44 protein-coding genes and 1 pseudogene (2 of these 45 only partly in view) are annotated in these 57,671 nt (G+C 45.4%); 28 read left to right on the plus strand and 17 right to left on the minus strand.

What is annotated here, in order from left to right; all coding sequences use genetic code 11:
- Positions 1 to 512, minus strand: the 5' portion of a protein-coding gene (gene cmoA, locus L5L98_RS04380) for a carboxy-S-adenosyl-L-methionine synthase CmoA (RefSeq protein ID WP_263138821.1). The gene continues 220 nt to the left of window position 1, outside the view; the window shows 512 of its 732 coding nt (coding positions 1–512); the start codon lies at positions 510 to 512; its stop codon lies off the left edge, out of view.
- Between the two features lie 150 nt (positions 513 to 662).
- On the opposite strand from cmoA, the gene L5L98_RS04385 reads away from it, so the two are divergent.
- The 11 genes from L5L98_RS04385 (at position 663) to L5L98_RS04435 (ending at position 14,985) form a co-directional block, all read left to right on the plus strand.
- Positions 663 to 3,473: a transporter substrate-binding domain-containing protein gene (locus tag L5L98_RS04385; protein WP_263138824.1), complete on the plus strand. Its 2,811-nt coding sequence runs from the start codon at positions 663 to 665 to the stop codon at positions 3,471 to 3,473.
- A 184-nt stretch (positions 3,474 to 3,657) separates the two neighbouring features.
- Positions 3,658 to 5,436 carry an aspartate--tRNA ligase gene (aspS, locus tag L5L98_RS04390; protein WP_028759851.1) on the plus strand — a complete coding sequence of 593 codons (1,779 nt, stop codon included), beginning with the start codon at positions 3,658 to 3,660 and terminating at the stop codon, positions 5,434 to 5,436.
- 314 nt (positions 5,437 to 5,750) lie between these two features.
- Positions 5,751 to 6,497, plus strand: a complete 747-nt coding sequence (locus tag L5L98_RS04395; RefSeq protein ID WP_263138826.1) for a YebC/PmpR family DNA-binding transcriptional regulator — start codon at positions 5,751 to 5,753, stop codon at positions 6,495 to 6,497.
- A 112-nt stretch (positions 6,498 to 6,609) separates the two neighbouring features.
- Positions 6,610 to 7,131 (plus strand): crossover junction endodeoxyribonuclease RuvC, encoded by a 522-nt coding sequence (gene ruvC / locus L5L98_RS04400; protein ID WP_006081743.1) that lies wholly within the window; start codon positions 6,610 to 6,612, stop codon positions 7,129 to 7,131.
- Positions 7,128 to 7,745 (plus strand): Holliday junction branch migration protein RuvA, encoded by a 618-nt coding sequence (gene ruvA / locus L5L98_RS04405; RefSeq protein ID WP_006081742.1) that lies wholly within the window; start codon positions 7,128 to 7,130, stop codon positions 7,743 to 7,745. Before ruvC ends, ruvA begins: the two co-directional genes overlap by 4 nt.
- 47 nt (positions 7,746 to 7,792) lie before the next feature.
- A complete protein-coding gene (gene ruvB, locus L5L98_RS04410) occupies positions 7,793 to 8,797 on the plus strand; it encodes a Holliday junction branch migration DNA helicase RuvB (protein WP_028759854.1) in 1,005 nt (334 codons plus the stop codon).
- Between the two features lie 745 nt (positions 8,798 to 9,542).
- Positions 9,543 to 12,119, plus strand: a complete 2,577-nt coding sequence (locus L5L98_RS04415) for a TonB-dependent receptor plug domain-containing protein (RefSeq protein ID WP_263138831.1) — start codon at positions 9,543 to 9,545, stop codon at positions 12,117 to 12,119.
- A gap of 223 nt (positions 12,120 to 12,342) precedes the next feature.
- On the plus strand, positions 12,343 to 13,023 hold the full coding sequence (locus L5L98_RS04420) for a response regulator transcription factor (protein WP_028759856.1): 681 nt from the start codon (positions 12,343 to 12,345) through the stop codon (positions 13,021 to 13,023).
- 226 nt (positions 13,024 to 13,249) lie between these two features.
- On the plus strand, positions 13,250 to 14,377 hold the full coding sequence (locus L5L98_RS04425; protein WP_263138834.1) for a M14-type cytosolic carboxypeptidase: 1,128 nt from the start codon (positions 13,250 to 13,252) through the stop codon (positions 14,375 to 14,377).
- A gap of 12 nt (positions 14,378 to 14,389) precedes the next feature.
- Entirely contained in the window at positions 14,390 to 14,707 is a 318-nt protein-coding gene (locus tag L5L98_RS04430; protein ID WP_105252563.1) for a zinc ribbon domain-containing protein, read from the plus strand.
- Positions 14,704 to 14,985, plus strand: coding sequence for a YeaC family protein (locus tag L5L98_RS04435; protein WP_263138837.1), 282 nt, complete (start codon positions 14,704 to 14,706; stop codon positions 14,983 to 14,985). Before L5L98_RS04430 ends, L5L98_RS04435 begins: the two co-directional genes overlap by 4 nt.
- A gap of 303 nt (positions 14,986 to 15,288) precedes the next feature.
- Here the strand turns inward: L5L98_RS04435 and ansA are convergent, their stop codons facing one another.
- Positions 15,289 to 16,302 (minus strand): asparaginase, encoded by a 1,014-nt coding sequence (gene ansA, locus L5L98_RS04440; RefSeq protein WP_263138840.1) that lies wholly within the window; start codon positions 16,300 to 16,302, stop codon positions 15,289 to 15,291.
- A 138-nt stretch (positions 16,303 to 16,440) separates the two neighbouring features.
- A complete protein-coding gene (sppA, locus tag L5L98_RS04445; RefSeq protein WP_263138842.1) occupies positions 16,441 to 18,288 on the minus strand; it encodes a signal peptide peptidase SppA in 1,848 nt (615 codons plus the stop codon).
- A gap of 165 nt (positions 18,289 to 18,453) precedes the next feature.
- Here sppA and L5L98_RS04450 point away from each other — a divergent pair, with 165 nt between their 5' ends.
- Positions 18,454 to 20,472: an NADPH-dependent 2,4-dienoyl-CoA reductase gene (locus L5L98_RS04450; protein WP_263138843.1), complete on the plus strand. Its 2,019-nt coding sequence runs from the start codon at positions 18,454 to 18,456 to the stop codon at positions 20,470 to 20,472.
- Between the two features lie 305 nt (positions 20,473 to 20,777).
- Here the strand turns inward: L5L98_RS04450 and yfaE are convergent, their stop codons facing one another.
- The 5 genes from yfaE to ubiG form a co-directional block, all read right to left on the minus strand.
- Positions 20,778 to 21,203, minus strand: a complete 426-nt coding sequence (gene yfaE / locus L5L98_RS04455; RefSeq protein ID WP_028759862.1) for a class I ribonucleotide reductase maintenance protein YfaE — start codon at positions 21,201 to 21,203, stop codon at positions 20,778 to 20,780.
- A 38-nt stretch (positions 21,204 to 21,241) separates the two neighbouring features.
- Positions 21,242 to 22,372, minus strand: coding sequence for a class Ia ribonucleoside-diphosphate reductase subunit beta (gene nrdB / locus L5L98_RS04460; RefSeq protein ID WP_263138846.1), 1,131 nt, complete (start codon positions 22,370 to 22,372; stop codon positions 21,242 to 21,244).
- A gap of 74 nt (positions 22,373 to 22,446) precedes the next feature.
- Complete coding sequence (gene nrdA / locus L5L98_RS04465; RefSeq protein WP_105252559.1) at positions 22,447 to 24,735, minus strand: class 1a ribonucleoside-diphosphate reductase subunit alpha; 2,289 nt, start codon at positions 24,733 to 24,735, stop codon at positions 22,447 to 22,449.
- 503 nt (positions 24,736 to 25,238) lie between these two features.
- Positions 25,239 to 25,910: an HAD family hydrolase gene (locus L5L98_RS04470; RefSeq protein WP_263138850.1), complete on the minus strand. Its 672-nt coding sequence runs from the start codon at positions 25,908 to 25,910 to the stop codon at positions 25,239 to 25,241.
- A gap of 1 nt (position 25,911) precedes the next feature.
- Complete coding sequence (gene ubiG / locus L5L98_RS04475) at positions 25,912 to 26,622, minus strand: bifunctional 2-polyprenyl-6-hydroxyphenol methylase/3-demethylubiquinol 3-O-methyltransferase UbiG (protein WP_028759866.1); 711 nt, start codon at positions 26,620 to 26,622, stop codon at positions 25,912 to 25,914.
- Between the two features lie 385 nt (positions 26,623 to 27,007).
- On the opposite strand from ubiG, the gene gyrA reads away from it, so the two are divergent.
- From gyrA to L5L98_RS04490, 3 genes are all read left to right on the plus strand, one after another.
- A complete protein-coding gene (gyrA, locus tag L5L98_RS04480) occupies positions 27,008 to 29,758 on the plus strand; it encodes a DNA gyrase subunit A (protein WP_263138853.1) in 2,751 nt (916 codons plus the stop codon).
- Positions 29,759 to 29,893: 135 nt separating this feature from the next.
- Entirely contained in the window at positions 29,894 to 30,985 is a 1,092-nt protein-coding gene (gene serC, locus L5L98_RS04485) for a 3-phosphoserine/phosphohydroxythreonine transaminase (RefSeq protein WP_131524063.1), read from the plus strand.
- Positions 30,986 to 31,342: 357 nt separating this feature from the next.
- Positions 31,343 to 32,263 carry a LysR family transcriptional regulator gene (locus L5L98_RS04490; RefSeq protein ID WP_263138855.1) on the plus strand — a complete coding sequence of 307 codons (921 nt, stop codon included), beginning with the start codon at positions 31,343 to 31,345 and terminating at the stop codon, positions 32,261 to 32,263.
- Here L5L98_RS04490 and L5L98_RS04495 read toward each other — a convergent pair.
- The 3 genes from L5L98_RS04495 to L5L98_RS04505 form a co-directional block, all read right to left on the minus strand.
- A complete protein-coding gene (locus L5L98_RS04495; protein WP_263138856.1) occupies positions 32,260 to 33,156 on the minus strand; it encodes a YjjW family glycine radical enzyme activase in 897 nt (298 codons plus the stop codon). The genes L5L98_RS04490 and L5L98_RS04495 overlap by 4 nt on opposite strands.
- Positions 33,128 to 34,687: a YjjI family glycine radical enzyme gene (locus tag L5L98_RS04500; RefSeq protein ID WP_263138857.1), complete on the minus strand. Its 1,560-nt coding sequence runs from the start codon at positions 34,685 to 34,687 to the stop codon at positions 33,128 to 33,130. The genes L5L98_RS04495 and L5L98_RS04500 overlap by 29 nt, the downstream gene beginning before the upstream one ends.
- A gap of 376 nt (positions 34,688 to 35,063) precedes the next feature.
- Positions 35,064 to 36,254, minus strand: a complete 1,191-nt coding sequence (locus L5L98_RS04505; protein ID WP_198573177.1) for an amino acid aminotransferase — start codon at positions 36,252 to 36,254, stop codon at positions 35,064 to 35,066.
- Between the two features lie 435 nt (positions 36,255 to 36,689).
- Here L5L98_RS04505 and aroA point away from each other — a divergent pair, with 435 nt between their 5' ends.
- From aroA to L5L98_RS04555, 10 genes and pseudogenes are all read left to right on the plus strand, one after another.
- Entirely contained in the window at positions 36,690 to 37,970 is a 1,281-nt protein-coding gene (gene aroA / locus L5L98_RS04510) for a 3-phosphoshikimate 1-carboxyvinyltransferase (RefSeq protein WP_263138859.1), read from the plus strand.
- 186 nt (positions 37,971 to 38,156) lie between these two features.
- On the plus strand, positions 38,157 to 38,849 hold the full coding sequence (gene cmk / locus L5L98_RS04515) for a (d)CMP kinase (protein ID WP_028759874.1): 693 nt from the start codon (positions 38,157 to 38,159) through the stop codon (positions 38,847 to 38,849).
- Positions 38,850 to 38,948: 99 nt separating this feature from the next.
- Positions 38,949 to 40,619, plus strand: a pseudogene (gene rpsA, locus L5L98_RS04520) (30S ribosomal protein S1); the annotation flags it as partial.
- A gap of 73 nt (positions 40,620 to 40,692) precedes the next feature.
- Positions 40,693 to 40,980 (plus strand): integration host factor subunit beta, encoded by a 288-nt coding sequence (gene ihfB, locus L5L98_RS04525; RefSeq protein ID WP_006081718.1) that lies wholly within the window; start codon positions 40,693 to 40,695, stop codon positions 40,978 to 40,980.
- Positions 40,981 to 41,102: 122 nt separating this feature from the next.
- Complete coding sequence (locus L5L98_RS04530; RefSeq protein ID WP_028759876.1) at positions 41,103 to 41,378, plus strand: LapA family protein; 276 nt, start codon at positions 41,103 to 41,105, stop codon at positions 41,376 to 41,378.
- 1 nt (position 41,379) lies between these two features.
- On the plus strand, positions 41,380 to 42,540 hold the full coding sequence (lapB, locus tag L5L98_RS04535; RefSeq protein ID WP_113940394.1) for a lipopolysaccharide assembly protein LapB: 1,161 nt from the start codon (positions 41,380 to 41,382) through the stop codon (positions 42,538 to 42,540).
- A 45-nt stretch (positions 42,541 to 42,585) separates the two neighbouring features.
- Positions 42,586 to 43,281, plus strand: a complete 696-nt coding sequence (gene pyrF, locus L5L98_RS04540) for an orotidine-5'-phosphate decarboxylase (RefSeq protein ID WP_263138958.1) — start codon at positions 42,586 to 42,588, stop codon at positions 43,279 to 43,281.
- Positions 43,282 to 43,467: 186 nt separating this feature from the next.
- Positions 43,468 to 44,289 carry an SDR family oxidoreductase gene (locus L5L98_RS04545; RefSeq protein ID WP_263138864.1) on the plus strand — a complete coding sequence of 274 codons (822 nt, stop codon included), beginning with the start codon at positions 43,468 to 43,470 and terminating at the stop codon, positions 44,287 to 44,289.
- Between the two features lie 70 nt (positions 44,290 to 44,359).
- A complete protein-coding gene (locus L5L98_RS04550; RefSeq protein ID WP_028759879.1) occupies positions 44,360 to 44,902 on the plus strand; it encodes a DUF2058 domain-containing protein in 543 nt (180 codons plus the stop codon).
- Positions 44,903 to 45,131: 229 nt separating this feature from the next.
- Complete coding sequence (locus L5L98_RS04555; protein ID WP_212600993.1) at positions 45,132 to 46,889, plus strand: acyl-CoA dehydrogenase family protein; 1,758 nt, start codon at positions 45,132 to 45,134, stop codon at positions 46,887 to 46,889.
- Between the two features lie 101 nt (positions 46,890 to 46,990).
- Here L5L98_RS04555 and dacB read toward each other — a convergent pair whose 3' ends face one another.
- Positions 46,991 to 48,484, minus strand: coding sequence for a D-alanyl-D-alanine carboxypeptidase/D-alanyl-D-alanine-endopeptidase (gene dacB, locus L5L98_RS04560; RefSeq protein WP_219234132.1), 1,494 nt, complete (start codon positions 48,482 to 48,484; stop codon positions 46,991 to 46,993).
- Positions 48,485 to 48,543: 59 nt separating this feature from the next.
- A complete protein-coding gene (locus L5L98_RS04565; protein WP_006081710.1) occupies positions 48,544 to 48,720 on the minus strand; it encodes a hypothetical protein in 177 nt (58 codons plus the stop codon).
- Between the two features lie 429 nt (positions 48,721 to 49,149).
- On the opposite strand from L5L98_RS04565, the gene L5L98_RS04570 reads away from it, so the two are divergent.
- Positions 49,150 to 49,482, plus strand: coding sequence for a DUF1904 domain-containing protein (locus L5L98_RS04570; protein WP_028759882.1), 333 nt, complete (start codon positions 49,150 to 49,152; stop codon positions 49,480 to 49,482).
- An 11-nt stretch (positions 49,483 to 49,493) separates the two neighbouring features.
- Entirely contained in the window at positions 49,494 to 50,807 is a 1,314-nt protein-coding gene (gene pssA / locus L5L98_RS04575) for a CDP-diacylglycerol--serine O-phosphatidyltransferase (RefSeq protein ID WP_028759883.1), read from the plus strand.
- A gap of 153 nt (positions 50,808 to 50,960) precedes the next feature.
- Here pssA and emrD read toward each other — a convergent pair whose 3' ends face one another.
- Together emrD and ampC are read right to left on the minus strand one after the other, a co-directional pair.
- On the minus strand, positions 50,961 to 52,193 hold the full coding sequence (gene emrD, locus L5L98_RS04580; RefSeq protein WP_263138868.1) for a multidrug efflux MFS transporter EmrD: 1,233 nt from the start codon (positions 52,191 to 52,193) through the stop codon (positions 50,961 to 50,963).
- Between the two features lie 380 nt (positions 52,194 to 52,573).
- Positions 52,574 to 53,758, minus strand: a complete 1,185-nt coding sequence (gene ampC / locus L5L98_RS04585; RefSeq protein ID WP_263138870.1) for a class C beta-lactamase — start codon at positions 53,756 to 53,758, stop codon at positions 52,574 to 52,576.
- 397 nt (positions 53,759 to 54,155) lie between these two features.
- Between ampC and L5L98_RS04590 the strand changes: the two genes are divergently transcribed.
- Positions 54,156 to 54,920, plus strand: coding sequence for a tRNA-uridine aminocarboxypropyltransferase (locus L5L98_RS04590; RefSeq protein WP_263138873.1), 765 nt, complete (start codon positions 54,156 to 54,158; stop codon positions 54,918 to 54,920).
- A gap of 147 nt (positions 54,921 to 55,067) precedes the next feature.
- On the opposite strand, the gene L5L98_RS04595 is transcribed toward L5L98_RS04590, so the two are convergent.
- Together L5L98_RS04595 and L5L98_RS04600 are read right to left on the minus strand one after the other, a co-directional pair.
- On the minus strand, positions 55,068 to 57,125 hold the full coding sequence (locus tag L5L98_RS04595) for a PhoX family protein (protein ID WP_263138874.1): 2,058 nt from the start codon (positions 57,123 to 57,125) through the stop codon (positions 55,068 to 55,070).
- A 430-nt stretch (positions 57,126 to 57,555) separates the two neighbouring features.
- Positions 57,556 to 57,671, minus strand: the 3' end of a protein-coding gene (locus tag L5L98_RS04600; RefSeq protein ID WP_263138875.1) for a tyrosine-type recombinase/integrase. The gene runs 1,000 nt beyond the window's last position; only the last 116 of its 1,116 coding nucleotides appear in the window; the start codon falls outside the window, past its right edge — the gene reads right to left on this strand; its stop codon occupies positions 57,556 to 57,558.

Here is a 57,671-nt window from a genome sequence, read left to right on the forward strand (position 1 = left end):
TCTTCGAAGCGAATTTTTTCTGATAGTACTAACATCCCGCCGGGATTCAGACCTTGATAAATCTTTGCTATCAGGGTTTCTCTGTCTTCTGGCGGTAAAAACTGCAATGTAAAGTTGAGTACCACCAATGACGCATTTTGAATATCGATATCGCGAATATCACCGCAAACCAGATCGACATCCGTATCGCTGACATAGGCATTCAGGTTCTCTTGGCAGCGTGCGACCATAGATTCACTGTTATCTACAGCGATAATGCGGCATTGGCGGCCTTGGATTTGGCGGCGAATACTTAAGGTGGCGGCACCGAGTGAGCAACCCAAATCGTAAATTTGAGTATTTGGCATGACGAAACGATCTGCAAAATCGCCTATGGTATTGATAATTTGCGTATATCCAGGCACTGAGCGGCGGATCATGTCACTGAATACGCCTGCTACACGGTTATCAAACTGGAAATCGCTAATATGCTCGCTCGCTTGAGCGTAGATAGTGTCTTGAGAAACGTTCATCTGAGATTTTTCATGGGAATTCAACTGTGCATTTTAACGAATCAGAGCGATTAGCAGCAAGTCTCATGCTAGTAATTTGCGATAAATTTTTGTCTAATACTTAATAGATAACAAAATCGTTACATGTACATCAAGTACTAAGGGCTCAACTTGAAGTTTGTGATCCACTTAATTGTGATCTTGTGCAGCTGTTTTTTGAGCATAACGGGGCAGGCAAGTCCGTTGTCCTCTGAGCCATTAATCATCGTTATGGGTGAGGATAGCTTTCCCTATCAATATGTCGACAACGATGGCGAGCCGACTGGATTACTGGTTGATTTATGGAAAGAGTGGGCTAAACACAGCCATACCCAAGTGGTTTTTGTGGCGCGCCACTGGCACGAGTCCCTTGATCAACTGCGGCAAGGTAAGGCACAAGTGCATATCGGCATGGGGAAAACCCCAGAGCGAGAGCAAGAATTTGATTTTGCAGTGCCCATTGCGGATGTGGGTACTTTTTTGTATTTGCATAAATCCTTGCAGGGCAAAAAATCCATCAAAGAACTGATCCCCTTTCAAATTGGTGTGGTAGCGGCTTCTTCCCATGAAGCGGAATTACACCGTATCGAACCGCAGCTTGTGTTTAAACGCTACGAAAGTCGTGAGAAATTATTGGCAGGGGTCGCCGCGGGCGAGATCGTAGTCTTTGCGGGGTTAGAAGGCTATTTGAAAGATCCCGACTCATCCCAAGAGATTGCCGCAAACTTTCCCAATACTGCCCGCCTTCAAATTAAGGCGATGCAGTTTGTACCCGCAGTTCAAAAGGGCAATCTTGCATTAGTCGATAAAATCAATAAAGGTTTCACTGCGCTCGATGCGCACTTTATTCAGCAAACGGAGCGACGTTGGCTTGGCTATCAACGTCAACAAGCTGGACTCGTTATTTCGATGCAACTGGGCGTCGAGCCTTTTGTGGACTTAGGTGTCGATGGTTTACCCCATGGCTTGTATGTGGACATGTGGCAGCTTTGGTCTGAGAAAACGGGTATTGCCGTTGATTTTATTTCTGGTGATATGAACTCTAGCGTGGACGATGTTCGTCGTGGTCTCGCCGATGCCCATATAGGTTATCCTGAAAGTGATGATGTTAAAACGGGCCTTACTCAGGCTTGGCATTTATATACAGTGAAGAGTCGACTCTTTCTCTATCAGCAACAGTTAACCGATTTAGACAGCTTAAAAGGTAAACGTATTGGTGTGGTGCCGACAGCGCCTTATTTGGTGGATTTGCGTAAAGCATTACCCCAAGTGTCACTGCGTTATTACGACAGTATGGATGCCATGGTGGCGGGGGCGAGGTCTGGAGAAGTTGTCGGTTTTATCGCCGCGGGTGCATGGACATCCCATTATTTACTGCTCAATAAAGGCTGGTCTGACTTTAGCCAGTATCCTGATCTCGAATTTAGCACCAACATTTATGTGCTGACCCGTAGCGATGATGCTGGCCTTACACAGAGGATAGCCAATGGGTTTAACAGTATTAGCAATCAAGAATTTGCTGAGATTGAACATAAATGGATGCTCAATCCTAAAGATCATGTTTTTACCCAAGCTGAGCGCCATGTCAGCTTAAGCCCCGCTGAGCAGGCCTATGTGGAAAGCGTAGGCGAGCTCAAAGTCGGTTATCTAAAACAATGGCCACCGATGGAGTTTATGGATGAACAGGGTGAGTTTGCGGGGATCAATAGCGATATCGTCAAATTGCTCAAGGAACAACTCAAACTTAAGCTCACACCCGTTGCCTTTGATGATTGGCATTCGTTAATCGAGGCGTTGCAAAAGGGCGAGGTGAGTTTAGCCGGCAGTGTCGCGCAAACGGCGGAGCGCCAGCAGCGTTTAGCGTTTAGTGAAGCCTATTGGCCATCGCCGTGGGCCTTAGTATCGCAACTGGAACAAGTCTCGGTTTTTAATATTGCTCAGCTCGCAGGTCAAAGGGTGGCTGTGGTTGAGGGATATCATTTAGTGGCGCAATTGATGAGTCTGGAGCCTTCACTCAAGTTAGTCATAGTGCCAAATACGCAGGCCGGATTAGCGGCGGTGACGAATGGCAATGCGGATGTGTTTATCGATAAAGTGGTGACTTTAGCTTCTGAGCTTAAAACCAGCCACTATCCGACACTGAAAATGTCGCTGCTCAGTGATCTCGCCGATCAACACAGTCATATTGGTGTTTATCCTCAATTTGCGCCGCTGGTGCCGTTGATTAACAAAGCTTTGGCTTTGGTTGATGCTCAACATCAGCAAAAAATATATACGCGCTGGGTGTCATTTTCTGTGGCGACAGAGAGTGCTAAATATCTGCAATGGCTGCGTTATATCGTGTTTGGCGTGATAATCTTGTGCTTAGTGATGGTGGCGGTGTTATTAGTGAATCGTCGCTTAAATCGTGAGATCACCCAGCGATTGGTGGCTGAAAAACGTTTGCTGCATGTGGCTAATCATGATGCTTTAACTCAGTTGCCCAATCGTGCCTTACTTGATGACAGACTAACCCAAGCTTTGCTATCTCATCGCAGAGAACAGGCACATTTCGCTTTGTTATTCATCGATCTCGATGGTTTTAAACAAATCAATGACCAACACGGTCATCCCATTGGCGATGAATTACTGGTACTGGTCGCCCAAAAGTTAACCAAGGTTATCCGTGGTTCAGATACCGTTGCGCGATTTGGCGGCGATGAGTTTGTTATCCTGCTAAATCGTGTGCAAGATCTCGATGCTGCAACCCAAGTTGCTGATAATATTCTACAGGCACTGTCGAGCCCTTTGCTTATTCAAGGCGTCAGTGTCAGCATAGCGGTTAGTATTGGCGTGGTGATTTACCCCCGCGATGGTGACACCGCGATAGGTTTATTAAAAAAAGCCGATCAGCTGATGTACCAAGCAAAAAGTTGCGGCGGGCGTTGTTATCGCTCAGCTTGATGTTTTTTTGAACGCTCATGCTCAGATAGTGCGTTCGCCTCTAGTCAAGGGCGTAAAACTGTTTGATACTTCACCGTCTAAGTGTGAAGTACTTTGGTAATCGGCATTATTTTACTATAATGCCGCTTTTATCTCGTTTTGATTATTTCCAAAGCACCGGTTTCCGGATAAAGGATAGAGTTAGATGCGCAGTCATTATTGTGGAGACGTCAATAAGTCTCACGTTGGACAAGAAGTTACCTTGGTAGGTTGGGTTAATCGTAGCCGTGATTTGGGTGGCGTTGTCTTTTTAGATTTAAGAGACAGAGAAGGTCTGATCCAAGTGGTCTATGATCCAGACTTACCTGAGGTGTTCAATGTCGCCAGCACGCTGCGCGCCGAATTTTGCGTTCAGGTTAAAGGCCTAGTTCGCGCCCGTCCTGACAGCCAAGTCAATGGTCAAATGAAGACGGGTGAAATTGAAGTCTTAGGCCAAGCCTTGACGATTATCAACGCTGCTGATCCACTGCCATTGAGCATGGATAACTACCAGAACAACAGCGAAGAGCAACGTCTTAAGTATCGTTACTTAGATTTACGTCGCCCAGAAATGGCGCAGCGATTAATTTTCCGCGCTAAAGTGACCAGTTCTGTGCGTCGTTTCCTCGACTCAAACGGTTTCTTAGACATAGAAACACCGATCCTGACCAAAGCAACCCCAGAAGGTGCCCGCGATTATTTAGTACCAAGCCGGACTTATAAAGGTCAGTTCTTTGCCTTGCCACAATCACCGCAGCTGTTTAAACAGTTGTTGATGATGTCAGGCTTTGATCGTTACTATCAAATCGTAAAATGCTTCCGTGATGAAGATTTACGTGCCGACCGTCAGCCAGAATTCACCCAAATCGATATCGAAACGTCTTTCATGAGCTCTGAGCAAGTGATGGCGAAAACCGAAGAGATGATGCGCGGTCTGTTCCTTGAAATGCTGAATGTGGATCTCGGCGAATTCCCACGCATGACCTACAACGAAGCGATGCGTCGTTTCGGTTCAGATAAGCCTGATTTACGTAACCCATTAGAGCTGGTGGACATTGCCGATTTACTCAAAGAAGTCGAATTTGCGGTATTCTCAGGCCCTGCTAACGATGAAGAAGGCCGTGTTGCTGCACTGCGTATTCCAGGCGGCGCTGCACTGTCTCGTAAGCAAATCGATGATTATACTAAATTTGTTGGCATCTATGGCGCTAAAGGCTTAGCGTGGATGAAGATTAATGACCTAAGCCTTGGCTTAGAAGGCATTCAATCACCTGTGCTGAAATTCTTAAACGAAAGCATAGTCAATGAAATCGTGAGCCGCACAGGCGCGCAAACTGGCGACATTATCCTGTTTGGTGCAGATCAGGCGACTGTGGTTGCCGAATCTATGGGCGCACTGCGTCTTAAAGCGGGCGAAGATTTCAGCTTATTGCAAGGTGAATGGCGTCCACTGTGGGTGGTTGACTTCCCAATGTTTGAGAAAATCAACGGCAACTTCCACGCGGTTCACCATCCGTTCACCGCACCGCGCGGCGTAACGGCGGCAGAACTTGAAGCTAACCCAGCAAATCGCGTTTCTGATGCTTACGATATGGTATTAAACGGCTGCGAATTAGGCGGTGGTTCAGTGCGTATCCACAACCAAGAAATGCAGTCTGCGGTATTCCGTATACTCGGCATTACCGACGATGAAGCTAAAGAGAAGTTCGGCTTCCTGTTAGAAGCGTTGCGTTACGGCACACCGCCACATGCTGGTTTAGCGTTTGGTTTAGACCGCATCATCATGCTGATGACGGGCGCAAGCTCAATCCGCGATGTGATGGCGTTCCCGAAAACCACCACTGCAGCTTGTCCGCTGACTAACGCGCCTGGTTTTGCCAATCCGCAGCAATTAGCTGAACTTGGTATTGCCGTGGTTGAGAAAGCTGTTAAAGCGGAAGACTGATCTTTTTGTAAGAGGGCTTTGTAAGGCGACTTTTGTAAATCGACCTTATTCAAATCGACATTATGTAAATCGTTTTAGTGTAACTCGTTTTTGTGTAAGTCGATTTGGGTTAACCCTTGTCAGTTATTTTTTGTCGTACCGAAAACCGAGGCATGAGCCTCGGTTTGTTTTAGTGAACCGTCATTCCACCGCTTATCAATATCTGTTAGTTCAATCCTTTAAGTAAATAGCCGTTATTTAGTCTTATTCCACCTTCGGCTCTTGATAAGCTTTGCGATGGCACCTAGATGATACCTAAGTAGAGGAGACTTCCCATGGCAGGTCACAGTAAATGGGCCAACATTAAGCACCGTAAAGCGGCTCAAGATGCTAAACGCGGTAAACTCTTTACTAAATTCATTCGCGAGTTAACCGTTGCAGCCCGTGAAGGTGGCTCAGATCCCGACTCCAATCCACGATTACGTGTCGCCATCGATAAAGCCCTCGGTGGCAATATGACCCGAGACACGGTTGAGCGTGCGATTAAACGTGGCGCCGGTGAATTAGAAGGTCAGCAACTCGAAACCATTCTCTATGAAGGTTATGGCCCAGGCGGCACCGCTGTGATGGTTGAAACCATGACGGACAATCGTAATCGTACTGTGAGTGGTGTACGTAATGCGTTTAGTAAATCGGGCGGTAACTTAGGCACGGATGGGTCGGTTTCTTACCTGTTCACTAAGCGTGGAGTGTTATCCTATGCGCCGGGAACCGATGAAGATGCATTGATGGAAGCGGCGCTTGAAGCGGGCGCGGAAGATATCGTCAGCTATGATGATGGTGCTGTGGATGTGTTTACCGATCCCGTTGATTTCTATACGGTGAAAGAGCACCTCGATAAAGCCCATTTTGTGGCGGATAATGCCGAAATCGCGATGATAGCCTCGACGAAAGCTGAGCTTGATCTAGAAACCGCCGAAAAATTTATGCGCCTTATCGACACCCTTGAAGATCACGATGATGTGCAAGAGGTGTATCATAATGCGGAAATCTCCGATGATGTGATGGCAAGCCTAGGCTAGATTGACTGTGAGCTGAATTAGGGCGTCAATTGATGCCCATTTCAGCTCGCAAACGCTAACGTAGGAACAGGGACGCAAGGGACGCAAATGTAGATCCCATATAAGGTATTGAATGGCAATTATTTTAGGTGTTGACCCAGGTTCACGGATCACAGGCTACGGCGTGATCCAATGTCAGGGACGGCATCAGATTTACCTCGGCAGTGGTTGTATTCGCACTTCGTCTGAAGAACTGCCTGGCAGGCTCAAGCAAATATTTGATGGGATCACTGAGATTATTCGTCAGTATCAACCGGACGAATTTGCGATTGAGCGCGTATTTATGGCAAAAAATGCCGATTCTGCGCTCAAGTTAGGCCAAGCACGCGGCGCGGCCATTGTTGCTGCCACAGTCGCCAATTTACCTGTGGCCGAATACAGTGCGACTCAAATTAAGAGTGCCGTCGTGGGTACGGGGCGAGCGCAGAAAGCCCAAGTACAACACATGATCCAACAACTACTTAAATTACCCGCAGCCCCACAAGCTGACGCCGCAGATGCACTCGGTGTTGCTGTGTGTCATTATCACACCAGCCAGAGTTTAATTGCATTGAGTGGCCGGGCAACGGCAAGAACATACGGACGGTACAGATGATAGGTCGTTTACGGGGCGTGCTCGTTGAGAAACAAGCACCAGAAATTTTGATCGATGTTAACGGTGTGGGTTACGAGTTGCAGATGCCGCTTACTAGCTTTTATGAGCTGCCTGAAGTTAATCATGAAACTATGGTCTACACCCACTTTGTGGTGCGTGAAGATGCACAGCTACTCTATGGTTTTATCACTAAGCAGGAAAGGGCGTTATTTCGCTTACTGATCAAGACCAATGGTGTCGGTCCCAAGCTCGCACTGACCATTTTATCAGGCATGACAGCCGGAGAATTTGTGGGTTGCGTTGAGCGCGATGACATAGTGACCTTAGTGAAATTACCCGGTGTTGGTAAGAAGACAGCCGAGCGGTTACTGGTAGAAATGCGCGATAAGCTCAAGAGCTTGATGGAAGCCTCCGCAGGCTCAGAGCGTGAGTTCGTGCTGCAATCCAATTACTCACCCGCACCGACAGTCAATAGCGCCGAAGAAGATGCTATTTCAGCTTTAATTTCGCTGGGTTATAAACCACCGCAGGCCAGCAAATCGGTTTCTGCAGCCTACAAAGAGGGCATGGATTCAGAAACTCTGATCAAAGCCGCCCTTAAATCGATGCTTTAATTGAACAATGATGATAATTAAGATGAAAGCTGCGATAAGGAATAACAATGATTGAGGCAGACAGACTCATCCAGCCGCAGATCCAAGCTCAAGATGAATCCATCGACAGGGCGATGCGTCCTAAAATGCTCGATGAATACACGGGTCAAGATGACACTCGGGCACAGCTTAAGGTGTTTATTCAAGCGGCAAAGAATCGTAATGAAGCCTTAGATCATATGTTGATTTACGGTCCGCCGGGATTGGGTAAAACCACCTTAGCCATGATTGTTGCGAACGAGATGGGGGTGAACATTAAATCCACCTCTGGGCCTGTGCTGGAAAAAGCGGGAGATCTCGCCGCACTTTTGACCAATCTCGAATCCGGTGATGTGTTATTCATCGATGAAATCCACCGATTAAGTCCAGTGGTAGAAGAGATTTTGTATCCCGCGATGGAAGATTACCAGCTGGATATCATGATAGGTGAAGGGCCAGCGGCACGTTCTATCAAGCTTGATTTACCGCCGTTCACTCTAGTGGGCGCGACAACAAGGGCAGGGGCGTTAACCTCACCACTTCGGGCGCGTTTTGGGATACCGTTGCGGCTTGAGTTCTATAATATCAAAGATTTAAGCACCATAGTCACGCGTTCGGCGCAGGTGATGGAACTGGATATTGATGCTGAAGGAGCATTTGAAATCGCACGCCGTTCACGTGGTACACCGCGGATAGCTAACCGACTGCTTCGCCGCGTGCGGGATTACGCGCAGGTGAAGCATGATGGCGCTGTCACTAAGTTTGTTGCCGATCATGCACTAGACTTGCTGGATGTCGATAATGAAGGTTTCGATTACATGGACCGCAAGTTACTACTCGCCATTATCGATAAGTTTATGGGTGGCCCAGTTGGACTCGATAACTTAGCAGCAGCCATAGGTGAAGAACGCGAAACCATTGAAGATGTGCTAGAACCCTTTTTGATCCAGCAAGGCTTTATCCAACGCACGCCCCGCGGCCGTATTGCAACCGCACGGGCATATCAACATTTTGAGTTGATCAAACCCGAGTAAACATCAGTTTGATGATACAGACTATAAGAGGCGACCTAAGTGGTCGCTTTTTTTATAAAGAAAATTTGTCCTTGAATGTGGTCCGTATGAGATGTAAGTCATTTATTTAAGAATAAGAAATAGGGAGTGTTTAGAGGGATTGGAAGCTAATACTTATATTCAAAATTAATATGCAAGATCAGTAACAAATAGTCATTTCAAAGGCGTGCAGAATTATTTGTACCTTAATTGTTAAACCATAATTTTAGACGTTGTTAAAATGCATAATTAGCACAATTGATACATAGTGTATCTCTGTTTTAATGCAATTTATCTATGTTTATCGGTATTTTAGCGCTTTGGCTATCTGTGGATATTGCTAGATATGCAGATTTAACAATAGTTAATCAATACACTGTTCTTTTAGGTAGCTTTGATAAATGTTTAAAAGTGTGATCTTTGTCGCATTTTTCAATGTGCAAAATGTTGCCGATATATTTCTTGTTAACAGTGTTAAGATCTGCTTAATTCATGAGTTGTAGTAACTAACTCTGTTTTAATGTGTAAAATAAGGGTATTAAAAAATAAGTGTCAAATCTATTAACCAAATAAATTACAATAATTAACAATATGTTTTTGTTGGTTAAAATTTTGAGCATTGACGGAGTTAAAGTGAATCCTCAGTATCAGGTGCAACACTAGTACAGCAATAACTGTACAAGCTGTAAGCATAAAAATAATAGTAAGATCTAGGGAGCATTCATACATGATCAAAAGAACGAAAGTTGCGTCAGCTATTAACTTAGCTATCGTTGCATCTATCACTACAGGTGCATTTGTTACGTCAAGCGCATTTGCTGCTGAAGAAAAAGCAAAAGTTGAGCGTATTGAAGTGACGGGTTCACGCATTCAACGCCAAGATATGGAAACAGCATCTCCTGTGACCGTTATCGATGCTGCTGCGATTAAAGCGGAAGGTTTCACATCGGTTGACCAAATGTTGCAAGTACAGACTTCGATGGCGGGTGCGGCAGTGGGTTCAACCACAAACAACGGTGCTGACGGTGTTGCCCAAGTTGACTTACGTGGTATGGGTGCAGAGCGTACGCTTGTGCTACTGAACGGCCGCCGTATGGTGAACTCTGGTTCTGGTGCCAACAGCTCTGTGGATTTGAACTCAATCCCTGTTGCTATGATCGCTCGAGTCGAGATCCTGAAAGACGGCGCTTCTGCTGTTTATGGTTCAGATGCCATTGCAGGTGTTGTTAACATCATTACGAAGAAAGACTTTGAAGGTTTCCAATTAGACTTTAACGGTAGCAGTACAGACAAAGGCGATGGCGAAAATGGTGAGGTCAGTGCGCTATACGGTTTTAATACCGATGGAGGTAATTACACCTTCGGCGCTGCTTATTCAGACCGTCGTGGTGTGATCCAATCTGATCGTGATTGGACGAAACCAGGTTCTAGCTCTTTTGTCCCTAATGGCGCATTCCTAGGTAATGAACTAGATGAGAATGGTCAGCCAGTGCTTGACGAAAATGGTAAGAATGTACAGGAAATGAAAACTCTCCAAGGGCAAGAATGGGGAGCGATGCAAAATGGTTATGATTTTACTAAAGACAGTTGGTATCAAACGCCAAGCAAACGTTATAGCTTATTTGCAAATATGACCCAGGAACTGGGTAATGATCTGGTGTTATCAGGTGATATTTTATACACCAAGCGTAAGTCCGATCAGCAACTCGCCGCACAACCAGCAGATATCATGCTTAATGTATGTGATGCCGCAGGTGTGCCTGCTGGTGCACCTTGCATAACACTTGATAATGCTATGGTTGCAGGTGGTATTGAGGCCGATAAAACAGGTCGTGTTAACTATCGTCGTCGGACTAATGATGTTGGTGCTCGTGTATATGAGCAAGATACTGATACATATCGTATTTCAGGTGATTTGGCTGGTACACTAGATGTTCATACTGGTATGAACTGGGACGTGTCTTATACCTATGGCAAGAATAAGGCTTCAACCTCTGTCGCGAATTCGATTAATGCCACTAAAATGAAACAATCTGTTTATGCTAATCCAGATGCTTGGTTTAATGGTCAATCATTAACTCAAGATATTATTGATGATGTGGGTTATTTTGAACAAGCTAATGGCGGCAATGAGCAACACACTGTAGCAGGTGTATTGAGTGGTGAGCTGTTTGATGTAAGTGCTGGTGCAGTCGGTTTTGCTATCGGTACTGAGTATCGCCGCGAGAGTGGGTATTACAATCCTGATCCAGTAGTGATTGCAGGTGATAGCACCGCGGCACAACAGGATCCAACTGATGGTAGTTACGATGTCATTTCTGTCTATCAAGAAGTGAGTGTGCCCTTCACTGAAAAATTAACGGGTGAATTCGCATTACGTTTAGACGATTATTCAACCTTTGGTAAAGCAAGCACTTGGAAGATAGGTTTAACCTATGCTGCGACCGATGATTTGATGGTTCGAGGCGTGGCCGCAACGGGCTTCCGAGCTCCTAGTGTCAGTGAACTATACGGTGGTAACACTGGTTCATACGATTATTTAGATGATCCTTGGGGCAATGAGCAAGATCCACAAATTTTAGTGAATTACACGTCAGATCCTGATTTGAAACCAGAAGAATCTGAGTCTTACACTGCTGGTTTAGTATATTCACCTAGTTATGTTGAGGGAATGTCTGTCACATTAGATTATTGGCGTTTTAAAGTATCAGATGCGATTACTCGTTTAGATGCGCAAGCCGGTTTAAAAGATTGTCATGCTGGTGATGAAATTGCGTGTGAGACCTTTAAGATCACGCTTGATGGTAATTTGGATAACTTTACTAATCCATTAACTAACGTGGGTAGCCAAGATACTAGTGGTATCGATTTTAATTTAGCCTATAGTTTCGAAGGCTTAGGTTTAGATTGGAAAATTAACAACGATACGACTTATTTGATTAATTTTGAGCAAGAGAGCAAAACGTATACAGGTACTATAGACGGTAACTTCGGTGCTTATGCTCGGGTTCGAAATAATTTCAGTCTATCTGCGGGCCAAGGAGATTGGAGCCTAATGTACTTCAACCGTTATATTGGTGAGATGTCTGATCTTGCTAAAGGCTACGATGTTGATGCAGTGCTATACCATAATATTGCTGGTACTTATCATGTAAATGATATGACTACAGTTAGTTTAGGGGTTAAGAATTTCACAGATGAAGAACCTTCTCGTGTTTCTAACGGTAGCGATGGCGGCACAGTTCCACAAGTTTATGACACAATCGGCCGCGTGATTTACGGTGGTGTAACTGTTAAATTCTAAGCTAAGTTCAGACTCTTAGTTTCTAAAAAGCGCCTTAGGGCGCTTTTTTATTGGGAGTTTATGAGGTGATTTTAGAGTCGCTAATCATCAGTTGATTGGTTGTTAATATCGTATTTTGTTCACAGTTTTCAACATCACACTTCTTAACGAATGTAATAGCGCTAGAGTCGTCTCGATTCGCATGGTAATATAAATGATATAGATTCTCGTTTGGGCTTTAAGGATGAGTAAAATACTCTTGGTCGATGATGATCCATTGTTTAGCGTTTGGTTAGCTGATGCCTTATGTACGCAAGGGCATGAGGTTAAGTGTGCGGTTAATGGCATCGAGGGGCTGGCATGCATTGAAAGTTTTGCTCCAGACATCATAGTGCTTGATTTAGTGATGCCACAGATGAATGGATTTGAGTTGCTAAAAGCGCGTGAATGTTCAACGCCAGTATTGATGATTTCAGCACGTGACAATGAAGATGATCGCATCACTGGTTATGAATTGGGGGCAGATGATTTTCTGAGTAAGCCGTTTAGCATAAAAGAGATTTTTGTCCGCTTACGAGCCTTAGAGCGGCGTCTCTGTGCTGGTCACTCTCACTCGCCGCAAATGGCGACTGTGGCGGCTAAAGTGATTAACTTCGATGAAATGAGTTATAGGATCACTATTGGCACCCGCTATGTCGATTTGACCCAAACCGAGTTTAAATTATTTAAATATCTTTTTGAAAGAAAAGGCCAAGTCATCACTAAGCAAGAGTTGCAGCGCTCAGTGCTACAGAAAGATTTGGGCCGATTTGACCGCAATCTGGATATGCACATTAGTAACACTCGCCGCAAGTTAGCTAACATCAGCTTGCCGCGTAACTTGATTAATACAGTACGAGGCCAAGGTTATAGTTTTATGGTTTAATATCTTCATTAACTTATAGTGAAAGGCTCTTTTTTTTGTGGATTTTAGGCGTGTTAACTGGTCAATTAAAGGCCTATTGCAAGTGTCTTGACTGAATTTAATGGCTTTCGTTTTCCCCTTGGGATGTTTTGGTTTATTCTATCGGCCATGTAATAAAATGTGCCGTGTGCTATCTGTCGCACGCCATTAAATTGCCCTTAGTTTTAACAACCTATTAGGAATCATTATGCGGATCAGTGCCAACTTTGATGGCGGAAATATCCAAGTCGTCAATCTTGATAATAAAGACGATATTCAACTTGCTATCCGCCCTGATGCGGGTGGTGAGTTTTATCAATGGTTCAATTTTCGATTTGAAGGTGAGGTGGGTAACCATTACACCTTGAATATTATCAATGCGGGAACCGCTTCTTATACCAAGGGATGGGAAGATTATCAGGCGGTGGCCAGTCATGATCGCCAGCATTGGTTCCGTATTCCGACTCAATATCAAGACGGTAAACTGAGCATTAGCATAGAGTTAGATTGCGATGCCATTCAAATCGCTTACTTTGCACCCTACAGCTATGAGCGTCATTTAGATTTACTCAGCGGCGCCCAGTTACACCCAGATGTCAATTTAGAGCATTTAGGCCTGACCTTAGATGGCCGCGATATTACTCTGATGAAAGTAGGGAATGGCGATCCTTCTAAACGCAATATTTGGATCACCGCCAGACAACATCCGGGTGAAACGATGGCTGAATGGTTAGTTGAAGGCCTAGTGAATCGTTTACTCGATAATGACTGTCCCACGGCAAAGGCGCTGCTTGATAAGGCCAATTTCTATATAGTGCCCAACATGAATCCCGATGGCAGTGTCAGAGGTCATCTGCGCACTAACGCGATTGGGATTAATCTAAACCGCGAGTGGCAAACACCGAGTTTAGAAAAAAGCCCTGAGGTATATCACGTCGTCAACAAGATGCAGCAAACGGGTGTTGACCTGTTTTATGATGTGCATGGTGATGAAGGCTTACCTTATGTGTTTCTAGCGGGTTGTGAAGGCGTTCCCGCTTACAATGATAAACTCGCGCAGCTGCAAGCGGACTTTAGCCAAGCATTGACCTTAGCCAGTGCCGATTTTCAAACTCAGTTTGGCTATGATAAAGATGAGCCAGGCCAAGCGAATTTGACCGTAGCGTCTAATTGGGTTGCCCAGACCTTCAAGTGTTTATCAAATACCCTTGAGATGCCGTTTAAAGACAATAACAATCTGGCCGATCCTTTTGTGGGTTGGTCACCAGAACGCAGTATTTATTTAGGTGAAGCATCGCTAATTGCCATGCTCGCCGTTGTTGATAAGTTACGTTAGGGCGAGGCTGATATGGCATTAATTGAATGTCCGGTGTGTCGTAAACGTATGTCGAGCAAAGCGTCTTCATGCCCCCATTGCCAAGCAAAAACCGATGGCGACAATGAGTCCTTATCGCGCATTAGTCATATTCAAAAGTCCAGCAGCTTAATGAATCAGAGTTTCGTTGCTATGACCTTGTTTATTGCTGGTGTGGTGATTTGGTTTTGGGGTGGGGAACCCGCCGAAGGTATGCGAGCGAATATCGCCGGAATATGCTTTGTGTTTGGTTTTGTAGGTTATCTCATTACACGAGTCAGAATCGTGTTACATAAGCGGAAAAGTGTATGACGGATATCAATCAAGTGATCGATCAAATGACTATTGAAGTCTATGAAAGGCTTCGCAGTGCTGCTGAGCTGGGTAAGTGGGAGGATGGCACTGTGTTGAGTGAGACTCAGCGTGAATCGACTCTGCAGGTGGTGATGTTGTATCAAGCGCGTAAGCTTGAGCAAACAGAGCATTTCACTATTGCATCTGACGGAAAAATTAATGAGCTGTCTAAGGCCGAGCTGAAAAAGCAATTCCGCGGTGAGCCGATTGCTGGCTTTAAAGCGCAGGATTTATAATTTCTGACTGGCCGCGCAGATAGGCTTGCAAGGTGTGTTTTATTAGGAATTAGGCGTAAGTCTGAGGTTGGCAAGGGGATTGGCATTTTATCTTTTGTTAGTGATATCAAGACTAACATTGATTTGATATCAAATAACTTCAATGCAAATCTTGGTCCGCAAAAGTCTTAAAATAAACACTCATTTAGTGCTGTTAAGTCTGAGCTAAAATCTAGTCTGAGTTTAAATCAAAAAAGCCCATCAAATATGGGCTTTTTTGTTGCTAGCGTTTGAGGACAACAAACAGATTAGAAGACACTATCTTTAATCTATGCTCAATTCACCTACTAAGTTTTGCAACATGGCCGCTTTTATCTCAACTGGCTGCAAATTTTTAGATAGCAAATAATGCAGTTTTGCTAAGGCCGCTTCTATAGTCATATCGGCGCCACTGATCACGCCTGCTTTGGCTAATGCATTGCCTGTGGCATAGCCGCCCATATTCACCTTACCTTGGAAACATTGGGTTAGATTCACCAGCACTATGCCACGTTCATCTGCTTGCCTTAAGGTTTTGAGTAAGGCGGCATCCTGCGGCGCGTTACCCACACCAAATGTCAGTAGTATGAGGGCTTTAACTGGCTGCTGCAGAATGTTCTCAAAAATCTGTGTTGAGATCCCTGGATACAAGGTCACCACACCCACAGGCTGCGGACTGATATGCGCCACTTCCAATGGGGTATCGTTGGCGACGGTGATCTTGCCTGCGCGCAGATTGATTTTGATCCCAGCCTCAAGCAGTAGCGGGAAGTTGGGTGAGGCGAAAGCATCGAAGCCGTCGGCGTGGGCCTTAGTCGAGCGATTACCTCTAAAGAGTTTGTTATTGAAGAATAAACACACTTCAGCGACTGGATAATTCGCCGCAATATAGAGTGAGTTCAATAAATTAGTTTGGCCGTCTGAGCGCAACTGTGCGAGGGGAATTTGCGAGCCCGTCACTATCACAGGTTTTGATAAGCCTTGCAGCATAAACGACAGTGCCGAAGCCGTGTACGCCATGGTATCTGTGCCGTGAAGGATTACAAAGCCATCGTACTTATCGTAATTGGCTTGTATATCGTCGGCGATCATCTGCCAATCGGTTGGTGCCATATTGGAAGAGTCGATAAGCGGGCAGTATTCGTGGATCACAAATGTCGGCATTTCTTCATGGTAAAACTCAGGCATAGATTGCACGCACTGAGTCAGGAATCCCGCGACGGGGACAAAGCCGTTATCGGTCTTTTGCATACCGATGGTGCCGCCAGTATAGGCAACATAAATGGAGCGTTTAGTCATTCTTGTCGTTTTCTTTAGCTTCAAGTGGCCGAATTATACGATTTTACTGACATAAACCCAATAAAAAAGCCCGGAGATCCGGGCTTTGTCTTTGTCATCATCTTGACGTTGCGAGCAGCAACCTAGACGCTAGCAGATTTAGTTCATCATATTGCAACTATCACAGTAGATGTAGACGTTATTTGGATCATCAAAAGAGGTTAACGTTTTCAAACTGCTAGTCCACTGTTGTAGCATTTGCTCTAACATCGATGACTGACTTAGTGAGGCGGGCAGGTAACTCGATACTGAGGCAAACATCTGCTGCATGAATTTTTGTTCGGGTGTCAGCTCTTGTTCGATGACGCGGGTATCAAATAGCGTCATATCCGCGAGTTTAGCGGCTTTAGCTATGGCTTCATCTACATCACCCAGTTCATCGACTAAGCCAAGTTCAAGAGCCTTTTTACCGCTCCAAACGCGGCCTTGAGCAATCTTATCGACTTGTTCTATGGTCATCTTACGTTCTTTAGCGACCAGGGAGATAAAGTCCGAATAGCCGCGTTCAATATGACGTTGGATAATCGCTTCAATCTGGGGGGAAAGTGTGCGGGTAACTGATAATCCTGCCCATTCTGAGGTCGATACGCCATCGGTATGCACGCCTATACTGGCCAATGAATCTTCAAAGGTAGTAATCATACCAAAGATCCCAATCGAACCCGTGAGCGTCGTTGGCGTTGCGAAGATATAGTCGGCACTGGCTGAAATCCAGTAACCACCGGATGCGGCTAAACTGCCCATACTCACAACCACGGGTTTACCCGCTGCTTTAAGTGCCAGTAGTTCTTGACGAATTTGCTCAGAGGCAAAGGCGCTACCGCCAGGGCTATCAACGCGTAATACTAAGGCTTTAATGTGTTTATCAAAACGTGCCTTACGTAGCAGCTCGGCGGTGCTTTCACCGCCAATTTGGCCCGCAGGTTGAGTGCCGTTCAAAATTGTGCCACTTGCCACAATAATACCAACACTGTCTTGCTCTACAAAGCTGGGTAATGGCGTCACTAAGGTTAAGTAATCATAAAAACTGACTTGTTTGAAACTGTCACCACTGCTGGCTTTTCCTACGGTTTCTAGCATGGTTTTACGAAAATCTTCTGTGGTCGCTAGGTTATCAACCCATTTCATGTTGATTGCCATTGTGGCTGAATCGCCATTGGCTTTATCAAGCTCTGCCAAATAAGTGGTTGCGTCGGGCACCAGAGAATTCGGTTCGATATTGCGATTGCCTGCAACCGTTTGTGTGTAGCTTTGCCATACATCGGCTAACAGTGCACTACTGGCTTCCCGCGCAGCATCTGACATATTGTCACGTATGTAGGGTTCAACCGCAGATTTAAAGGTCCCCACGCGGAAAATATGCGCTTTGACTTTGAGTTTTTCTAAGGCCGATTTGAAATATTGGTTGTACATACTCAGGCCATCAAGCGAGACACCGCCTTGGGGATTGAGGTAAATGGTGTCGGCAAAACTGGCGAGGAAATATTGATTTTGCTCGTAGTAGTTGCCGATGGCGATGACTTTTTTACCGCTCTCTTTAAAGCGATTGAGTGCATTGCCGATAGATTGTAGTTTGCTGATCCCAGCACGTTTAAGATCGACCAGATCGAGCACTAGTACGCTAATACGTTGATCTTGTGCTGCATTGTCAATGACATAAAGCACATCGGCGAGTAGGATTTCACCATCGGCGTTGGCATTTTGGCCTTGTTTGAATGCGGCTTCTAAGGGATCGACTTGTTGTTTCTGATCGACAATCGAGCCTGCTAAATTAAGCACCAGTGCCGAATTATCTTCAACTTGGATATCTTCGCTACTGCCAATGGAGATAATGATCGCGGCTAAGAGTCCAAAAAAGATTAGATTGAGGATGAGTTTACGCGTCCCGTTCAGGGTGTGCCAAATAAACAAACATATTCTCTTGAAAAACGATGGGTTAGCGGACATCTGCCACTCCTTTATAAGTCCAATCTGCCAATGCTAACTGAAAATGGCGCTACAGGCTAAACACAATTGTAAAGGATTTTGACTGATGGCCTCGATCCAACGGTTGAGCTTAGATTTGACACAAGGTATGCTGATTTAAATCACTTGTTTTAAAAGGATGTTTGAATGTCGTTTCCCCATTTATTAGAACCCTTAGATCTGGGATTTACCCAGCTCAAAAACCGTGTGCTTATGGGCTCAATGCATACAGGTTTGGAAGAAGAAAAGGGCGGATTTGAGAAACTGGCAGCGTTTTATAAAGAACGCGCTCTGGGTGGTGTAGGTTTGATTGTGACGGGTGGTATTTCCCCCAATCTTCGTGGTCGCCTTACGCCCCATGCCTGTCAGCTGAGTTTTCCTTGGCAAGTGGGTAAGCATCGCGTGGTAACGCAGGCGGTGCATGAGGCTGGCGGTAAGATCTGTATGCAAATTTTGCATGCAGGACGTTATGGCTATCATCCTTTTTCCCAAGCACCAAGTAAGATTAAGTCACCCATTACACCCTTTACGCCGTCTGCTATGTCTAGTCGCCAAGTGCGCTCGACCATTAAGGATTACGCCAGTTCGGCCGCCCTTGCCAAGAAAGCGGGTTACGATGGTGTAGAGGTGATGGGCTCTGAAGGATATTTGATTAATCAGTTTGTCAGTGCGCGCACCAACACTCGCACCGATGAATGGGGCGGTGCGTTTGAAAAACGGGCGCAATTCCCGATTGAGATTGTTAACGCGATACGGGCAAAAGTCGGTAAAGATTTCATCATTATCTTCCGTTTATCTATGCTCGATCTGGTGGATAACGGTTCGACTTGGGATGAAGTGGTGCAACTGGCGCAGTGGTTAGAGCAAGCTGGCGTGTCCATTCTAAATACGGGCATTGGTTGGCATGAAGCGCGAGTACCGACCATTGCGACAAGCGTGCCCCGTGGCGCCTTTGCGTGGGTGACGGAAAAGCTCAAACAATCTGTTTCCGTTCCCTTAATTGCGACTAACCGCATTAACACCCCTGAGATTGGTGAGCAGATTATCGCCTCTGGTCAAGCTGACATGGTGTCGATGGCGCGGCCTTTCCTTGCTGATCCTGAGTTTGTGAATAAAGCTGCGGCGAACACGCCGGAGCTTATCAACACCTGCATTGGCTGTAACCAAGCTTGTCTTGATCATACTTTTTCCCTCAAGCGCGCAACTTGCTTAGTGAATCCTCGCGCCTGTTATGAGACTGAAATCAATTTCTTACCTACAGCCAATAAAAAGCGTATTGCGGTGATGGGTGCAGGTCCTGCGGGCATGGCGTTTTCTGTTTATGCCGCCATGCGTGGCCATGACGTTGTCTTGTTTGAAGCGAAATCTGAGGTGGGTGGTCAGTTTAATCTCGCCCGTAAAATCCCAGGGAAAGAAGAGTTTAACGAGACTATTCGTTATTTCATTAACCAAATTAAGCTGCATAAGGTGGAGCTGAGATTAAACACTCGCCTCGATGCCAGTGTGTTGGCGACGGAAAAGTTTGATGAAGTGGTAATTGCCTCAGGCGTTGTGCCGCGTGATTTAGTCTTACCCGGCTTTGATGACCCACGGGTGGTCGATTATCAAAAAGTGCTCTCGGGTGAAGTAACAGTCGGTAATACGGTGGCCTTGATTGGCGCCGGCGGTATAGGGTTCGATATGGCGCACTTTTTGTGTGAGCGCCAGTCGAGTACCTTGAATCCCGATAAATGGCTACAACAGTGGGGCATAGATAAAACTTACCAGCATGCGGGCGGCCTAACTGAACCTCATTCCGACACTACTGATCATCGTAAGGTGTTTTTACTGCAACGTAAAACGTCGAAGATGGGCAAGGGCTTAGGCAAAACCACCGGCTGGATCCACCGTCTTGTGCTTAAGCAACATGATGTGAAGATGAAAACGGGCGTGAGTTACGACAAGTTTGATGATGCAGGACTGCATATTCGCGTGGGTGAAACCGCTGAAGTGCTGGCCGTTGATAACGTCGTTTTGTGTGCTGGGCAAGAATCGAATCGCACGTTAGTGGATGAGATGAAAGCGACGGGCCTGCCTGTGCATCTGATTGGTGGCGTAGATGTCGCGGCAGAGCTTGATGCTAAGCGTGCAATCCGCCAAGGCGCTGAACTGGCAATGCGTTTATAGAAAGTCGATAAGCCTTACGTTTTAAGCGTTAAGTATTCAATGTTAGATCCTGAAAGCCTGAACTTGTGTTCAGGCTTTTTTGTTTTAGTTTGTTTGTGTGAATGCATTGAAAATAGAGAGAAGGGAAAATAGTGGGTTTTAAAACGTTTGGTATCTAATGGCGCGGATTGAATAAGGCTGTATTGAAAGGGGCTGTTTGTCTTAAAGCTACTCTTTGTTTAAAAGCTCATTTTTGTTTAAAGCGATTTTTGCTTTTAACGCTACATCTTGTTTAAAGCAGCTTATTGAACAATCGAGTCTTGCCGTTATGAGTCTTCAAACACTGCCTGTTTCTGCGTGCGTGTGTCACTTGCTACATTTTGTGTTTGCTTTGGCTTAGCCAAACTGGCTTTATTCTGATGAGATTGACACGCATAGGTGACCACAGCTGCACCTTCAGGTGACAAGTCCAGCTCTAAATCTTCGGTTGGCACACAGCAGCAGGGTAAACATTCATCATGTTTAAGTTCGGCTAAGGGTTCGTTTAAGTAGCTGACTTTTCCGCTGATGACCCGTGTTTTGCAGGCACCGCAGAAACCGTTGCGACATTCTGAGAAGATTTTGACTTTTTTGGCTTCGAGCGCTTGTAGCAAGGTGCCTTGTTGCTCGGTAAAGAGCAACACAGGTTGACCTTGAAGGCGCACGATTGGCGCCTTCGCAAACAGGTTTTGTGGCCGTTTTTTTGATGTCACTGTTTTAATGCCATTTTGTAACGTCACTTTTAAGTGTCTTATAGATCGAAGTCGAGGAACTCATCACCATCAACCGCGGAGTCGATTTGGCCGACAAGGTATGAAGAGACTTCAACTTCCTGTGGTGCAACTTGCACTGCATCGCTTTCTAACCAGTTTTTCATCCAAGGTAATGGATTGGTTATTTCTGGGTATGGTTGCGGTAGATTCACCGACTTCATGCGTTGATTAGTAATAAACTCAACATATTGGCACAGGATCTGTTCATTCAAACCTATCATAGAGCCGTCTTTGAATAGGTATTTTGCCCATTCTTTTTCTTGCTCTGCGGCTTTGAAGAATAAATCGAAAGCTTCCTGTTGGCATTCTGCAGCAATTTCACCCATTTCTGGATCGTCTTTACCGCCTTGCATGATGCTTAAAATATGCTGAGTGCTGTTTAAGTGTAAGGCTTCATCACGGGCAATAAGGCGAATGATTTTCGCGTTACCTTCCATCAGTTTACGTTCAGCAAAGGCAAATGAGCAGGCAAAGCTAACATAGAAACGAATAGCTTCTAGGGCGTTGACTGACATCATGCATAGGTACAAGGCTTTTTTCAGGGTGCGGGTGTTTACGATGACTTCTTTGCCATCGATGATATGGGTTCCAGCACCGAGTAAATGGAATATCTGAGTCAGTTGGATCAAGTGATCGTAATAAGCGGCGATATCGGTCGCACGGCTTAAGATTTCTTTGTTCACGACGATATCGTCGAAGATCACTGAAGGATCGTTAACGATATTGCGAATGATGTGGGTGTATGAGCGCGAGTGAATCGTCTCAGAGAAAGACCAAGTCTCAATCCAGGTTTCTAATTCAGGCAGTGACACCAGCGGCAAAAAGGCCACATTGGGCGAGCGGCCTTGAATCGAGTCGAGTAGGGTTTGGTATTTCAGGTTCGAAATAAAGATGTGTTTTTCATGATCAGGCAATGCACCGTAGTCAATCTTATCGCGACTGACGTCTACTTCTTCCGGGCGCCAAAAGAAAGATAACTGCTTTTCTATCAGTTTTTCGAACACTTCATATTTTTGTTGATCGTAACGAGCCACGTTGACCGATTGACCAAAAAACATAGGTTCACGGGTGGCATCGTTGGGTGTTTGACAGAAGGTAGAGTAGGCCATGGTGCTATTTTTCCAATGGATAGGGATCCACTAAATAGGGATCCCTATAAAACCGTTAACGTTAAAGTTAAAGACTAGATTTTACATGCGCCGCCGGCGCAACCGTCATCTTCTTTCTCTAAATTGGTGATGTCATCGTGTGAATCCGACGCACCATCGCGAGTGTTATGGTAGTAAAGCGTTTTAACACCTAACTTGTAAGCATTGAGTAAATCTTTCAGCAGGGTTTGCATGGGGACTTTACGGCCTTCAAAACGTGAAGGATCGTAGTTAGTGTTAGCTGAAATCGCTTGGTCAACGAATTTCTGCATAATACCCACTAGCTGTAAGTAACCGTCGTTGCTTGGCATTTTCCACAGCAATTCATAGCTATCTTTCAGTGTATCGAAATCTGGTACCACTTGTTTTAGCTGACCGTCTTTGCTCGATTTCACGCTGATAAGGCCACGTGGTGGCTCAATACCATTGGTCGCATTGGAGATTTGCGACGAGGTTTCTGATGGCATTAATGCCGACAGCGTTGAGTTACGCAGGCCATATTGCTTGATATCGCTACGCAGTGATTCCCAGTCTAAGTGCAATGGTTCGGCACAAATTTTATCCAAGTCACGTTTGTAGGTATCGATTGGCAAAATACCTTGAGAGTAAGTGGTCTCGTGGAATAACGGACACGCACCTTGCTCTTTGGCCAAGTTCATTGAGGCTTTCAGTAAATAGTACTGAATCGCTTCGAAGGTTCTGTGGGTTAAAGCGTTCGCGCTACCATCAGAATACTTCATGCCGTTTTTCGCTAGATAGTTAGCGAAGTTGATCACGCCTATGCCTAAGGTACGGCGATTCATCGAGGCGATTTGCGCGGCCTTGATAGGATAATCTTGATAATCCAATAGATTATCCAGTGCGCGTACGGCGAGGTCGGCTAATGGCTCAATATCTGATAACTCTTTGATAGAACCTAAGTTAAGTGCTGACAGTGTACAAAGCGCGATTTCACCTTCTGGATCATCGATGTTATTCAATGGTTTAGTCGGCAGGGCGATTTCAAGACACAGGTTAGACTGTCTGATCGGCGCGACTTTTGAATCGAATGGGCTGTGAGTGTTGCAGTGATCCACGTTCTGAATGTAGATACGGCCCGTTGAAGCGCGCTCTTGCATCATCAGTGAAAACAGCTCAACTGCTTTTATCGTTTTCTTACGAATGCTGCTGTCTTGCTCATATTGCAGATATAAACGCTCAAACTCGTTTTGATCTTCAAAGAAAGCATCGTACAAGCCAGGTACGTCAGATGGGCTAAATAAACTAATGTTTTCGCCTTTGATCAGACGTTGATACATGACTTTGTTCAGCTGCACACCGTAGTCTAGATGACGGATACGGTTGTCTTCGACGCCGCGGTTATTTTTCAATACCAGTAGAGATTCGACTTCTAAGTGCCAAATAGGGTAGAACAGGGTCGCAGCACCGCCACGCACGCCGCCTTGAGAACACGACTTCACTGCGGTTTGGAAATACTTATAGAAAGGTAAACAACCTGTGTGGAAGGCTTCACCACCACGGATTGGGCTCCCTAAGGCGCGAATACGACCGGCGTTAATACCGATACCCGCACGTTGGCTGACGTATTTCACGATAGACGAAGCGGTCGCGTTGATAGAATCTAAGCTGTCACCACATTCGATCAGTACGCAAGAGCTAAACTGACGCGTTGGGGTGCGCACACCGGCCATAATTGGCGTTGGCAGCGACAGTTTAAAAGTTGATACCGCGTCATAGAAATCTTTAACGTATTTCAGGCGCGTCTCTTTTGGATAACGGGCAAACAAGCAAGCCGCGACCAAAATGTAAAGGAACTGCGCGCTCTCATAGATTTCGTGGGTCACACGGTTTTGAACTAAATATTTGCCTTCAAGCTGTTTTACCGCAGCGTAGGAAAAATCCATATCGCGCCAATGGTCGATATAGGTATCCATCACATCCAGCTCTTCGCGGGTGTAATCTCTTAAAATGTGTTGATCGTATTTACCCAGCTCAACCAATTTAGTCACGTGAGCATACAATGCGGGCGGCTCGAACTGACCGAAGGCCTTCTTACGTAAATGAAACACCGCTAAACGGGCAGCAAGGAACTGATAGTCCGGTGATTCTGGAGAAATTAAATCCGCCGCAGCCTTGATAATGGTTTCATGGATAGCTTCGGTTGGGATGCCATCAAAAAACTGTAGGTGTGAGCGAAGTTCAACTTCCGAAACAGAAACGTTTTTTAATCCCTTGGCTGCCCAAGTAATTACGCGGTGTATTTTTTCGAGATCGATATTCTCACGATCGCCACAGCGTTTTGTGACTGTCATAGTGCTATTCATTTGGAGATAGGCCTTGGTTCTTATATGTATTTAGGTGAGCAAAATCACCGTACGTATCCTTGTAAAACAATCAATAATCGTCCCTTAAATACAGCTGACTGGTTAAAAACGAGTCAATTAAGCGGCGAGCTTCTAGTGTGTCTGATTGTTACCTATACACAAGATATGGTGTTTTAAATTATATGGGATACAAGATAGTGAGGTTTGCCCCTATTTGCAAGTCTGAATTCAGGGGACATCTTGTGGATAACGTGAGGATAAACTTTTGCGTTAGTAACGACTAACCTTGAAGCTCAATTTCAGGTTAGCGTGTCAGACTCATGGGGAATTTTTAGGCGATCTTTTTCTTTAGATCGCGATCGCTCACGAGTGCCGATCTTTTATGCGCCTGACTTTTTCCGTGGGTCATAAATAGTATGCTGACACACTGATGTCCGTCAGTGAAGTTACGTATTGGATGCCTTATTCGTGAGCATTGTAGGCGCTGTTTTTGGTTGATATTGTTAAGCCAATGCTTCGATTAGTGCTTGATGTAGCTCAGTTGGGTTCGCAAAATGCGCGTGCGCTGGCCATTGCAACGGCTTGTCGTTCACGCCCAGATAACCCCATAGGGCCACGCCGCCTAACATGCCAGCAGCCTTGGCCGCGAGCAAATCTCGCTCGGCATCTCCAAGATACAAAATCTGCTCTGGAGCACAGTTCAGTTGTTGTGCGCCTAACAGCATAGGTGCAGTGTGGGGTTTTGGGTGTTTTGTAGAATCGCCACTGATGATAACGGGCATACGCAAGTGTAAATTCAGTTTTCGCAATAAGGGACGGGTAAACCGGGCTGGCTTGTTGGTGATCACCCCAAACGGCAGCTGAGTTAACTCGAGCCAGTCGAGTAATGCCGCTATGCCTGTAAATAGCGCACAGTGATCGCCATTAATGCGCTGATAGTGGGCGAGCAGTCCTTGCTGTACTTGAGATCGAAGATCTTCTGCCGCATCAGGGATCGCGGCATCGACTAAGGCAAAACTGCCGTGGGATGCGGCGTAGCGCATGGCCGCTAACGGCTGCGCGGCGATGCCGACGTCTTGAAGACTTAAATTGAGGGCCTGCACCAGATCCGGCGCGGTATCGGCTAAGGTGCCGTCGAGATCGAACAGTACGCCTTTGATCTGTGCCAGACTCATATTAATCAACCTTACGCGTCGCAATCATGTAATTCACATCAACCTTAGGCGTGTACTTAAAAATGCCCGTCAATGGGTTGTAGCTTACCCCTAAGGCATCGGTACAGATAAGATCGGTATTATCTACTAGTTCAATCAGCTCTGAAGGCTTAATGAATTTTTTATGCTCGTGGGTGCCAACCGGCAGCATTTTTAGCAAATATTCCGCGCCTAAAATGGTGTGCACGTAGGATTTAATGTTGCGGTTGATGGTGGAGAAAAACACATGACCACCGGGTTTAACCATGTCACAGCAAGCCTTGATCACAGATTGTGGATCGGGTACATGTTCGAGCATTTCCATGCAGGTCACCACATCGTAATAGGCTTGATGATCTTGGCTGTGGGCCTCGGCGGTATTTTTTACATAATTAATGCTCACGCCCGTTTCGAGAGCATGTAGGCGGGCGACTTCTAAGGGCTCATCACCCATATCTAAGCCATCAACCTCGGCGCCGATGCGGGCCATGCTTTCAGACAATATGCCGCCACCACAGCCGACATCGAGCACTTTCTTGCCGAAAATACCGCCTGCGGTTTGATCGATATAGTTTAAGCGCAGCGGGTTTAATAGATGCAGCGGCTTAAATTCGCCGTTGAGATCCCACCAAGTTTCGGCCATACGTTCAAACTTTGCGATTTCCTGTGGGTCTACATTGGTATTCTGATGCATGCTATTACCTGAAGAAGCTGTATTGTGCGGCTATTATAACGACTATGTTTGATAAACAAAGTGCTCGACTGAGCTAAGCCCTTGTGGTTGAGTGAATTTTCAGCAGTTATCTGCTTTTATGTTAATTGTTGTGCTCCGTATCGACCTTTTACTTTATCCCTTTGGCGATTTTTCCTCATCGTAAGCCGTGAATTTCAACGCTTGTTTATCGCACAAACGACCAAATTGACAGTGTTTTCATCTATTAAGCCACCAGACTCTCAATTCGATAATGATAGGTCTGGCGACATTAAATAACTGTGTTAGAATGCCAAATCACGTTTTTGGGCTAGGCAATGATACGGATTATACGTTGTCGGCTATTTTTCAGGGGAACGAGCAGTTTATGACTGATCTGGCATCATCTATTTCGCCAATTAATATCGAAGACGAACTAAAGAATTCGTACCTTGATTACGCCATGAGCGTTATCGTGGGACGTGCATTACCAGACGTGCGCGACGGCTTAAAGCCGGTTCATCGCCGCGTTCTGTTTGCCATGAGTGAATTGAAGAACGATTGGAACAAGCCTTACAAAAAATCTGCCCGTGTGGTTGGTGACGTCATCGGTAAATATCACCCCCATGGTGATTCTGCTGTTTATGACACTATCGTCCGTATGGCCCAGCCATTTTCACTGCGTTACACCTTAGTAGACGGCCAAGGTAACTTCGGTTCGGTCGACGGTGACTCAGCGGCGGCAATGCGTTATACCGAAATCCGTATGGATAAGTTGGCGCACCAATTACTGGCCGATCTTGAAAAAGAGACAGTGGATTTCGTCCCTAACTACGACGGCACAGAACAGATCCCAGCTGTACTACCTACACGCGTACCTAACCTGTTAATTAACGGTTCATCGGGTATTGCCGTGGGTATGGCAACCAACATCCCACCACACAACCTAACGGAAGTAGTGAAGGGCTGTTTGGCATTGATTGAAGAACCCTCACTGTCGATTGAACAGTTGATGGAATACATTCCAGGTCCGGATTTCCCCACTGCAGCGATTATCAATGGCCGTAAAGGCATTATTGATGCTTATAAAACTGGCCGTGGCCGCGCGATCATGCGTGCTCTGGCAGATGTGGAAACCGAAGATAATGGCCGTGAGCGCATTATCGTCACTGAAATCCCGTATCAAGTGAACAAAGCCCGTTTAATCGAGAAGATTGCCGAGCTGGTTAAAGATAAAAAGCTTGAAGGGATCAGTGGTCTACGCGACGAGTCTGATAAAGACGGTATGCGTATCGTTATCGAAATTAAGCGCGGTGAAGTGGGCGAGGTTGTACTCAATAACCTTTATGCTCAAACGCAAATGCAGTGCTCTTTCGGGATTAACATGGTGGCCCTGACCAATGGTCAGCCTAAACTGTTTAACCTTAAAGAAATGCTCGAATGCTTTATTTTGCATCGCCGTGAAGTGGTGACGCGTCGTACCGTATTCGAACTGCGTAAAGCCCGTGAGCGTGCCCATATTTTGGAAGCACTGGCGGTTGCACTGGCTAACATTGACCCGATTATTGCACTGATCAAAGCCTCACCCACGCCTGCGGATGCCAAAGTGAAATTGGTTGAGCAAGGTTGGGAATTAGGCCACGTTCAAGGTATGTTGGAAAAAGCGGGCGATGACGCCGCGCGTCCAGAGTGGTTAGAGCCACAATACGGTATTCGTGACGGTCAATACTTCCTGACTGAGCAACAAGCTCAGGCCATTCTGGAACTGCGTTTGCACCGTTTAACCGGTCTTGAACACGATAAGATCATCGCCGAATACGAAGAATTACTCGAATTAATCGCGGGTTTGCTGTTTATTCTGCGCAGTCCTGAGCGTTTGATGGAAGTGATCAAGGAAGAATTAGTTCAAATCCTTGAAGAATATGGTGATGCGCGCCGTACAGTGATCAATGCCAACGAAGTCGATATGAGTCTTGAAGACTTGATCAACGAAGAAGACGTTGTGGTAACACTGTCGCACTTAGGTTATGCCAAGTATCAACCCTTGACCGATTACCAAGCCCAGCGCCGTGGTGGTAAAGGTAAAGCCGCGACGAAAGTGAAAGATGAAGATTTCGTTGAGAAGCTGTTAGTTGCCAATACCCATGACACCATTTTGTGCTTCTCTGACTTTGGTAAGATGTACTGGCTCAAAGTGTATCAATTGCCATTAGCGAGCCGTACGGCCCGTGGTCGTCCAATTGTTAACTTGCTGCCGTTATCCGATGGCGAGCGCATTACTGCGATTCTGCCAGTACGTGAATACGCGGCTGACAAGTACATCATCATGGCCACCTCACACGGTACTGTGAAGAAAACCGCACTAACTGCTTATAGCAACCCACGTGCAAACGGCATTATCGCCGTTAACCTCAAAGACGGTGACCAACTGATCGGTGTCGATATCACTAACGGTGATGACGAAATCATGTTGTTCTCGAACGAAGGGAAAGTGGTTCGCTTTGGTGAGAAAGTTCGTGATTCTGAAACTGGCGAAGTGAAAACCGATCCTGAAACCGGTGAAGAGGTCTTGTCCTTACGTCCTATGGGCCGTACTGCAACAGGCGTTCGTGGTATCCGTTTAGAAGAAGGTCAGAAAGTCGTGTCGCTTATTGTACCCAAAGGCGATGGCGCGATTCTGACTGTGACTGAAAACGGTTACGGTAAACGGACTCAACTGTCTGAATATCCTGCGAAGAGCCGTGCGACTAAAGGTGTGGTTTCAATCAAGGTGAGCGAACGTAATGGCGCTGTTGTTGGGGCTGTTCAAGTCGGTCTTAACGACGAACTTATGCTCATCAGTGATAAAGGTACCTTAGTGCGTACACCTGCGAGCGGCGTGTCTATCATTGGCCGTAACACTCAAGGTGTAACGATTATCCGTACTGCGGGCGACGAGAAAGTGGTCGGCCTACAACGTATCGACGAAATCCAAACTGAAGAAGATGAAGTCGAGCTGGATGAAAACGGTTTACCGATTGTTCCTGTCATTATCGAAGGCGAATTAGCCGACGAGGCGCTTGAAGAAGCGCTGGATGACGAAGAAGAGTTGGACGAAGATGAAGACGAACTTGCTGATGATGAGCAAGACGAAGAGTAATTAAGTGTCATATTAACGAGCGTCCAATTGGACGCTCGTTTTTTTAATGGCATTGATGTTGATAGCATTGTTCGTTTTAGAATGGTTTCGTATTTATCAATACATACATCATGGTTGGGATTAAGGAGAGTGTCAGTGAGCGCGATTTATAATTTCTGTGCTGGACCTGCAATGTTACCCGCAGCGGTAATGAAAAAAGCACAACAGGAATTACTTGATTGGAATGGCCAAGGCGTTTCCGTGATGGAAATCAGCCACCGAAGTAAAGAGTTCATCGCGCTTACACAACAAGCCGAGTCCGATTTACGTGAACTGATGCAGATCCCCACAAATTACCATGTGTTATTTATGCACGGCGGTGGTCGTGGACAGTTCTCCGCTGTTGTGAATAATTTTTTAGGTAATCATGGCCGAGCCCTGTATTTAGTCAGTGGTCAGTGGTCATCTGCCGCGTTAGCTGAAGCACAAAAGCTCGTGGGTGAAGCGCAGATTGATAGCTTGAATATTGTTGAAAAACACAATGGACTCAATGCGGTTGTCTTACCTGATTTACATAAAATCGATGCCGATTATCGCTATGTTCACTATTGCCCTAATGAGACAGTAGATGGTATCGAAATTTTTGATGAATTAGACTCACCTTGGCCAATTGTTGCCGATTTATCGTCAACCATTATGTCACGTGAAATCGACGTCAGCCGCTACGGTTTGATTTACGCTGGCGCACAAAAGAACATAGGTCCATCGGGTCTGTCGATAGTGATAGTGCGCGATGACATGTTAAAACTGCCGAGTTTACCGCAGTCGTCCATCATGGACTATCGTTTAGCCGTTGAGCATGACTCTATGTTCAACACACCGCCAACCTTTGCTTGGTATCTCGCCGCTGAAGTCTTTGCTTGGCTTAAGTCCATTGGCGGCATTGCGAGTATTGCAAAAATTAATCAACAAAAAGCGCAGATGTTATATCAATGCATTGATGGTAATGCTTTCTACCGTAATGGGGTTGTTGCAGCGAACCGCTCACAAATGAACGTGACTTTCCAATTAGTCAACGAAGCGCTCGATAGTGAGTTCCTAAAGCAAGCCCAAATAGCTGGACTCGTAGCCTTAAAGGGCCATCGTATCGTAGGTGGTATGCGTGCTAGCCTCTATAATGCAATGCCACTCGATGGCGTAGTTGCCTTGGTCAAGTTTATGAATGAGTTTGCAAATAAACATAGCTAGGCTTAGCAGTATTGAGTTGCTCATTAGCTTGCGACGCTTAGCGTCTAGAGTTTGCTGCCTGAATATCAACGTTATGCTTATTGAATGTTGATCATCAGTTAGCCATCCCAAGTTAGATATCCCAAAAGCGAATGCTCAAATGCATTCGCTTTTTTGTTAGCTTTAATTTATCGACAATGGCGTCAAGCAAGATGACGTTGAGACCAGAGGCCTTCAAGAACACTCGCTGTGAGAAAGCCTGTGAGCTGACGCGCATTACTGAGTAAGATGCTGGGTTAGTTATATGTTATTGTTTATCATAATTAAAAGAACGTATTTTTGGATGCGTATACACGATAAATCAATAGGATGTCACCGATGGATTTGGCCAAGCTTTCGCGGATTAGTATGAAGCATTTGATCACTTTGCATGTGATGCTCGATACCCTGAGTGTAACCGCCAGCGCCGAACGTTTATGTTTAAGCCCCTCATCCGTCAGTAAAACCTTAAGCCAGCTCAGGGACAGTTTGAACGATGAACTGTTCTATCGTAATGGTAACTCACTGGTCGCAACCCCATTGGCAAGACGATTAGGCCCAAGCGTGCAGCAAATGATCAATGATATGAATCAGATCATGAGTCAGGATGCGTTTAACCCTGCTCATTTTGAGGGGCGTTTTTCGCTTGCGATGCGCGAAAGTACCTTTGAACTGCTGGCCGCTAAGCTCAGCGCCCATATTCTGAGCTTGGCTCCTAATATCCGCCTCGATATTTACAGCAAAGACAATATTGGTTTTGATGGATTGCTTAAAGGTACATTAGATTTTGTGCTGTTACCCCATGATCTGAGTCAACCTAATCCTCTTCAAGACGATCTGGTGTGGGAAACCTTATTCAGCGATGAAATGGTCTGCCTGATGAATTCATCCCATCCCTTGGCTAAACAGCCGCATATCAGCTTCGATGATTACCTGAGTTTTAGCCATATTGGCATTACAGACACAGATCTGAGCACGCCTTTTTTTGATATTTTGCTCGCCCAGCAATCTAAAAAACGTGCCGTCCCCATTTCGGTCCCAGACTTTGGCAGTGCGGCGTTAATGTGCCATCACAGTGAGTTGCTTTTTACCTGCTCGCGCCGCTGGGCATCCATCGCCAGCCAAGCTCAAGGCTTAATGATTAAATCTTTACCCATAGAATATGGCAAAGTGGCTTACAGCCTAGTTTGGCATAGTCAAAGCATAAAAGATCCCGCACTGCGCTGGCTTTATGAGCAAATTTTGCTTTGCAGTCGTTAAAGGTATATGGAAGGTAACACGAGATTGGTTACGCCTCGCTTTGTAAGGGTTGCGGCTAAGCGTTCAATATTGGCTTGTTTACAGCTTGGCCAATTGAGTGCTTCATCGACAACACCATGATGGTGAAAGGCATTTAACTTAACTCGCGTATCTGGGCCTAGCAGAAGTAAATAGGTCGCTAGTGCGTCTATTTCTTCCTCGTAATCCGTGATGCTCGGAATGTGCAGCAATCTCACCTCATACAGTTTTTGCTGTTTAGCTAATAATTGGATTGATTTGAACACGGCATGGTTATCACGACCGGTAATATACCTATGGGTATCCTGTTGCCACGCTTTAAGATCCACCATAGCGCCATCTAAAAACGGCAGCAGTTTATGCCATCCCGTTAGACTCAAACTGCCATTGGTGTCGAGCATACAAGTCAGGTGTGATAACGGTTTTGAGGCCTTAATCGCTTGAAACAAGGCAATAATAAACGGCAGTTGCAGGCTCGCTTCGCCGCCGCTCACGGTAATACCATTAATAAAGTGACGCTGACTATGGAGAATCGTCAGTATCTCCTCAACGGTGTAACGACTGACCTTAGGGCTCGCTTGTTTCGGGCATACGGCAATACAAGTATCGCATTGGCTACAACGCTCACTATCCCAGTGAATGCGAGGCTTATCATTGAGGTTTATTAATGTCAGCGCATTGTCAGGGCAGGTGGCGACACAATCGCCACAGGCATCGCATAAACCTATGGTATGTGGGTTATGGCAGTTTTTGCATTGATAGTTGCAGCCCTGCAGGAATAATACGAGCCTGCTGCCAGGCCCGTCGACGCATGAAAAGGGCAATAGCTGACTGACAATAGCGTGTCTATTTAAAGACACAAGGGGAGTGTTCATGGGCGATAACTCGTGCTTGTCGTTGCAATATTCCCGTATTAACCGCAGCTTCTGCGGCTAAGCCTGTGGTATTGAGACGCGAGCCGCACTGTTTAAACGCTTCAATATCTGAGCGTTTTACCATATAGCCAGTCACGCGCATTAAATCGTTAGAGGCGACATTGGCGGTAAACTCCCTAAAACCTAACTCAAGCGCGGCTTTACACAGTTGGAACATGGCTTGAGGATTAGATTTTACGGTTTCATCTATGGTCAAAATATCGCTAATCCCCGCCGTATAATACTGATGATGTTGCGCTAGGGCTTGAATATGGGCGATGGGATTCGGTTCAGTGCCATAGGGAATGCGAACACCAGGAGTCACATCGTTGTCGATACTAATACCGCCCTGTGAATGCAGTAGTGCCCGCCCATGGTAACCATGCGTGACGGGTGTGGATTTCACTATGGCATCGAGCGTGGCAGAAATACGGTAGCCAAGTTGATTTGCATCTGCCTGATGACCATAGCCAGTGTGTTGATCTCGTTGAGATAACTTCGTTGCATCAGTTGCAGTGAATGTCCGCAGAATATTCACGGCTTCTGCCATGCCGTAAATACCAAACATGGGTGCAAAGCGCGATTCATCAATCAATTGCTCTTTAACTAAAAAGCTGTCAAAGAAGTGTGATTCTTGATGCAAAAATGCCGAGCGCGCTTCAATGAGCTCGAAGGTGAGTGAGCAGTAGTTTGGCAATACAGTATCAAAAAAATCGTTTATAGAATTGGCCTTTAACGCAACTTCTTTAAGATTAAGTCGAACTAAAGTATTGGCGCCGCCCGCTAACGGCAACGCGTTGTAACAACTGACAATACCAAAACCGCGCTCATCAAACGCACCGGAATGCAGAGGGTAATTCGCGATATGCGGCTTACTGCACTGACAAATATTGGTGGTCGCAAGCAACAACAATTCATCCGGTGTGACGGCGGGGTCGTACATAAAGGTCAAATTGGGGGCAACTTGTTTTAACTCTGCATCAATGCGCAGTAGGGTGCGGCAAACGATGTTATCTGTAGGGCCAATATTCACATGCATAAAGGCATCGGGCAGGGTTCTGTCGAGCATGATCCAGAACAGTTTTAATTTACGATAAAGGACTTCCACATCCATTCCTTCAACGAAAGGCATCAAAATGTCATCCAGCTGACCTAAATACACGGGGATATTGGTCACCGATGGCACGTGATGATACAGAATCGTTAAGGCATTGATGGCTTCGTCCAAGTTTTTTGCCGCAGATAACTCTAAGTATTCAGAGCCTTGTTGAAGGTAGCGGGCATAATCTGGCAACACATAGCGTGGTTTAAACGGCGCATGGCCTTCAAACATGTCGCAAATAATACCGTCATTCATCGCCGCTTTTACCTCGGGCGATATCGACATATAGGGCAAACTGGCTTCCGCTTCTAATGCTAAATAGTTGGATTTTTGCTTGGGTGAAAGCTGAGGGCTAGTAACGATTTGCACTAATCTATCTGGTAATAACATGGCGGAATATCCACAAGTTCTATGATAACCACTAATTTACTCAGTGGCGTTGGCTTTAAAAAGTGAAAATAGCTGCAGTCCTGATTAATGAAATGGAAATCCGCCGACCGAGGTCACAATTTGTGGCTTATTGCGATAACGCCGCGATGCCAAAATCGCTAGAATGTGGTTTTACGATTGAAAATAAATGCTTGAACAGTGAGACGTGGTGGTGTTTGTCATATTGGGGGATATGCAACAGAGGATAATAAACTGTCAAAACTTATCGGGTGGGATGATTGAAAAATTGAATACATTAGGCGGTAAATGAACTCTGCTGTATCTCTTTATTGCGGGAATACAGCAGAGTGAGCGGTGCAGATAAACTCAGCGGCGCTTAGAGCACTTTAGCAATTGATTGGGCTAAGTAATCGACGTTATCTTCACTGATCCCAGCAATACTGATGCGACTTGAACCTACCATATAGATGCTGAATTCTTTTTGTAGGCGCGCCACTTGCTCTGGAGCCACCCCAAGGAAAGAGAACATACCTTTTTGGCGGGCGATAAAGCTAAAGTCACGGTTTACGCCGTTGGCTTTAAGTTTATTCACTAAAATGGCGCGGTTGCCGTTGATGCGATCGCGCATCACTTTCAGCTCATCAAGCCATTCTTGGGTTAATTCTGCCGATCCTAAAATCGTCTCAACAATCGCTGCGCCATGGGCAGGTGGCATAGAGTAGAGGCAGCGAACCACATAAAGCAGCACAGATTGCGCGATATTGGCGGTATTGGCATCTTTGGCAATCACAGAGCAGGAACCAATACGCTCACGGTACAAACCGAAGTTTTTCGAGCATGAGCTGCACAGGATCATATTATCGACCGCTGCCGCCATATGACGCACGCCGTAGGCATCAATATCCACGCCATCACCAAAGCCTTGGTAGGCCATGTCAATCAGTGGTGTAAAGCCTTGCTCTTTTGTCAGGGCAACCACTTTATCCCATTGCTCTGTGGTTAAATCCATTCCGCTTGGGTTATGGCAACAGGCGTGGAATAACACCACATCATCAGGACTTACTTGCGATAATGCAGCAAGCATCTCATCAAATTTCAATGATTTGCTATCGTAGTCATAGTAAGGATAGGTTTTAACAGTAATGCCAGCCGCTTCGAATAAACCGATATGGTTTGCCCAAGTTGGATCGCTTACCCATAACACAGCATTCGGGTTGCAGCGTTTGATAAAGTCACCCGCCACGCGCAGCGCGCCTGTACCACCGGGTGTCGATACAGTGCGGATACGGTTAGCGATAATGGCACAGTGGCCAGTACCAAAGGCTAATTCCGTCATCAAGGTGTTGAATTGTGGTGAGCCTGTTGGGCCAATATACACTTTAGTGGTTTCGGTATCGAGACGGAATTTCTCGGCTTTTTTCACGCAGCTCAGGATCGGGGTCACGCCTGTAGGGTCTTTATAAACGCCCACACCTAAATCCACTTTTTGCGGGTGGGTGTCTTCGCGGTACTGAGTCAACAAGCCAAGGATGGGATCTGCTGGCATTGCGATGAGTGAGTTAAACATAGCTCCATCTACCTTTCTGGTTATAGTGCAAACGTGATTGTTCGTATCAGATATGCGTTATTTATCGTTTGGAGGCTAGAATAGCGCGGAAAGGTAAAGTAATTAAAGTGAAAACTGTGATTACACGCTAGTTATCTTGGCAAAAAAGCCTGCCAAAAATACGGTTAAATCATAAATTAACCGCTTAAATTTTGCGTTTTTGTTATTTTTACACTGTTCTCAGCAAATAATCTGACCAAAATGCCATTTTTCTCGAAAAAACGGTTGAATCCTTAGCGACAATCGGTAATTTTATAACGACGAAGCACCAACAAGGCCCCAATCTCCTTTTATTTGTAATCTTAACTTGACGCGCTGTAGCGTGAAGTTGCCATTTTGCGTATTCAGTCCGCGTGATCGTGATGATGACGCCCTATAGAGAAAGAAGATTTATTCATGAAGCAATTACGTCTTGAACCTGTTGTGCAAGTCCGCGGTGAAATCAATATTCCGGGCTCAAAAAGTATTTCAAATCGAGCCTTATTATTGGCCACCTTAGCCCAAGGTACGACCACGCTCACCAATCTGCTCGACTCAGATGATATCCGCCACATGTTGGCCTCCCTCAAGCAGTTAGGGATGAACTACCGTTTATCGCAAAACAATACTGTGTGTGAACTCGATGGTTTAGGTGGTGTGATTTCCTCAGTATCCGCGCAGGAATTGTTTTTAGGCAATGCGGGTACCGCAATGCGCCCCTTATGCGCCGCCTTAACCTTAGGCCAAGGTGAATTTACTCTCACGGGCGAACCACGTATGGAAGAGCGTCCGATTGGCGATTTAGTCGATGCCTTAAGGCAACTCGGTGCCAATATTGTTTATCTTAAAAATGACGGTTTCCCGCCACTGACGATTAATGCCACTGGCCTTAATGGCGGTGATGTTGAAATTGCAGGCGATTTATCGAGCCAGTTTTTAACGGCTTTGTTGATGGTTGCGCCGCTTGCTAAGGGCAGCGTCAATATCCATGTCAAAGGCGAGTTAGTCTCTAAGCCTTATATCGATATTACTATCGCCTTGATGGCGCAGTTCGGTGTTAACGTCATTAACCATGACTACGCGCGTTTTGAGATTGTTGCAGGCCAGCGTTATATATCACCGGGTAAAGTACTGGTAGAAGGCGATGCGTCATCGGCATCGTATTTCCTCGCGGCAGGGGCGATTAAGGGCGGCGAAGTCAAAGTCACGGGTGTGGGTCGTTTGAGTATCCAAGGCGATGTAAAATTTGCCGATGTGCTCGAAAAAATGGGCGCAGATATCGAGTGGGGCGATGACTATATTATTGCCCGCGGCTCCCAATTAACTGCCGTCGACTTAGACATGAACCATATTCCCGATGCGGCCATGACCATTGCAACGGCCGCGTTATTTGCTAAAGGCACGACGGTTATTCGTAATATCTATAACTGGCGTATTAAAGAAACCGACCGGTTAGCGGCTATGGCGACGGAATTACGTAAAGTGGGCGCCGAGGTTGAAGAGGGGAATGACTACATTAAAATCACCCCGCCAGCCGTGATTAACACCGCTGAAATTGATACCTACAACGATCACCGCATGGCCATGTGCTTTTCTATGCTGGCATTTGCCGATTGCGGTATCACCATCAATGATCCAGATTGTACTTCTAAAACATTCCCTGACTACTTTAAGCAGTTTGCGAGCCTGCAAGGCTAAGTCTGTTTGTTTCGTCATTGTTACAACCATCGATGTCAAGAATAGCAAGCCGTATTTGTGCGGCTGCTAATCTTCATAAAAAATCCACGGATTTTGTTTGTCTTTTGTTGTACAATGCTGCGCGCTCATTTTCGGGGGCTCACTTGATGAACTCACGGATGATGGTTATTTTTTGCGGAGGAATGTATGTCTGAACGGGCTCCTGTAGTCACAATCGACGGCCCAAGTGGTGCTGGCAAAGGTACAATTAGTCAATTATTGGCTCAGCATCTAGGTTGGCAACTACTTGATAGTGGTGCCATTTACCGAGTTCTTGCGCTTGCAGCAATTCATCATAACGTTGAACTGGAAAATGAAGAGTCTATCACGTTGTTAGCGGCACATCTGGATGTGAAGTTTCTAACAGGCAATGATAAAGATCCGGTTCAAGTGATATTGGAAGGTGAAGACGTCACCAACGACATTCGCACCCAAGAGTGCTCGAATGCCGCTTCAAAAGTCGCTGCCTTTCCACGGGTGAGAGAAGCCTTATTACGTCGCCAACGGGCCTTTAAAACGGCGCCAGGATTAATTGCCGATGGTCGTGACATGGGAACAGTCGTTTTCCCAAGTGCACCGGCAAAATTATATTTAACCGCCTCAGCTGAAGAGCGTGCCCAAAGACGCTATAATCAGTTGCAGGACAAGGGCTTCGATGTTAATATCGAGCGCCTTTTAAGTGAAATTATCGAACGTGATGACCGCGATATGAATCGTCCGGTGGCTCCTTTAGTCCCCGCCGATGACGCGCTCATTATCGATACTAGCGGTAAGGGTATTGATGAAGTACTGGCGCTTGCGCTTAACTTTATCAACCAAAAATTATCCGGCACTAACTAAGTTAGCCCACCGGATAGGTATTCGTATTAAGGATGATACGGATAATTTGACTGACTCCACGTCTAGGACGGACAGTGGTTTAATAAAGAAAGTAACCTAAACATGACTGAATCTTTTGCTGATCTATTTGAACAATCCCTTCAAACTCTGGAATTCCGTCCAGGCTCTATCGTTCGTGGTACTGTTGTATCAATCAAAAACGGTATGGTACTGGTTGACGCGGGTCTGAAGTCTGAAAGCCCAATCCCAGCTGAACAATTCAAAAACGCTCAAGGCGTTTTAGAAATTCAAGTTGGCGATGAAGTTGACGTAGCTCTTGACTCTGTTGAAGACGGCTTCGGTGAGACTCAACTGTCTCGCGAAAAAGCGAAACGTCATGAAGCTTGGATCGTTCTGGAAAAAGCTTATGAAGATGCTGAAACTGTAATCGGTATCATCAATGGTAAAGTTAAAGGCGGTTTCACTGTTGAATTAAACGGTATCCGTGCCTTCTTACCAGGTTCTCTAGTTGACGTGCGCCCAGTTCGCGACACCGCTCACTTAGAGTACAAAGAATTAGAATTCAAAGTTATCAAGCTAGACCAGAAGCGTAACAACGTTGTTGTTTCTCGTCGTGCAGTTATCGAATCAGAAAGCAGCGCTGAGCGTGATGCACTGTTAGAAAACCTGCAAGAAGGTCAAGCAGTTAAGGGTATCGTTAAGAACCTGACTGACTACGGTGCATTCGTAGATTTAGGTGGTGTTGACGGTCTGCTACATATCACAGATATGGCGTGGAAACGTGTTAAACATCCATCAGAAATCGTCAATGTTGGCGATGAAATCAACGTTAAAGTACTGAAGTACGATCGTGAGCGCACTCGTGTGTCTCTAGGTCTGAAACAACTTGGCGAAGATCCATGGTTAGAAATCAGCAAACGCTACCCAGAAAACACACGTTTAACTGGTCGCGTTACTAACCTAACTGACTACGGTTGCTTCGTAGAAATCGAAGAAGGCGTTGAAGGTCTGGTTCACGTTTCTGAAATGGATTGGACTAACAAGAACATTCACCCATCTAAAGTGGTTAACTTAGGTGATGAAGTTGAAGTTCTGGTTCTGGACATCGATGAAGAGCGTCGTCGTATTTCTCTAGGTCTGAAACAATGTAAGACCAATCCATGGGATGACTTCGCAACTCGTTACAACAAAGGCGACAAGGTTTCTGGTAAGATCAAGTCAATCACTGACTTCGGTATCTTTATCGGTCTTGACGGCGGTATCGATGGTCTAGTTCACCTGTCTGACATTTCTTGGAACGGTACTGGCGAAGACGCAGTTTCTGAATACAAGAAAGGCGATGAAATCCATGCAGTGGTTCTGTCTGTAGATCCAGAGCGTGAGCGCATCAGCTTAGGTGTTAAGCAAACTGAAGATGATCCATTCAACGCATACTTGGCTGACAAGAAGAAAGGTACTATCGTAAACGGTACTGTTTCTGCTGTTGATGCTAAAGGTGTGACTGTTGAACTGGCTGACACTGTTGAAGGTTACATCCGTGTAGCTGACATTTCACGTGAGCGTATCGAAGATGCATCTACTGTCTATAATGTAGGTGATGCAATCGAAGCTAAGTTCATGGGTGTTGACCGTAAGAACCGCTCTATCAGCCTGTCAATCAAAGCGAAAGACGAAGCTGAAGAGAAAGAAGTAATGGCGACTCTGAACAAACAAGATGACGCTGTTATTAGCAATGCAATGGCTGAAGCGTTTAAAGCAGCTCGTAAATAATCGCCTGTTGTTTGGGGAGACATCTCTCCCCATTAGGCGACTGTGTTTGGCTTGATAATAGGGGATAGCTAGGATGACGAAATCTGAACTTATCGAAAAACTCGCCACCAGGCAGTCGCAGCTGTCGGCGAAAGAGGTTGAAGGCGCAATCAAAGAAATGTTGGAGCAAATGGCAACAACATTAGAAAGCGGTGATCGTATTGAGATCCGTGGCTTTGGTAGTTTCTCGCTTCACTATCGTGCACCGCGGACTGGCCGTAATCCAAAGACTGGTTCATCAGTCGATTTGGAAGGTAAATACGTCCCGCACTTTAAGCCAGGCAAAGAACTGCGCGAGCGTGTTGACGCCGTTAATGTGTGATTGACCGCATAGTAAAAAGCCTCCGTTAGGAGGCTTTTTTGTATCGATTGCAAGGCAATGCTGGTCAGCTTAGTAAATTTCTTGGATAATCATTAAATTGAAACGCGTTTAGGGAGTGCAGCGTGAAATCATTTGTAGCAACTGTGCTTGTGGCACTGTTATTTATTCTGGCGTTGATTTTTGGCGCACGCAACGAACAAGTGGTGACCATCAGCTATTTTGTCGCACAGGGTGAATATCGTTTACCTGTTGTCTTAGCGATTGTCTTTTTTGCTGGTTTTATTTTGAGTTGGTTATTTGCTAGCTACTATATTGTTCGCTTGAAATTAAGTTTAGCGGCAACTAAAAAGAAACTAAATCAAGTGATCGCTAAAATCCCTCAGGATGTAGACGCCTAATATGCTTGAGATCCTCTTTCTGTTGCTTCCCATTGCTGCCGCCTATGGTTGGTATATGGGGCGACGGAGCATAAGGCAGAATCAAAGTAATCAACGTAAACAATTGAGCCGAGATTATTTTACTGGCCTCAATTTCTTACTGTCGAACGAATCGGATAAAGCCGTCGATTTGTTTATCAGTATGCTAGATGTTGACGATGAAACCATCGATACCCATCTGTCACTCGGTTCGCTGTTCCGTAAGCGAGGCGAGGTCGACCGCTCTATTCGTATCCATCAAAATTTAATCGCGCGGCCTACATTAACCAATGAGCAGCGTGACATCGCTATGATGGAGCTGGGTAAAGATTATCTAGCAGCAGGTTTTTACGACAGAGCTGAAGAAATCTTTATTAACTTGGTCAGCCAAGACGATCACAGTGAAGAATCTGAAACTCAGCTGATTGCTATCTATCAAGTGATTAAAGAGTGGCAGAAAGCCATTGATATCACTAAGCGTTTGAGTCGTAAACGTCAGCAAGTTTTAAAGCCGTTAACGGCACATTTCTATTGCCAATTAGCCGATGAAGCCAGTGATGATGCACAGAAAATTAAACTGCTACAGCAAGCGCTGAAGCAAGATCCCCAATGTGGTCGTGCATTATTGACCCTAGCGAAAAAATTCCTCGATATTCAAGATTATGCCCAGTGTAAGCAAATGCTGCTGCAACTGAAAAAAGCCGATATCGAGCTTTTTGCCGATGCAATCCCCACAGCTAAACAAGTTTATCGCGACACTCAAGATAAAGAAGGTTTTCAAGAATTACTCGCGGGCGCCATGGCCGATGGCGCCGGTGCTTCTGTGGTGGTCGCCTTAGCGCAGCACATGATAAGTCTTGATGAGATTAAAGCGGCAGAGACCATGGTACTCGATGCGTTATATCGCCATCCGACCATGAAAGGTTTTCAACACTTGATGCAGATGCATTTGCGCCAAGCCGAAGAAGGGCAAGCTAAGCAAAGTTTAACTATGCTAGAGCAGCTCGTTGAACAACAAATTAAATTCCGTCCGAGTTACCGTTGTAAGGAGTGTGGTTTTCCTTCCCATGCGCTTTACTGGCATTGTCCTTCCTGTAAAAACTGGGGCAGCATTAAACGGATCCGAGGCCTAGACGGCGAATAATCTATTAGAAGAATACACAGTTTGTGTAACCCCGTTGGAGAGATGATGACGACTAAACCTATCCTCGTAGCGCTTGATTACGATAATAAAAACCATGCTTTACAACTGATAGAAAAACTCGATCCCAACATGTGCCGCCTTAAAGTCGGCAAAGAAATGTTTACCTTGTTTGGCCCGCAACTGGTGAAAGATATCCATGATCGTGGTTTTGATTTATTCCTTGATTTGAAATTTCACGATATTCCCAATACTGTCGCCAAAGCCGTGGCCGCAGCCGCAGAACTGGGCGTATGGATGACGAACGTACATGCCAGCGGTGGCTTAGCCATGATGGAAGCGGCTAAAAAAGCTTTACTGCCCTACGGCGATAAAGCGCCTATGCTGATCGCGGTCACGGTATTAACCTCGATGAGTGATGACGATCTTAAATTACTCGGCATCAATGTGCCTGCGTTTGAGCATGTGCAACGTTTGGCGAAGCTCACGCAGCAAGCAGGACTCGATGGCGTGGTGTGTTCCGCCCAAGAAGCGACAGCGTTAAAATCGCTGTTAGGTCAGAATTTCAAGCTCGTGACGCCGGGGATCCGCCCAGTTGGCAGTGATGCTGGCGATCAACACCGTGTGATGACGCCACCTCAAGCGATAGCAGCGGGTTCTGATTACTTAGTGATTGGCCGCCCAATCACCAAAGCTGCCGACCCGTTAGCAGCATTGCAAGCGATTCACCAATCATTGGCATAGACGCCACACTAGCCGTCTAAAGCGCGGTTTGAAAGTCGTTTGACCGTCGTTTAAATAAAAAAGGCTTGGAATCGCTTGTTGGTATCCTTGATATGATTGATAAAAGTTGAAATAGTATCTTGAATGACAACATAGAATAATGAATCACACCCTGAGTGCTTATCTCACTGTTCACGGAGAACGCCCATGTTTAATGCTACGATGTTTAACTATCAAGGTAAGAATGTTGTCGTTGTCGGAGGAACCAGTGGGATAAATCTCGCGATTGCCATTGCGTTCGCACAGGCTGGCGCAAATGTGGCCGTTGCGAGCCGCAGTCAAGATAAAATCGATGCCGCGGTATTGCAGTTACAACAGGCCAATCCTGACGGTATTCATTTGGGTGTGAGTTTTGATGTGCGCGATCTTAGCGCCCTTGACGTTGGTTTTGATAAAATCGCTGCTGAGTTTGGTTTTATCGATGTGCTGGTAAGCGGCGCGGCGGGGAATTTCCCCGCCAGCGCCGCAAAGCTTTCGGCCAATGGTTTTAAGTCGGTGATGGACATTGATTTGCTCGGCAGTTTTCAAGTGTTAAAACAGGCGTATCCTTTGCTGCGTCGCCCCAATGGCAATATTATCCAGATTTCGGCGCCGCAGGCTTCGATCGCTATGCCAATGCAGGTGCATGTGTGTGCGGCAAAAGCGGGCGTGGATATGCTGACGCGAACCTTAGCGTTAGAGTGGGGGTGTGAGGGGTTGAGAGTTAATTCGATTATGCCAGGCCCCATAGCAAACACTGAAGGCTTTAATCGCCTTGCACCCAGCGCCGCATTACAGCAGAAGGTTGCCCAATCCGTTCCATTAAAACGCAATGGCGCAGGTCAGGATATCGCCAATGCAGCGTTATTTTTAGGCTCTGAATTGGCGTCCTATATTACGGGAGTTGTGCTGCCGGTTGATGGCGGTTGGTCACTTGGCGGCGCCAGTATTGCGATGACAGAGCTTGGCGAACTGGCCGCGAAAATGTAGTTTGGTTTTAGATGTTTGGTATTCAAAATCGAGAACTTTGATTTTATAGAAATTAAGTAGGTAATGATCCATGGCTAATGCATTACAAGAGCAGCTACTCAAAGCAGGGCTTGCCAGTAAACAAAAGGTTCGCGACGTTAAGACCCAAAAACGCCGAGATAAAAAATCTCGAGTTGATGATGGCTCAAGTGCTTTTAAGCAAGAAGTGGCAGAGCAAAAACGGTTGCAGGCGCAAAAAGATAAAGCGCTAAATGAGCAACGTTTTGCAGAGGCATCTGAGCGTGGACAGGTGCGCGGTTTAATCACTGAGTTCACTAAGTCTGCGATAAAGATCCCAGCTTATGCTGAAGTGAAATTTAACTATACTCTTGATAATAAAATCTATTCTTTATACATAGATGAAAAACTGCAGGCAGAATTGCTTAAAGGGCAGTTAGGCATAGTACGTTACGAAGATAAGAGTTACTTAGTACCACATAAGTTGGCCGAACGAGTCAAATTGCTGGTGCCGCAGTGGTGTGGTTATCTGTGGCAACAGGATGAATCTAAAGCTGTGGTCGTTGAAGATGATCCCTATGCAGATTACGCAATTCCTGATGATTTAATGTGGTAATTGCCACAAGCTTGTGAGCTAACGCTGCGACAACACTGTGGTAAAGCTTATAAAATAGAGACCCTTAAGTTCAGGCTTAAGGGTTTTTTTATGAGTTGAATTTATACTTAGCTCACACACTCGCATACTTTTATATTATTCGCGGCTGTATTTGTAATGAGATTGTTTTCTACAGTGAACTGGTATAAATTAAAACAACTGTTTTAATCCTACGTTTAAGAGTCTACCAATGAATCCTTACCAAGCCCCGTTGACGGATATGCGTTTCCTACTGGAACAGGTATTTGATGCTCCAAACACTTGGGCACAATTGCCTGAGATTGCAGAAATGGTCGATATCGACACGGCTAATGCCATTTTGGAAGAAGCAGCCAAGATAAGTTGTGAATTGATCCATCCGCTGAACCGGACGGGCGATGAGCAGGGCGTGTTGCATCAAGACAATCAAGTGATTACCCCTGATGGCTACAAAGCCGTTTATGAGCAGTATTCCCAGGGCGGTTGGATTGGTTTGTGTGGCGATCCTGAATTTGGTGGTATGGGGATGCCGAAGATGCTGGGGATCTTAGTCGACGAAATGGCTTACAGTGCTTGTAATGCGTTTACGCTTTATGGCTCGTTAACTGCGGGGGCAGCTTTATGTATCAATGCCCACGGCAGCGAAGAATTGAAACAAGCTTATTTGCCTAAGTTATATTCCGGCGAATGGGCGGGTGCTATGGATATGACAGAGCCGCAAGCGGGTTCTGATCTACGTAATATCCGCACTCGAGCTTTACCGCAGGATGATGGTAGTTATGCCATCACGGGCAGCAAGATTTTTATCACGGGTGGCGATCATGATTTAACTGAAAACGTCATCCACTTAGTGCTTGCTAAGCTGCCGGATAGCAAAGGGATTTCACTCTTCCTTGTACCTAAAATATCGGTAAATACCGATGGCAGCTTAGCCAATGCCAATGGTGTATCAGTGGGGTCTATCGAGCATAAGATGGGCCTTAAAGGTTCTGCGACCTGTGTGATGAACTTTGATAATGCCCAAGGCTTCTTGATTGGTGAGCCTAATCGTGGCCTCGTATGCATGTTCACTATGATGAACTATGAGCGTTTAGCGATAGGTATTCAAGGGCTTGGCAGTGCGCAGGCGGCGTACCAGATGGCGGCCGATTATGCTAAAGAGCGTAATCAAGGCATCGCCGCTGGCGGCTCACCGACGGGCAGTGATTCTGATCCCATTATTGTCCATGGCGATGTGCGCCGTATGTTGCTCACCATTCGAGCGATGACAGAAGCGGGCCGTGCTTTGTCTGTGTTTACTGGGCAACAGCTAGATTTGGCAAAATATGCCCAAGATGAGGTTAAGGCCAAAGCGGCGCGTTATGTGGGTTTATTAACGCCAGTGGCGAAAGCATTTTTAACCGATCGGGGTCTAGATGCGACTATCATGGCGCAACAAGTCTTTGGTGGACATGGTTATATTCGTGAAACAGGTATTGAGCAATTAGTTCGTGATACCCGTATCGCTCAGATTTATGAAGGCACCAATGGCATTCAAGCCATCGATTTCCTCGGTCGTAAAGTCACTGGCGATAACTTAGCCGCATTAAATGAATTTGTGGCTGACTTGAAAGCACAAATGCGCGCATTTACTCACGTTGATGCGGTGAAAGTGGCGGCAGTATGCGCACGTTTAGATGCCTTGGTCATCGTTGCCGAGTCAGTTAATGATCGCAAAGTGGCTCAGCCTGCACTTATTAATGCGTGTGCGGTCGACTTTTTAGATGCCTTTGGTTACACCCTGTATGGTTTCTACTGGTTGGCTATGGTCGATAAGGTCGCGGATCATGAAGATAAAGCTTTCGCCGAGCAGAAAGTCTATTTGGCTAAGTTCTATTTTGATAAGTTATTGCCAAAAGCGGATTACCATATCGCTCAAGTCAGAGCTGGTGATGCGACGACTATGGCGATGCCTGCGGAGTTGTTTTAACAAGGCTTCGGTATATTCGTTTAGATAAAAACTGAAAAAGCACTGATGACTCAGTGCTTTTTTGTGCAAATTTTTTACTCTGTAGCAGTTAATTAATGACTCTAGTGAGCCGCAGTATTCACAGTCGCAGTGGTTGATGACGGTTGCAGCACTGAAATCAATTGTTTAAGAAACTCGGCATTGAATGAGGGTTTATGTTGATTTTTCAATTCAGGACTCATGCCATTCTCAAGGATTACAAACAAGGTATCGTTATGCTGGGGCAAACGGATAAACCCCGCTAAGTTAGACACGCCTTGCATCGAGCCTGTTTTAGCAAAAATTTGCTGTTTAAGCGGCGGCTTGTTGTAGCCCATGCGATATCTTAAGGTGCCGCTGATCCCCGCCTGTGGCAGACTCGTGATTAACGGACTAAAGCGGCTATCTTGGTGGATTAGCGCCAACACCGCGGCTAACTGCTTGGCATTGAGCAAGTTATAGCGTGACAATCCTGAACCATCCACAATATTGGCGTTACTCAAATCTATGCCTAAATTCGTTAAAATTCGCTGCATGGCAGCGGCACCATTGGTAAAGCTGCCTTGGGTCTTAAAATAACTTTTACCAAGTTGCTTAAAAAGGCTATCGGCAATCAAATTATCTGACTTGAGCAGCATAGTCTCGAGCAGCTCAGGTAAGGGCGCCGAGCTATGGCTGGCAATTAGTTTTGCCTTTTGGGGTAAGCTAGTGCCGAGTTGTACTTTACCCGCAAGAGACATCTCGCCTTTAAGTAGGGAGGTGAGGTTATCTTGGGCAAATTTGAACGGATCGCTGACCGCAATCGCCAGTGGTATCGCCTCACCGCCAGGGTAACAGCCGCGTAAATGGTAGTTATTTTGACCTAATCTGACCATATCAAGTTGGCAAAATTCGCGGCTCGCCTTTTGATCAAACACCGCATCGCTGCTGATTTTAACTCCATAACTCCCCGCACGCAGACTTACCTGTGAAGGTTTGCTGGTAGAGCTGGGGCTAAACTGACCATAGACACAGTTTTGATTGATAATATAACTCGATACAGGCGCAGCAAAACAAATACCTAAGTCATCCCATACCCAACCGGGAGCTTGCATTTGCTCTTGTTTATCGCCGAGCAAATACAGATGTCCATCAATGCGATTAATGCCTTGTTTTACGAGATTGACAAAAATGGCCTTGAGATCGGCTTGAGTCAGCGTGGGATCGCCACTAAAACGCAGATAAGCACTGCCTGCGATATGGCCCTTGCGTATCGGTGCATCTGTCCATAATTGTGTGACATAACGAAAATCAGGCCCAAGCTGAGCCATAGCACTGACTGCCGTGAGCAGCTTTTGGGTACTGGCTGGAATAAACAAGGTCTCAGCTTGTTGGCTATAGATCACTTGATTGTTCGACATATTCATTGCCAGTAAGGCGATTTGTGAATGTCGAGGGCTGATCTTACTGATTGCTTGGCTAAGCGAAGTGGTTTGAGCACTTATCGGCCTAGAATCATGTTGCTCTGCATAGGCCATATTATGACTTGCGGCTAGGAGCAGGCCGGCATATAGAGTGGTTTTCAGTAACGTTTCCATGTTAGCTATTGGCCATTTTTATCAAAACATCATTAAGATTAGGTTGGTATTGTGTGCGGTTAATCCTCACTGCTGCCGTCATCCTTTTCCATCAAGCGATATAAACGTAGGGTAACAAACAATACTAGCCCAATAAACAACGGCAGGATGAGTAACCCTAACTGGGTTTTAAAATGGAAAATACCCCAAGCAAACAGCAATGTCAGTGCTAACGTCAGCAGAATTTTTTTGTTCATAGTCTTAATCTTGTATCGTGTGGTCTAATCGCAGATAGGCGGTTTAGTTTACGCTAAATCACTGGATTCGGGGTGAATGAAATGGGTTTGAAGATTATTTTGTGATTTGGCAGACATTTTGGGTGCAGTTTAGTGAAATTTGGACTGATTTGTAGCGTTAAGAATCACCCTATTTAGGGGCGAAATATTGTGTGGACGGGCAAATAATGCCGAGAATACTCGCCGTAAAATGCGATTTCAAGCAAGGATAAATGAAGAAGATTTTTAGGTAAATCGGTGCACTGAAGTGGAATAAAATCGCGTGAGGTCAAATTACCAGCAAAACCGTTAGGTTTAACAAGACTTTTGGGAGAAAAGTCTTGCCGAGACGAGGTGAAGTCGGTAATTTCTACCCCTTACGATTTTAGGTTCTTAGGTAACAACTAAACCATGCCACATATTAGTATGCGCGGCTTACCACAAGCGGTCGTTGCAGCGTTCAGCCAAACATTACTGCAGTCATTGGCGGATATATGTAAAGGTAATGCAGAGAGTTTCACATTAGATTGGATCCCAAGCATCAGTTTTCGAAATGGAAAAATTGATCAACGCTTTGTCCAAGTTGAGTTACTCTGGTTCCCTAAGGACCCTGATATACATCTTAAAGTAGAACAAACGATCAGGTTGGCAGTGACAGAGGCCTATCCAGAGTTAACACATATTGCTGTGATGTTTTTATCACTGAACCCTAGTGCTTCCTATCGGGGTGGTCAGCATGTTTAAAGGAGGATGCCTTGCTAGATAAGCTTGGTGGAATAGCCGTTCAACCCGAGGCTTTAACGTGGTTGCTCACGCCATGCCGTTTCAAGGCAGAATTACTCGCTCGTATTGCGAGCGCCAAGCACAGTATTTATATTGCGGCGCTGTATTTAGAAGATGACGAAGCGGGTCGTGAGATATTACAAGCCCTCATGGATGCCAAAGCAGCAAATCCAACGCTTGATATCAAAGTGTTAGTCGATTTTCACCGTGCGAGACGTGGCTTGATTGGCCATAAAGGTGATAGCGGTAACTATTTGATGTACCGCAGAGTTATGGCTGAAGCCGAACATCCCATCGATATCTTAGGTGTACCCGTCAAATCCCGTGAATTTATGGGTGTGTTGCATCTTAAGGGATTTATTATCGATGATGCCGTGATTTATAGCGGTGCCAGTCTCAATAATATCTATTTGCAACAACACGATAAGTACCGTTTCGATCGTTATCACTTGATTGAGTCTGCCGAATTAGCGCGCAGTATGCGCGCGATGATCCAGAAAAATATCATTTCTGATCCAGCTGTGTGTTCATTAACGCAAGATGCTGAGCAAGAAGTGCTACCACCAAAGACGGATATGCGTAGCTTTAAGCTGAGACTGTCTGACGCTGAGTATCAGTTTAAGGAAACCCGTGATGGCAATCGCATCACGCCGTTACTTGGGCTAGGACGCAAGAAAAACTTGCTCAATAAAGTGGTTGTCGCCTTGGTGGAAGAGTCAAAAGACTCGCTGTTTATTTGCACGCCCTATTTTAATCCGCCGTACATTTTAGTGCGCGCTTTAGCGAAGCATTTACGCAATGGCAAACGCATCGATATCGTTGTGGGCGACAAGACGGCTAACGATTTTTATATTCCGCCTGAGCAGGATTTCTCGACCATAGGTGCCTTGCCCTATATGTATGAGCAATCATTGCGTAAGTTCGCTAAACGCCAACAGTGGGCGATTGATAATGGTCAGTTGAATATCCATCTGTGGAAACACGGCATCAACAGTTATCACCTCAAAGGCATCAGTGCCGACGGTAATAAGCATTTGATCACAGGTTCTAATCTGAATCCAAGAGCTTGGGCGCTGGATCTTGAGAATGGTTTGTTGATCCAAGATGAAATTGGCTGCTGGAAAGCCCAGTTTGAAGCCGAGCAGGCGCATATTCTGGAACACACACAGCGGTTATATCACTACAGCCAAGTGGATACCTTACAGAGCTATCCCGCGCCAGTGAAGAAGATCATGACCCGAATTCGTCGCCTTAAAGCTGACTTTTTACTGCGTCGCATTTTGTAACGATTAAAGCTATAGAAGCAATAAATTAATCGATATTTTTGATTTATTACAGTGTGTTATCGATTTAAAAAGCCCACAACAATGTGGGCTTTTTATTGACTGACGGTAATAGATTTAGCTTAAACCAAGAATTGTCGCTTCAAATCATATGCATTAAATCTGTGGCATTAAATTCTGGTGAGTATCATTTTGATCTTTGGCGTAATAAAGAGACAGGATCACTAAAACCACCATTACAGCACTTAATAAACCTATGCTCAACTGGCCGCCCATAGGCACTAAAGACATAGTTAATGCGGCAAGTCCGGCACCAAAATTTTGTAATCCCCCCAATAATGCGCCCGCAATCCCCGCCTGACGTGGAAATGGCTCTAACGCAGCAGATGTTAGGGTAGGGAACAGCATGCCTGCGCCACTGAAGAATAAAATTGATCCAATAAGTAAACTCCAGCCAACTACTAAATTAAAAAGACCTGGGATCAACATAAATAATGCGCCAGCACCGAGTAACGCAACACCTTGGTAAACAACCCTTTGTGGCTTATTCTGTCGGCCCGCGATGAGAGCCCCCAGTAAGTAGCCAGGAATTGGCGCAACAAAATAGCAACTGACCATAAAAGGCGTCAGTCCGAGATATTGGCCATAGAGTACGCCAGCAATGGCTTCAAACGCCGCAATACCGGCAAAGGTGGCGATCAATGAAAATAAATAAGCGCGAAACGCTCTATGGCGCAGGACATGCTTATAGGATTTGAAAACGGCTTGATGTTCCCGTTGAGCCTTAGGTAAAGACTCTTTAAAGAGGAATATTAACAATAGCCAGACCGCGACACCGAATCCCGCTAATACCCAGTATACGGCTTGCCAGCCAAAATAGGCCGCAGTGGCGCTGCCGATAAATGGTGCAAGCAAAGGTAAAAACACTACGGCCATAGAGACATAGCTATTAAATTTTACCAGTCGGTCGCCAAAGTAATGATCGCGGGGAATGCTACGGCACAATGCGCCTGCGCTGGCTGTGCCTAATCCTTGGATAAGGCTTGCCATTATCAGTTGGTTAAAACTTGTGGCCTTCGCCGCGAACACAGCGCCTAGAACGAAAATTGCGATACCCACGATGAGTGGCATTTTACGGCCAACGCGATCTGACACTGGGCCATACACAAATTGAAAGATCCCGTAGGAAAGTAAGTAACAGGCCATCACGGCTTGTAGTTGGCTGGCGTCCACATGGAGCCCGAGTGCGATTTGTGGAAGGGCAGGTACAAAAATCGTCTGCGCCATTTGGCCACAGGCGACCATAAAGACAATCATTAACAGTAGGCTAGACTGACTCGCCGCTGGAGCGACATCGTGATGAATAGGAGAATGTGGCGTGCCTGACATGATATTTCCGAAAAAGGTCACTTAAGGTATTTGCGCGCATCTTACTCCCTAAAAGCGTAACTTCAAGTGTCAATCATATTGATTTAACGAAATAATTTTTAATGCGATGCATAAGTTTTTATCCTGATTTTAAGCTGTAAAGCTAAACTTACGATAGGTTATTTGTCTGTTAACTAGGTCGATGAGTTGCAAATGAATTAACGCAAGGATTAACCCTGTGGTGCATCTTTTCTTACAAGCCGCCGATGAGAAAAGGGAGATTGCAAGGAAGCTGTGAGTTAGTAGCAAGGCGTCAGCCATAAATCAGTCGCGACAAGAAAATATCGTTAAGAAAAAGGAGATAGTACTAATACACTTATCTCCTCCATTCTGGCGCATGGCTATTTTTGCAATTTTTCGACCCCAGTTAAAATCTGATACCCCACAGTCACCCGAGGCGGTACGGGATAATTTTTATTGCTTAACAATACTATGCCAAGTTTTTTTGCAGGAATAAAGGCTGCATAAGCGGCAAAACCGCCAGTAGAACCTGTTTTATTGATCCACACATTTTGCTGCGGCGCGAGGGGCGGCACTATGGGTTTAACTGGCGTACTGCCAAATACGACTTCCTGAGTGTGACCCTTAAGTATTTTATCAAGATCAATAGGATATGAGTAATGCTCCCAAATCATATCTTGGGTCATCATGCCCACATCAAAGTATCCCGTGTGGGTCTCATCGAGTGCCGTTTGCAGTGGTTTGGCAAGCGGGTGCATTTGCATATTGGCCTCAACAAATTGCAGTAAATCCTTGGCAGAGGTTTTAACGCCATAGGCTTCATCGGCTAATACACCGGGATTGACTCGCACTGGCATGTCTTGCTTATCATAGCCTTGGGCATAATCGGCCATTTTGTTGCTAGGAACCTTGAGATAGCTGTTTGTCATACCCAATTGTGGAAATAGTGTTTGCTCAAGTACTTGTGGAAACGTTTGCCCTAAACTCTGCGCGGCAATCATGCCAAGCAGCCCAATACTCGGATTGGCGTAATTCCTATGGGTCCCCGCGGCAAATGATGGTTGCCAATGCTTAAGGTAATCCATTAACTCTGCGTTATTAGTGACCTTATCAGGAACTTGCATCGGCAAATCACCCGCTGTGTGGGTGGCTAAATTGATGAGACTAATCTTATCAAAATGGCTGCCTTTTAATGCTGGAACATAATCACTGGCCATATCCGTGAGTGTTAATTTACCTTCGCCCTGTGCATAGTTAGCCAGTGTTGCGGTAAAGGTTTTACTGATAGAGCCAATCTCGAACAGGGTATCTTCAGTCACACTTTGCCCAGAGGTTTTAGAACTGACGCCATATTGGTAAAAATACTGTTTACCTTCTATGGTGATGCCAATTACTGCACCGGGAATAGCATACTCGGCCATCAGTGGTTTAACTGCGGAATCTACAATTGATTGGATGTCTTTGGTATTAAGCGTTTGGGCCGTAGTGACATTAGAAAATAGCGTAGCAGTGAGCAGTACGCCGCTTAATAACGGTATAGAAGCGATCGGGGCTTTTGGGTGCATAATTGACCTTTCATTGAGACTGTATTTGTAGAGTAGATTTTCGCATGATATTAGGGCAATTCCACACTAAGTTAAGTCATTACTGATATTTAGTTTCAATACTCCCCCAATAAGTAATTTAAACGTTAATTTGGTCGGTTTAGTGTTGCATACTAAGTGGCAACACAGATTAATACATTACAGATGTTTTAAGAGATGGTTGCTCTGTGCTCTTAAATTATCTCGCTGACGTTAGGCTGCAGATGAAACCACAACCACTGACACCGGCCTTTTATCACGATAATGTATTACGCGATTGCACCATTGATGGCCAAGGGATAAACTGCGCCACCGCGATAAAAAAGTGCTAACTGATGTGGTCGCGATCCTTAATAAGTTTGATAGAGAATTGGTTTTTATGGCTTTAGCCCCCCATGCAGTACACCATTTATATCAGTACCGTAAGTCTATTTCGACTAAACCCTTTGGTGCCCGCGGTAAAAAACTGATCCGCTGTCCATTATGCCTCTTAGGTGAGCAGTTCTGTACCTGTGCGCTACGCCGTCAGTTAGATACTCACGCCAGTTTCCTGCTGATTATGTATAACGATGAGGTGTTAAAGCCGACTAATAGTGGACGACTCATAGCAGACCTTATTCCTGATACCCACGCCTATATTTGGTCACGTACAGAACCTGAAGCTGAGTTGCTTGCTTTGCTGAATTCGCTGCAATATCAACCCTATTTAGTGTTTCCTGCCCAATATGCAGAGCAAGGGCAAACCGTACTGAACCAAGTGCCGATGTCGACATTGGCCGAAGGTAAACGGCCGCTGCTAATCATGCTCGATGGCAGTTGGCGTGAAGCGATTAAAATGTTCCGTAAGAGTCCTTACTTACACTCACTGCCGTTGCTTTCCTTCGATCCCGACACGCTCGCGACCTATGCATTGCGTAAAGGTAGTCATGATTTTCAACTTGGCACCGCCGAGGTGGCATCATTGGCTTTAGGAGCGATTGGCGAAGCGGCTAATGGCAAAGCCTTAAGTACTTGGTTTGATTTGTTTGTTGAATCTTCCTTACTTGGCCGCAATCGCCGTTGCCGTGAGGACCTTCTGCCAATTACAGATTTTACCGATGCTTTTGAACTGGCCTTTGAACAAGCAAGTCGTAGTAAGAGTTAATAGATGTTGGATTTAATCTATTATGAAAAAGGCTAGTTAACTATCTTCTTAAATAACAAATCCCCTACAGTGAGGGAATTTGTTATGTGTAGCAATTAACTTATAGGAACTTCATATTAAGAAGATACCTTGCACAAGCATAATTGTTTATACCGCGACTTCTTTACCATCTAACTTACGGATAACGACCGTAGCGGCGCGAGGGCGTAATGTCGTGCCCGCAGGCGTTTTTTCAGCGGCATTGGACGAATAAGGCCAATTACCGGGATGCTGAATGTTAGCAAAAACAGAAGTATAATCAGGGCTAATAGCAAAACCCGTAACCTCACAGTCGTTTGGTCCAACGAAGAAACGCTTTAATTCCATTTGGTTATCAGCCGTTACACCTAGCTGTTTCTCTTGGCCATCAACAAGCGTTGAAGGCACTATTGCTAGCATCTGATCGTTGGTTTCTTCTGCGACCTCCTTGGCTCCATTGTCTGTTTGAACCCACAAAATACCGCGTTGATCGAAGGCCAAACCGTCTGGGCTGGCAAATTGGTTAAGATCGGTTAAGCCTGATAAGTTTGTTTCTGCGTTACCATCACTTGGTGATCCGAATACGAAGATATCCCATGTAAATTCAGTATCTTTGTCACTTTCATCCCAACGAATAATATGGCCAAAGTGGTTTTTCAATCTTGGGTTCGCTGGATTGGTTTCAGTTCGTTTTGAGTTGTTGGTCAGGGTCAAATAAATTGAACCTGTGAAAGGATCGACAGCACACCATTCAGGGCGATCCATCGGTGTTGCACCAACAAGATCCGCTGCGCCTGCGGTGTTCAAAATAATCTCGGCTAAGCTAGCGAAAGTATTGCCTAGGGTTTTTCCGTCCGTAGTCTGGCTATCTAAGGTTAAAGGCAACCAAACACCACCACCATTTGCATTAAACTTAGCTGCATATAAAGTACCTTCATTCATATACTTATCGCCAGTTTGTATGCGATTGCTGCTGTCAGCATCTTTTGCATCCCATGCCGCGGCCGAGACAAATTTATAGAGGTATTCGAATTGTGAATCGTGGCCAGAATAGAACACTACTGGCTTACCTTCAGTTAATTTGCCAAAGGTACATCCCTCATGGCGGAAACGACCAAGCGCGGTACGTTTTACTGCGCGCGATGTTGGATTGAAAGGGTCAATTTCAACAATATAACCGTGACCATTCGCTTCATTACGATAGTCATCTTGAGCACTTGCACCTTTTGGCGTGACATCAAAACGCGCGAATTCATCGAGACGTTCTTCATCATGACCTGCAAGATCATCCCAGCCATAACGTGTGCTGGTTTTGCTGATCCCAATGCGATTTTGCTCGGCAGTTAACGTACCACGGTTAGCGAAGTAGCCTGGCCAGTTTTCTTCACAGGTCAAATAAGTGCCCCAAGGCGTGTAACCATTGCCGCAGTTATTTAATGTACCGCGAGCCTGACTACCGTCGGGAGAGTAGCGGGTTTCGAGTAGAGAAGAGTAGGCGAGAGGACCGCTAATATCCATTACAGTCGCACCGGTGAATCGGCGGTTATGGTTATCATTGCTAACCACTTCCCATTGATTATTAACCAGTTTTATACGTACAACCGATACGCCATGGGCGTTGATTTCTTTACGTACCTCATCGATAATTGTGCGCAAACCTGAAGTAGGATCAAAAGTTTGTCCTGCAGGATGTAATGCAACTTCATCAATATATTCATGGTTAATGCAAAGTAAACCGTCATTACCCGTATCATTTAATGGAAAGAAATGCATGCCATCGTGGTGCATACCGACTGAGTTCGCTTGGTCATCGGCAGTGTTACTACCATCGCTTTTCCATAGTGCCGCTTTTGCATTTAATGGCGTGCCCCATGGTGCAAGTACCTGCGCTGTATAGCCTTCTGGTACAACGACGGCATCTAAACGAGAACCTGCAACTGACGTAAAGTTTAGCTTGGCGGTACTTTTTGTTGGTGGCAAAGGTGTCACTGGATCAACAGGTTTTGTAACAGGGGCGTCATCTGATCCGCAAGCAGTTAAGCCTACACTGGCAAAAGCTGTCATAGCACTGAGGCCTAAACCACTTTTTACGAAGTTACGGCGAGATAAATGTTTATCCAACACTTGGTTAAATGGCTCGTTATTACTTTTATTATAAAGTGTAGGATCAAAGGTGGCCTTACTCATATATTACTCCGGCTAGTACGATGGATTAAATTTCGTGACTAAGGCTAAAGTATCAATATGACAATAAAGATGATTTTATATTACAATAATACTGCAGTGAGCAATAAACCCGATATGCTATAAAAATGTTAACCAGCAGTTTGCTATGGTCGCTATGGTCTAAGCTGCTGAGGTCAAAGTACCTCGATTAGGATTTTTATTCTGCTATGATGTCAAATCTTGTGTCACAGATAAAAATATATAATGTGAAGTTATTGCTTTAATTATTTTTAAATATAAAACTTGGAAATAATTTAAATATAAATTACTGAATATCATCTTTATTCATAAACATGACAGATTTATATTTAACATTAAAATTGCTATTTTATTTTAGGTAAAAGACTAACTGATTCTTACCGAGTCATGATCTAGTTTAGTCTTTTGGGTTTTAGTCTCTTGGTTTTAAATAATGGCGGAGTGATCGAGGATCGGTATGGCCAGTTCTGGCCATAATGTATAAATGATCTTTATCATTTTCATGGAGTTGAGTGACACAACCACTAC

The sequence above is a fragment of the Shewanella sp. SM23 genome (genome assembly GCF_025654295.1).
GTDB lineage: Bacteria > Pseudomonadota > Gammaproteobacteria > Enterobacterales > Shewanellaceae > Shewanella > Shewanella oncorhynchi.

Bases quoted from the DNA above. Each gene is read 5' to 3' on its own strand.
- aspS (WP_028759851.1), top strand. From the start codon at position 3,658: ATGCGCAGTCATTATTGTGGAGACGTCAATAAGTCTCACGTTGGACAA.
- L5L98_RS04395 (WP_263138826.1), top strand. From the start codon at position 5,751: ATGGCAGGTCACAGTAAATGGGCCAACATTAAGCACCGTAAAGCGGCT.
- ruvC (WP_006081743.1), top strand. From the start codon at position 6,610: ATGGCAATTATTTTAGGTGTTGACCCAGGTTCACGGATCACAGGCTAC.
- ruvA (WP_006081742.1), top strand. From the start codon at position 7,128: ATGATAGGTCGTTTACGGGGCGTGCTCGTTGAGAAACAAGCACCAGAA.
- ruvB (WP_028759854.1), top strand. From the start codon at position 7,793: ATGATTGAGGCAGACAGACTCATCCAGCCGCAGATCCAAGCTCAAGAT.
- L5L98_RS04415 (WP_263138831.1), top strand. From the start codon at position 9,543: ATGATCAAAAGAACGAAAGTTGCGTCAGCTATTAACTTAGCTATCGTT.
- L5L98_RS04420 (WP_028759856.1), top strand. From the start codon at position 12,343: ATGAGTAAAATACTCTTGGTCGATGATGATCCATTGTTTAGCGTTTGG.
- L5L98_RS04425 (WP_263138834.1), top strand. From the start codon at position 13,250: ATGCGGATCAGTGCCAACTTTGATGGCGGAAATATCCAAGTCGTCAAT.
- L5L98_RS04430 (WP_105252563.1), top strand. From the start codon at position 14,390: ATGGCATTAATTGAATGTCCGGTGTGTCGTAAACGTATGTCGAGCAAA.
- L5L98_RS04435 (WP_263138837.1), top strand. From the start codon at position 14,704: ATGACGGATATCAATCAAGTGATCGATCAAATGACTATTGAAGTCTAT.
- ansA (WP_263138840.1), bottom strand. From the start codon at position 16,302: ATGACTAAACGCTCCATTTATGTTGCCTATACTGGCGGCACCATCGGT.
- sppA (WP_263138842.1), bottom strand. From the start codon at position 18,288: ATGTCCGCTAACCCATCGTTTTTCAAGAGAATATGTTTGTTTATTTGG.
- L5L98_RS04450 (WP_263138843.1), top strand. From the start codon at position 18,454: ATGTCGTTTCCCCATTTATTAGAACCCTTAGATCTGGGATTTACCCAG.
- nrdB (WP_263138846.1), bottom strand. From the start codon at position 22,372: ATGGCCTACTCTACCTTCTGTCAAACACCCAACGATGCCACCCGTGAA.
- nrdA (WP_105252559.1), bottom strand. From the start codon at position 24,735: ATGAATAGCACTATGACAGTCACAAAACGCTGTGGCGATCGTGAGAAT.
- L5L98_RS04470 (WP_263138850.1), bottom strand. From the start codon at position 25,910: ATGAGTCTGGCACAGATCAAAGGCGTACTGTTCGATCTCGACGGCACC.
- ubiG (WP_028759866.1), bottom strand. From the start codon at position 26,622: ATGCATCAGAATACCAATGTAGACCCACAGGAAATCGCAAAGTTTGAA.
- gyrA (WP_263138853.1), top strand. From the start codon at position 27,008: ATGACTGATCTGGCATCATCTATTTCGCCAATTAATATCGAAGACGAA.
- L5L98_RS04490 (WP_263138855.1), top strand. From the start codon at position 31,343: ATGGATTTGGCCAAGCTTTCGCGGATTAGTATGAAGCATTTGATCACT.
- L5L98_RS04495 (WP_263138856.1), bottom strand. From the start codon at position 33,156: ATGAACACTCCCCTTGTGTCTTTAAATAGACACGCTATTGTCAGTCAG.
- L5L98_RS04500 (WP_263138857.1), bottom strand. From the start codon at position 34,687: ATGTTATTACCAGATAGATTAGTGCAAATCGTTACTAGCCCTCAGCTT.
- L5L98_RS04505 (WP_198573177.1), bottom strand. From the start codon at position 36,254: ATGTTTAACTCACTCATCGCAATGCCAGCAGATCCCATCCTTGGCTTG.
- aroA (WP_263138859.1), top strand. From the start codon at position 36,690: ATGAAGCAATTACGTCTTGAACCTGTTGTGCAAGTCCGCGGTGAAATC.
- cmk (WP_028759874.1), top strand. From the start codon at position 38,157: ATGTCTGAACGGGCTCCTGTAGTCACAATCGACGGCCCAAGTGGTGCT.
- ihfB (WP_006081718.1), top strand. From the start codon at position 40,693: ATGACGAAATCTGAACTTATCGAAAAACTCGCCACCAGGCAGTCGCAG.
- lapB (WP_113940394.1), top strand. From the start codon at position 41,380: ATGCTTGAGATCCTCTTTCTGTTGCTTCCCATTGCTGCCGCCTATGGT.
- pyrF (WP_263138958.1), top strand. From the start codon at position 42,586: ATGACGACTAAACCTATCCTCGTAGCGCTTGATTACGATAATAAAAAC.
- L5L98_RS04545 (WP_263138864.1), top strand. From the start codon at position 43,468: ATGTTTAATGCTACGATGTTTAACTATCAAGGTAAGAATGTTGTCGTT.
- L5L98_RS04550 (WP_028759879.1), top strand. From the start codon at position 44,360: ATGGCTAATGCATTACAAGAGCAGCTACTCAAAGCAGGGCTTGCCAGT.
- L5L98_RS04555 (WP_212600993.1), top strand. From the start codon at position 45,132: ATGAATCCTTACCAAGCCCCGTTGACGGATATGCGTTTCCTACTGGAA.
- dacB (WP_219234132.1), bottom strand. From the start codon at position 48,484: ATGGAAACGTTACTGAAAACCACTCTATATGCCGGCCTGCTCCTAGCC.
- L5L98_RS04565 (WP_006081710.1), bottom strand. From the start codon at position 48,720: ATGAACAAAAAAATTCTGCTGACGTTAGCACTGACATTGCTGTTTGCT.
- L5L98_RS04570 (WP_028759882.1), top strand. From the start codon at position 49,150: ATGCCACATATTAGTATGCGCGGCTTACCACAAGCGGTCGTTGCAGCG.
- emrD (WP_263138868.1), bottom strand. From the start codon at position 52,193: ATGTCAGGCACGCCACATTCTCCTATTCATCACGATGTCGCTCCAGCG.
- ampC (WP_263138870.1), bottom strand. From the start codon at position 53,758: ATGCACCCAAAAGCCCCGATCGCTTCTATACCGTTATTAAGCGGCGTA.
- L5L98_RS04590 (WP_263138873.1), top strand. From the start codon at position 54,156: ATGGCTTTAGCCCCCCATGCAGTACACCATTTATATCAGTACCGTAAG.
- L5L98_RS04595 (WP_263138874.1), bottom strand. From the start codon at position 57,125: ATGAGTAAGGCCACCTTTGATCCTACACTTTATAATAAAAGTAATAAC.